This is a genomic window from Lichenihabitans psoromatis (assembly GCF_004323635.1).
In the GTDB taxonomy this organism is placed as follows: Bacteria; Pseudomonadota; Alphaproteobacteria; order Rhizobiales; family Beijerinckiaceae; genus Lichenihabitans; species Lichenihabitans psoromatis.
Window position 1 is genome coordinate 1995445 of the sequence record NZ_CP036515.1, and the last position, 49556, is coordinate 2045000.

Genomic DNA, 49556 nt, shown 5'->3' on the forward strand with positions numbered 1-49556 from the left:
GCGGCCCTGTCGCGGGCCGCCGATCTGATGGAGGCGCTCGTCGCCGCCTACGCGCTGATGGCGCATGCCGACGGTGAAGTTGCTGCCGCCGAACGGCAAAGGATGTTTTCGATCCTGCGAGGCAACCCGGCGATGTCGATCTTGTCGCGCCACGATATCGCCGACGAGGCCGCTGTCCACGAAGCGAATTTCAGGCTCGATCCGGAAGTCGCCCAGCAGATCGCCCGCGAAAAACTGATGGCTGTCGCCAATCGCCGCGACGCCGTCAGCACGATCATAGCGGCCTGTCGCGAGATCATTCCGGCTGACGGCGTGGCCCACCCGGCCGAGTATCGTCAACTCGCCGAAATCAAGTCCATGTTGGGGCGCCCCGACGAGGCCCGGCTCGGACGGTCCTGGCACGATGGCGGAGCCGATGACCGTTGACCGCTAACGATCTCGACCGGGGCCACGCGGTGGCCCCGGTTTCTGCGTCCCCCGTCGGCTTTCAGTCGGAGGTTGATCCGGACCGCAGCCCTGCAACGGATTTGTCGGCCGCCTGGGACGACCGGGTCAGCCGCTCGCTCACGCTGCTGCCGGATCGTGTCAGGCGAGGCGTCGAATGGCTCCGTGTGCCGTCGCGGCGCTGGCTGCGTTTGGTCGCTGGATGTTTGTTCATCCTCGGCGGGTGTCTGTCGATCCTGCCGGTTCTCGGGCTCTGGATGCTGCCCCTTGGCTTCGCGCTTCTTGGAGAGGATTTCCCGCCCTTGAAGCCGCGCCTTGAGCGCGTTGCGCTGTGGTTCGAGCGGCAGTGGAGCCGGATGCGATCGCGCTAAAATGTGGGCTGGCGCTCAGGGCAGGGCGTAGAGGCGCATGAACAGGGCTTGCGACCGCGGGAATGTGCCGTCGTCGATTTGGCTCGGCCAGGCGCCGCCGGCGATGTCGAAATAGATCGCGAAGGCGATGTGGGCTTGGTTCTGGCGGAACCAGTCCGTCATGTGCTGCACGAAAGAGGGGTTATCGCCGGCCTGCCCGACGCCCCATTCGGCATAGCTCATGTCCTTGCCGTGTCGTTGCGCGAAATCGCGTTGCCAGGTCAAACCGAACGGGGCCTCCAGCACGCTTGCGGTCCAGCGTGCCTCGGGACTTTTGTGGTCGGCGTAATCATAGACGTCGAGCCCGATCGTATCGACCACGTCATCGCCTGGATAGGCCAGGTCGGCCGCCATATCTTGCGCCCCCCAACTCGGACACCAATCGAAGCGAAAGCGGGGCGAGACGGCGCGAAATAACGCGACCACATGGCGGAAGGCCGCCACATAGGCTTGCGGATCCGGCCCGGCAAACCACGCGGTCTGCTTGTCGTTCATCTCCCAGCCGAAGCGGATCACGGCGCTGGGTTGTGCCGCAGCGATCGCCATGGCGGCTTGCCGGAATTCGGGATCGTGGAGCCCCGCTGCGACATCGGAAAGCGGCGTTCCCTTCATGGTCAACGGCACTGACCACACCATCCGGCGGGTCGGATTGGCGGCTTTCCAGAGGGCCGGCAAGAAGGCCGTCTCGCCGAAGCTGTCCCAGGTGGATTTGCCGAAATAGTCGAGCGCCGGCACCGATGAAAGTGGCCGATTGAGCCGCGCTTCCCACAGCGCCATATTGCTTTCGCGACCCTCTGGTCCCCAGGCCACGAAAGCCCCCGCGAGTTTCCCGGGGAGGGGTATCTCGGCTCTCGCAATCGAAACGTCGAGCGCGAACCAGACCAGCGCGACCGCGATCGTGACTAAGCCATCGGTTCGTCTCATCGGAGGAGGCTTTCCAGCGTGGTGATGCGGCATGCGTTTCGTAAGTCGTCTCGGCTCGATATTGAATTGCGCGGCGGCTGTCGAGGATGGTCGTCGATCGACTTGCAGCCCCGCATCGCATCCTCCACACACAAAGTTGACAAGCTTTATAGACTGATCGCAAGTGAGGAACGATCGATATGCCATCGCTGGTCGCCAAGGAGATTTCGATGCTGACGAGACGCCGCCTTATCGCTGGAGCGGGTGCGATTGTTGCGAGCGCTCACGTCGGCGTTCCGGCCTGGGCCGCGCAGGACGTCAAGTTGCTCAACGTCTCCTATGACCCGACCCGCGAACTCTATAGCGTCATCAACGAGGCTTTCGCGGCTGACTATAAAGCCAAGACCGGCACGGTGGTGACGATCGAGCAATCGCATGGCGGCTCGAGCAAACAGGCGCGCTCGGTGATCGACGGCCTTAAGGCCGATGTCGTGACGCTCGCGCTCGATTGGGACGTGACGGCCATGGAGCGGGCCGGGCTCATCAAGCCGGGCTGGCGCGACCGGCTGCCCGACAATGCCTCTCCCTACACGTCGACCGTTGCGTTTTTGGTCCGCAAGGGCAATCCGAAGGGCATCAAGGATTGGAGTGACCTGACCAAGAGCGACGCGCAGGTCGTGACCGCCAACCCGAAAACAAGCGGTGGCGGACGGTGGGCCTTTTTGGCGCTGTGGGGCGCTGTCGCCAAGGCCAAGACGCATGACCTGTCGACCGTGGCCGGCAACGACGAGGCGAAAGCCGCAGCCAAGGCCGCGACGGCCTTCCCGGTGCTCGATGATGCCACGGCCCGCACCGTCATCACGACTTTCTACAACAGCCACGTTCCGGTGCTCGACACAGGCGCGCGCGGCTCGACCGTCAGCTTTGCCCAAAAGCAGATCGGCGACGTGCTGGTCAATTGGGAGAACGAGCTTTGGCTGGCGCTGGAGGAGTTCGGCGCCGACAAGTTCGAGATCGTCTATCCCTCGGTCAGCATCTTGGGCGAAGCGCCGGTCGCGGTCGTCGATGCCGTGGTGGATGCAAAAGGAACCCGTGCGGCCGCCGAAGCCTACCTGCAATATCTCTACACCAAGGACGCGCAGGACACGATCGGCCAGCTTCATTACCGCCCGCGCGACATCGAAGCTCTCGCGCGCTACAGCAAGGATCTGCCGCCCATCAAACTCTTCACGATCGACGAGACCTTCGGCGGCTGGACCAAGGCGCATGCGACTTTCTTCGCCGATGGCGGGGTGTTCGATGCTCTCTACAAGCCGCTGAAGTAAGGTCGGGCAGCCCAATGACAGCGCTTGACGGCTTGTCCGCGGTTCGCAAGAACCGATCGTGGTCGAGCCAAGGCTTATGCGTGACGACAAGGCCAATAAGGATCGGTAGACCCCTCCGCTGTGAGCGGCGCGCATGAGCGCGACGCCGCGCGTCATCCCGGGCTTTTCGCTCACTCTCGGTTACACGCTCTTTTATCTGTCGCTGCTGGTGCTGATCCCGCTCGGGGCGTTGGTGTTCAAGACCACGCAACTGACATGGGCGGAATTCTGGGGAACGGTCAGCGATCCAGTGGTGGTCGCGTCATACCGCCTGACGTTCGGCGCATCGGCCATCGCGGCGCTCGTCAATGCCGTGTTCGGTTTGATGGTGGCCTGGGTGCTGGTTCGCTACAGCTTTCCCGGTCGGCGCATCTTCGATGCCTTAATCGATTTTCCTTTCGCGTTGCCAACCGCCGTTGCCGGTCTCACGTTCAGCAACCTCTATCTGAAGACCGGCTGGATCGGCGGTCTCGGCGACAATATCGTGGGCGCGCTGAACCGGCTCGGCAGCTTCGTCGGGCGGCCCGATTTGCTGCCGGCGGACGCGCTATCGGGGCTCGACTTCGCCTATACCAACACCAATGTCGGCGTCGTGCTGGTGCTGATTTTCGTCGGCCTGCCGTTTGTGGTCCGCACCGTGCAGCCGGTGCTGCAGGAGTGGGACACCGAATATGAACTTGCGGCCCGCAGCCTCGGGGCGAGCCCGTTCACGATCTTTCGGCGCGTCATCTTTCCGGAGATCTTCCCGGCTTGGCTCAGCGGATCCTCGCTGGCCTTCGCGCGCGCCGTTGGCGAATATGGCTCGGTGATCTTCATCGCCGGTAACATTCCGGGCAAGTCGCAGATCGCCCCGTTGCAGATCGTGACGAAGCTCGATGACTTTCATTACGCGCAGGCGACCGCGATCGGCGTCGTTCTGCTCGGGGCGTCGCTGATGATCCTGCTGGTCGTCAACGGCTTCGAGGCCTGGGTGCGCCGACGGAGGATCGCTTGATGGTGCGAGGATTGGTCTAGATGGCAGCCGCACCGGTGCTTGGGGGTGCTCTGGCGGGTCCGGTCAAAACCGGCATCGAGGAACCGCGCATCGTCCGCGTCACGCTGATCGCCCTTTCGATCGCGTTCCTGACGCTCTTCATCGTGCTGCCGGTCGCCAATGTGTTCACCCAGGCGTTCAGCAAGGGCGTCGACGCCTATGTGCAGACGTTCGGCACGGAGAGCGGCGGCCCCCCGCCGAAGACGATCCTCGACAAGCGCCGCGCGGCGATGAAACGCGCGCAGGTCGAAAAGACCTGGGGCGCCATCAGGATGTCGGTCGGCATCGCGGTCGTCGTGGTCCCGCTCAACATCGTATTTGGCCTGATGGCGGCCTGGTGCGTCACCAAATTTCGCTTTCGCGGCCGCGCGTTATTGGTGGCGCTGATCGATCTCCCGTTCTCGGTCTCGCCGGTCATCGCCGGTCTCGTCTTCGTGCTGCTGCTCGGGCGGAGCGGGCTGTTCGGCGCCTGGGCGACGGGTTTCACCTGGCCCGACCCCACCTCGCTGACGTGGCAGGGCTTTGCCGGACACGTCTGGCCCCTCACGTTTTCGCGCAGCTATGAGGGCGTCATTTTTACGCCGCTCGCCATCGCGCTCGCGTCGATCTTCGTGACGTTCCCCTTCGTGGCCCGAGCGGTCATCCCGCTGATGCAGACGCAAGGCTCCGACGAGGAATTGGCCGCCCTCTCGCTCGGGGCGAGCGGTTGGCGCATCTTCCGAACCGTCACGTTACCCAATATCCGCTGGGCTTTGCTCTATGGGATCATCCTGTGCACCGCGCGGGCCTTCGGTGAGTTCGGCGCCGTCTCGGTCGTGTCGGGCAACGTCGATTCCAACGACACGATGCCGCTTCGCATCGAGAAGCTGTGGAACGAATATGATAATCAGGCCGCCTTTACGGTGGCGTCGCTGCTGGCTTTGCTGGCGGTGGTGACGCTCGTGATCAAGACCGTCATCGACATCAAGGCGGCGCGCGGTCGCGCGGTGGTGCCGCTCGCCCAGCAGAACGAGACGATTCGATGAGCATCGAGGTCCGCGGGATCACCAAGACCTTTGGGTCGACGCAGGTTTTGAAAAACGTCGACCTGTCGATCAAGTCAGGCGAACTGGTGGCGTTGCTCGGGCCGAGCGGTTCGGGCAAGACCACCTTGCTGCGCGTCATCGCCGGCATGGAGGCGGCCGACCCCGGCAGCGGCGCGATCCTGTTCGACGGGCAGGATATTTCGGCCAAAGGCATCGGCGACCGGCGGATCGGCTTTGTGTTCCAGCACTATGCTTTGTTCAAGAACATGACCGTGTTCGAGAATATCGCCTTCGGGTTGCGCTCGAAGCCCTGGCGCGCGCGCCCCACCAACGCCGCCATTGCGGCCAAGGTCGAGGAACTGCTGGGCCTCATCCAGTTGCAGTCGCTGGCGGGCCGGTACCCGGCGCAATTGTCGGGCGGCCAGCGCCAGCGTGTCGCTTTGGCGCGTGCCCTCGCGGTCGAACCCCGCGTGCTGCTGCTGGATGAACCGTTTGGCGCGCTCGATGCCACAGTGCGGCGGGAGCTTCGTCGCTGGCTGCGGCGCTTGCACGAGACCATCCATGTGACCACGATCTTCGTGACGCATGATCAGGAAGAGGCGCTGGAGGTGTCCGATCGGGTCGCCGTCATGCGGTCGGGGCGGATCGAGCAATTCGCGACCCCGCAGGAGGTCTATGACAATCCCGCGAGCCTCTTCGTCTTTCAGTTTCTCGGAGCCTACAACCTGTTCGGCGCGCGGCGCGACACCGATGCGGCGTCGGATGTGGTCGCCACCAAGCCTCTGTCAGACGGGGGCGTAAAGCCCGGAATGACGCTGGTGCGCCCGCATGATGTGGTCATCGCCCGCACCGATCTCGGTGGCGGCTTTCCGGCCACCATCCGGCATATCGGCGTTGCGGGGCCGACGATCCGGGTCGAACTGCATCGCGTCGATACGGGCGACACGATCGACGCGGAACTGACGGCCGAGCAGAGCCGCCAGTTGCGCCTCGCGGCGGGCGAGACGGTGTTCGTCACGTCCCGCCACGAACATTCGTTCGAGGATTACTCGATCTAGGTTTTGGCGCCCCTTAGGGCTTCGTTGCGGCGTCATAGATCTTGTGGGTCCAGGCGCCTTTAGGCTCGGTGGTCAGCACTTTATTGTCCAATAGGATCTGGACGGTGCGCTTGTAATCGGCGGGGTCGAGATAGCCGACCCCCTTCGAGCCTTCCAGCAGCGGCACGATCTCTTGCACCATGGTGGTCTGGTGCTCTTTGGTTTGCGCGCCAGTTGTATCGTTCTTCAGGATGATTGCGACCGTTTCATCCTGATGGGCCGCCACATATTCCCAGCCTTTGATCGAGGCCTTGACGAACCGGGCGAGCGCGTCGGCTTTCGTCGGATCCTTCAGTTCCGCCTCGGTCGTGTAGAGGCCATCCTCGAGCATGCCGATGCCCTGATCCTGCCACTTGAACGTCACGAGGTCGGCCTTCTTGAGCTGCCCGGACTCGAGGATCTGATGATATTCATTATAGACCATCGTGGCGATGCAATCGGCCTGCTTCTGGAGCAGCGGGTCGACGTTGAAGCCCTGCTTCAGCAAGGTCACGTCTGGCGAGGCGCCCTCGTATGTGTAGCCGAGCTTGTTCATCCAGGTCAGGAACGGGTATTCGTTGCCGCCGAACCAGACCCCGATAGTCTTGCCCTTGAAATCGGCCGGCGTCTTGATGCCGGTATCCGCGCGGCAGGTCGTCATCTGAGCCGATTTCTCGAAGATCTGGGCGATGTTGACGAGCGGCTCGCCCTTCTCGCGAGCCGCCAGGGCCGCCGGCATCCAATCCACGATGACGTCCGCGCCGCCCGCCGCGATCACCTGTTCGGGCGCGATGTCGGGGCCGCCCGGCTTGATCGTCACGTCCAGCCCGGCATCCTTGTAGAAGCCCTTGTCTTGCGCGACGTAGTAGCCGGCGAATTGGCCCTGCGTGACCCATTTCAATTGCAGCGTGAGCTTGTCGGCCGCATGGGCCTCCCCCGCCAACCCGAGAACCGCGGCGGCTGCGGCCAGATATGATGTTCGCTTGAACGACATGCGCGGTCTTCCCTGCAGGTTGTGGCCCTTATCGTCCTCGATAGGACGGGTGCCAGGAGGTGACGGCTCGCTCGAGAAGAGACAAGCCGCCGTAAAGTGCTGAACCGGTCACGGCCGCTACGAGAATGGTGGCCCATACCATCCCGAGATTCATGCGCGCCACCTCGGTCGAGATGCGAAACCCCATGCCAGCAATTGGCGTGCCGAAGAATTCCGCCACGATGGCGCTGATCAGCGCGAAGGTCGAGTTGATCTTCAGTGCATTGAAGATGAACGGTAGCGCGTTGGGAAGCCTGACCATCAGCAACGTGCGCCAGTAACCCGCCGCGTAGGAGCGCATGAGATCGAGCTGGAGCCGCTCTGTCGTGGCCAGCCCGGCCAGCGTGTTGGTCAGCATCGGGAAGAGCGTCGTGACGACGACGACCGCGGCTTTCGACTCCCATCCGAAGCCGAACCACATGATCATGATCGGCGCGATGCCAACCATCGGTACGGCGCTGACGAGATTGCCATAGGGCAATAGCCCGCGCCCGAGCGCCGGGAAGCGGTCGCAGAGGATCGCGATCGCGAGGCCGGCCGAGCAGCCGATCAGGTAGCCGCGTAACGCCGAGCGCAGCACCGTCTGGGTAAAATCGCCGGCCAGGATCGCGCCATTGCCGAACGCCGTCACGGCGACGAGGCTGGGCGGTGGGAGCAGGATCAGCGGCACGCCGAAGCCGCGCACCACCACTTCCCATAAATAAAGTATCAGGATACCGAAGACGGCCGGCACGACGAGGCTGCGGCCCCAGCCCGGATCTTCGCTGAGGCGCGTCAGCACGCGCCAAACGAGCAGGATCACGGCCGCTACCATCAGCCAAGCCCCCACGCCGAGCGCGAGCCCGAAGGCAAGCAGCCAGAACGGGAGCGCGGCACCAGCCAGAATGGCCGGCGTCAGCATCAAGGCTTCTAAGCGTGGCCGCCGACTGCGCTTGCGAACAACGAGGTCGCAGACGAGACACGTGGTCAGAACGAGCGCCGCCACCGCGAGCGCAGGGTGTAGCGACCCCCACGAGAGCGCCGTCCAGGTGGTCTGGCCGACGGCATCGAGCGGATCGGCATCGGGGTCGACCGGAGGCGCGACGCCGCGCCAAGCCACGGGCCAGAACAAGGCCGCGATGGCCACGACACAGGCGGCGGCGGGCAGTGGGGCAAGGCCGGGGCGCCGCGACCAAAGCGTCATCGCAATTGCCCCGTGCGGCCAAGCAGCAGCCGTTCGATCGCCGCGATCGTGTAGACAAGCGCGAGGCTGAGCACCGCCGCCGCGACCAGCGCGCCCCAGATCTGCAGCGTCTGGCCGTAATAGGAGCCGGTCAGCAGCCGCGCGCCGAGCCCTGCCGTCCCGCCGGTCGGCAATTCGGCCACGATGGCCCCGATGGTCGAGACCGCAACCCCGATTTTCAGGCCGGTGAACAGCATCGGCAGCGAACTCGGCAGTTTCAGTTTCCAGAAGAGCTGCTGGCCGCTGGCATGATAGGTTTTCAATAATTCGGCCACGAGCGGGTCGCTGGAGCGAAGGCCCTTGACCATGCCGATCGTCACCGGAAAAAACGACAGATAGGCGCAGATGATCGCCTTGGGCAGCAATCCGGTCAGCCCGATATTGCCCAGAATCACCACCGCCATGGGGGCAATCGCGAGAATCGGCACCGTCTGCGACGCCACCACCCACGGCATGACGCTGGCCTCGAGAACGCGGCTATGAACGATACCGATCGCCAGAATGGCGCCGAAGACCGAGCCGAGCACGAAGCCGCTGATGGCCGTCCCGGCCGTGACGCCGCAATGGTAGAGCAGGCTGTGCGGATCCGTCGGCGCGTAGAACAACACCGTCCTGACCAGTTCCCCGACGATCTGATCCGGCGTGGGCAGCAGCGGGCGGCTCGCCGTGAAAGCCTGGCGGACGAAATCGTCAAAGCTCCATGCCGCTCCGGTCTGGGCCAGTCGAGCGGTCGCTTGCGGCCCATTCAGCACGAGTGCCAGGCCGTACCAGACAATGAGGATAACGGCTCCGACGATCGCGACCGGCATGATGTGAGTGTTGTGCCCCGATCGAGGCAGCGGACGAGCGTCGATCCGGCTGAGCGCGCTAGTCGTCATAGCTATGGCCCGCCTTGAGTCCATGGCGGACACGGGCCGCGACCTCCGCGAAAGTCGGTGTGTCCCGCAGATCGAGCGTGCGCAAGCGAGGTAGAGGACTGTCGATCACATCGAGAATGCGGCCGGGTCGCGGGCTCATGACGACGATATGGGTCGACAGGAACACAGCTTCGGCGATCGAATGGGTGACGAAGACGCAGGTTTTGCCGGTCCGCTCCCATAATTGTGTCAGATTGAGGTTGAGTTGGTCACGCGTGATCTCGTCGAGGGCGCCGAACGGTTCATCCATGAGCAGTAAGTCCGGCGCAAAACCGAGGGCGCGGGCGATCGAAACGCGCTGCTGCATACCGCCGGATAATTGCCACGGAAATTTTCTCTCAAAGCCGGACAAGCCGACAAGGTCGAGTTCGGCCGCAACACGCCGCTCCCGTTCGGCCCGGTCAATCCCGATGATTTCGAGCGGCAAAGCGACGTTGCCGGCCACCGTTCTCCACGGCAGAAGGGCGGGTGCCTGGAACACGTAACCATAGTGCCGCGCTTCGCGGGCGCGCTGCGGATCGAGGCCATTGATGGTCAACGATCCCGATGTCGCACGTTCGAGGTCGGCGATGACGCGCAGCAAGGTCGTCTTTCCGCAGCCGGACGGGCCGATCAGCGACACGAACGCGCCACGCTCGATCGAGAGGTCGACGTTCGACAAAGCGTGAACCGGCCCGTCTGTCGCCGCGAACGTCACCGAGAGGTCGCGCGCGACCACGATTGGCTGATGACCGGGTGTCTGACGCTCGTGGCCGGTGCGTTGATCTCGACGATCCTCGACACGCGCCGCCGCGTCTGCTGCCGCAGACCCGACCGTGAGACCCAGACCCGCAGTCATCATTCCGTATCCCCGTCCACCATCGGGGTTTGACCGAATGGTCAGCTATCCTGCTGGCTGTCGCTGCGCCGATCAAGACATAAGATCGTCGTGAAAAGGGCTCTGTTTCGCGATTTAATCGCTCAAAGCATCTTCAAACAACTCGACAGTCGAAATGGATCTTTCGGACTAACTCGGACGTTGCCTGTGACTCTACGCCACAATGAATTTAAGCAGAAGATAAAATATGAATTTAGAAACAAATAATTAATATGGTTCGAGGATGCGTTCGAAATAGAGGCAGCGATGGCGTATGACCAGACGGAGACCGCTCGACTTAGTATCGCGGAGCTTGCGGCACAATACGATCTGACATTGCGAACTTTGCGATTTTACGAGAAACGAGGCTTGTTGCATCCAGAGCGCGTCGGAACACGTCGATACTTCGGACCAACTGAAATGAAGCGACTCGAATTCATTCTCAAGGTGCGTGATTGGGGCTTCACACTGACAGAAATCGGTGAGTTGCTTGGAAACGGCAAGACGAATTCGGATGGAACTCCAGTCGTGCCAACCGATTTAGTCGAAACTCAGATCTCTCGGCTCGAACGTCAACGCACGCAAATCGACCACGCGATCGAAACACTGCAGCGTGAGGCCGTGCACGCGACCGCTCCTGCCGAGCAATCCCACTCTAGCGCACCCTGACCGACGCATTTAACGAGGCGCGTCGTGGAAGGCCTGGTCGGCGACGACCTGATCGTGCTCGTCATGGGCGATCATATTTTTGCACGCGGGTCGCTCCAAGCGCTTTCAGACCATGCCGCTTCAGGGTCGTCTGCCAGCCTTGCAGTTCTTCCCCCGTCAGACGATATCGCGCCGCTGCTTCATGAAACGAGAGGACGCCGTCCTCGATGGCCGAAACCACCTCGGCCTTCCGGCGAGCGGTCCAACGACCGGAAACAGATTTCGGCAAATCGCTTGCGGTCACCGGGCGTCGCACGACAGGACGCGATCCCGGCAATCCGAATTTTGTATCCTGTGCCAAAGTCACCTCCGAGAACAACGCCAATATAAGTCGTTATGACGCAGAACTCCCCTAGAATCGAAGCCGATGTCCGGCCGTTGGGATCTGAGAAGCAACTTGGTGATCGCAACGTAAACAGCGACACTTCAATTCGATTAAAGTTGTTTGCTCCTTGCAGCGGTCGCAACGAGGTTTGACGCCGTTCAAGATCCGCGTGCCGATCCTCCGATTCGACCGCAAGAAACGGAGTGGCTGATCGCGGAAGCGCCCCTAGACATCGCCCCAGTGATTTCGAAGGGGGCTGGGTTGTGATGATACTCGAGGGCAAGGTCGCTATCGTAACGGGGGCATCGACAGGGATTGGGCACGCGATCGCCCGGATGTTCGCGGTGCAGGGGGCTGCCGTCGTGCTGGTCGCGCGACGGACATCCCGGCTCGATGACCTTGCCGACGCTATTCGCCGTGAGGGAGGCCGCGCTGCCGTCACGGCGGGTGATATTCGGCTCTCCGAAGTCCATGATGCAGCCGTGTCGACCGCGCTGCGCGAGTTTGGCGGCCTCGATATCGCCATCAATAACGCCGGCACGGTCGGGTCGATTAAACCGCTCGCCGACATTGCGCCCGAAGAGTGGAACGACACGCTGAACACCAACCTGACGGCAGCCTATCTCGGAGCGCGCAGCCAAATCCCTGCCATGCTCGAGCGTGGGGGCGGCTCTATCGTGTTCACATCGAGCTTCGTCGGGACCAGCGTCGGATTGCCCGGTATGGCAGCCTAAGGTGCGTCGAAAGCCGGCCTGATGGGGTTGGTGAAGGGGATCACGGCTGACTATGCCGCGCACCGCATCCGCGCCAACGCCCTGTTACCGGGTGGCGTGGATACGGAGATGGCTGGCGATCAAAGCCAAAAGGACTGGGCCGCCGGGCTGCACGCCATGAAACGCATCGCGCAGCCGGACGAGATCGCCTCTGCGGCGCTGTTCCTCGCCAGTTCACTGGCGAGCTTCGTCACAGGGTCAGCCTTGTGGGCTGACGGCGGCAATGCGGCGGTGAAGTAACGAATGAGATGGATGTCGCTCCGTCTCAACCAGAACGGAACGCAGCAAATCCCCTTCGTCAACAGATGCTCGCGAGGTCGGTGACCCGGACCGTGGCGCCCCGCTCCGTGGCGACCTGCTCCGGCCCGCTCCGAAACACCGGGCGTTGCGCCGGTAAGCGCGACATCAAGGCCACGAGCTCGGCTTGGCGCTTCGTGCTGGTTTTGAGGAAGACGGCGCGCAATTGCGCCCGCAGCGTCGCGATGCTGGTTTGCCGAAGCTTCGCGATCTCCTTCAAGCTGCGGCCGGAGTAGAGATTGCGAGAGAGCTCGATCTCGCTCTTGGTCAGGCCGAACGCGCCGCTCAGCATCGGCACGGAGACATCGCTGGTTTCGTCGGGGTCGATCAACAGCGCGAGAGCCGCAAAGCGTGTGCCGCGTGGCGTCGCATAGTCTTCAACCGACAGGACATGAACGATCAGCGGACGTCCCTTGGCTCGTGCCAAGGCACTCGGGCCACAGGGCTGCCCGCGGTCTGCCGCCGCCACGGCTTCGGCCACGAGGGCCTTCAATTGGGCTGTCTCGGATCGCCCTGGCACGAGAGCGACCCCGAACAGCTTACGGCATAAGGCGGCCGCCTTACTGTTCAGACGGAGGATCTCGCCGTCGCCGCCGATTTGTAGGCTCGCGAATCCGAGCAGACCGAAGGCCGCCATCGTGTCGGTCACGTCGCTTTCCGACAAGGGGCCGAGCAAGTCCGTCACGGTCGCACCCGCGGCATTTGCTGCTGGATTTCAATCGGGCTCGGCTCGCCAACAGCCGGGGGCAACCTCTTGGCGGGTTGCTGCTGTACGAAACGCTGTGTCGGCAATTGTGAGCCGTGAGTTCCGGGCATGGGCGCGGTTTGTTGCTGGGCCATGATCTGTGGCACCGGCTGAACATGAACCGGCAGAGGCAGGATCGTCGCAACCACCACCGACGTCTTTTGTGCCGCCAGACGGCCTGGACGCAGGTTGAGGAACATCACTTTCCTGGTTTCGACGTTGTAGGCGCATTCGTAGCTCATCCGAATCCAGTCGCGATCCGGTGTCTGAAAACGAATGACGTCACCTCGGTAGCGAACCGTGAAGTCGCGTCCTTCCGGCGGCTCGGCCTGCTGGAAGATGCCGGGCACCGGGCGGTTCAGCCAATCGAAATCGGTCGGGGATTGCGCCTCGATCAAAGGCGCGCAGAGTTGCGCCGCATGATCGGTGTTGAGCCTGACGCAGGCGGCGTCGCAGCCGGAAGCAGGTGCGGTCGCGGGCCGTGTGTCGGTTTGAGCAGGCGGCGCGATCGGGGCGGTCGCGTCCATGGCCCCGACGGGACCCGCGAAAGCAACGAACGTTGCTGCGAGGGCGACAAAGCCCGCCAAAAGGATAGCCGTGCGGAATGATATCCAGAGGCTATCGATTGTCGATGCCATGTCGCTCCCCTCCCTACTGCCGTGATCTGAACGTCAACAATGCAGCGTGTATGTCGTACCGCGCGGCAACGACAGCGTGCAATATTATTTAGGCATTTTGACCAGTATTTAAGCAATAATTAAATTTATTAAGGTCGAAGCACGCCCATTTTTCTCAATGGCGACGTAGAAGTTTCTTTCGATTCGGCCCCTACGATCACGATCACAAAGATCACGGCGCTTTGTCAAAGACGATTCAGGATGAGGAACGCATCGGCACAGCCGCCGTGTTGTTTTAGTCACGACTATAAAAAAGAGAGGCGACGCTCACGCCGGACTCGTCGCGTTTTTGCAGTGCAGATGGCCATTTAAAAAAATTATTAATTACATCTTACTCTATATGGATGATTGCGTGCAGATTTGATTAAATCAATAGCTCACAGCCGAAGCCATGGTGCCAATCCGATGATTGCTGCCGAAATGGTCTTTTTGGGAGCTGATGATGCGCAAGATTCTTCTGGTTTCGACGGCCCTCTCGGCCATGCTGATCGCGGGCTCCGCCATGGCCAGCAATGCCGTGGTGGATCTGACTCAGTCAGGCGTCGATGGAAATGTCTCCATCGATCAGACCGAAAATGCGTATTATGGCACCTCGGCGATCAGCAACTCGGCCACGGTCACCCAGCATTCGGGCTCGACCAGCGCCGATATCACGGTCATCCAGAATGGTGATTTCGCCAATAGTGTCGTCTCGGATCAATATGGCTATCGGTCACAAGCGGCCATTTATCAGGGCAGCAACGGATATGCCGGCGATGACTCGGTCAACTCGACCCAGCGTGAGCGAGCACAACTGACGGTTCACCAGGGCGCTGATGGTACCACATCGTCAAACAGTTCGGTTTTCAATGATCAGACCGGCCGAGTAGTTGCTAATATTACTCAAGGTAACGGAAACAATAACACAGTTCAAAGCACGCAATCTAATGCGGCTTATTTGTATAATAACTTCAACTCGACGCAGAGCGGCAGCAATAATCTTATCAATAGCGCCCAATATGGCGGTCTTTTTGGCGGAGACAACTTTTCTGCAGCGCAAACTGGCAATAACAACACGATCCATAATCTGCAGAACGGAAATTATCTGACCGCTGTCGTGACGCAGATTGGCAATGGCAACGACGTCGACGGAACGCAGACTGGTTTCAATCAGACCATCACGGTCGCGCAGACGAGCAACAACAACAGCACCAGCTATAATCAGTCGAACCTGAACAACACCGCGCATGTGACGCAGCACTAAAGAGCGGTCGCGCTCCGAGCCGACCTGCTTGAAAGGGAAGGCTCGGCGCAACGTTTGGCCGGATCGCCTTCATGCAAGCAAGCGACGCAAAACCCGCTATCGTCTGTGCCGTCATCGACGAGACACGGGGTGCGTCGCTCGTCTTTCATGGCGAGATCGTAACCCGCAATGTGGCTTCTGGGCTCTACCGGTTATCGATCGTCAAGGGCGGACCGGCCGGCTCGAGCACCATCCGACAGGGCGGCGCGTTTACGAGCCGCTCGGAGCAAGCCGTAATGGTCGGTGGAGGCGCATTAAGCCTCGAGCCTGGATCGACTTATGCGATTAGCCTTGTGGTCGAAATGGGAGGTCGATCTATCGATTGCGCTCCAGCTTCGGGGAAACAGCCATGATGCGGATTCGAATGAGGCGAGCCTTGGTCGGCATCGGAGCCGCACTAGCGGTTGGTGCGGTGGTGACGCCTGAAGTTGCGCGCGCGCAAAGCGCGAATTTGGTGAACGGATCGAGCCCTTATACTGACGTATCGGATTATCTGCTGGTGCAGCATCAGGCGATTCCAACCAATGCGACCGGCACTGCCAATCCTTATGCGGTCGACCGGAGCCTTGGCAGCGCGACCCTGACGAGCGGGAGCAATGTGGCGTCGGTAACACAACGCGGCACTCAAAATGCTGCCAGCATCGCGCAAAATGGGTTTGGCAATAACAGCACCACGATCCAGCTCGGCAACGATAATCTCTCATCGCTCACGTCCATCGGGGATGGCAATCGTCTCTCCAGCACGCAGATCGGCTCGGCCGATGTGGCGACGATCGCGGTGCAGGGACAGGGCAATGCGATTGTGGCCACGCAGATTGGGTCGGGCCTCAGCTACGGGCTGCGGCAGGTCGGTGATGCCAAGACCGTGACGGTTGTTCAGGCACGCCGATGACACCGCCCAGACGCATCGAGGACCAAGCCGCTCGACAACTTCAGATTGCTTAAAGTCGTGAAATACTGCTCTGTCGGATTTGCAAAATGCGGCCCAAAGAAGGACGTTTGCCTGTGACGCTCAACCCGGCTCATCGCTGCTCCGCGCTCGCCGTTGCGGCTGCCCTCGCGGTCCTCTGCGCCTCTCCGGCAAAGGCCGGTAGCATCGTCTACACGCCGACCAACCCGCAATTCGGGGGCAGCCCGCTAAACGGCAATACGCTGCTGTCGGTCGCGCAGGCGCAAAACCTTCCGCAACTTGCCGCATCGAAGAAGGCCAGCCTCGCCAATACCTCCGGCACCACGCAGACCGCTGGACAGATCTTCGCGCAGCAATTGACCAGCCAACTCTATAGTTCGCTTGCCAATCAGATTACCTCGGCGATCTTCGGCGAAAACGCGCAGCAGAACGGCACGTTCGCGTTCCAGGGCACGACCATCAACTTTAACCGGGTCGGCAGCAACGTGAACGTCTCGATCAACGATGGGACGACGATCACCAATGTCACGGTGCCGGCGGGACCATGAGTGTACGTCATGTTTCAGAGCCGCTTGGGGGATCGATGCGTCGCGTGACATGGGCCTTGTTGCCGCTGGTGCTTCTGCTGGGGGGCTGTCAGCCTGGCACACCCGAATTGTTCGAGCAGGCCCCGAAAGTAACGCCGGCGTCGGCCACGGGCGTGAACCTGGAACTGCTTGCGCCTCCGCGTGCCAAGATCGACATCGCGGTCTATTCCTTTCCCGACCTCACCGGCAAGAACGAACCGAACGACAATGTCGCGGTTTTCTCCCGTGCCGTGACTCAGGGCGGCCTCGGCTACCTCGTCGATAGTTTGCAGCGCGCCGGGAACGGCAAGTGGTTCACGGTCATCGATCGCGGCAATCTCAACGATCTTTTGCAGGAACGGCAGCTGATCCGACAGACCCGGATTGAATTCGACAAGGACGCGGCCAAGCCGCTGCCACCGATCCGCTTCGCCGGCCTGTTGCTGCAAGGCGGCATCATCGGCTTCGACTCCAACATCGTCACGGGGGGCGCAGGTGCGAATTTCCTCGGCATCGGGGCCAACGGTCAATATCGGCAAGATGTGGTGACGGTGGCGCTCCGGGTCGTCTCGGTTCAGTCGGGCGAGGTGCTCAACAGCGTCACGACCTCAAAGACGATCTATTCGGTCGCACTGACGGCCAACACCTATCGCTTCGTCGCGGTCGACAAGCTGCTGCAGGTCGAGGCGGGCGTGACGCGAAACGAACCGACCCAGATGGCGGTGCGGCAGGCCATCGATCTCGCGGTCTATGCCACCATCATGGAAGGCACCCGCAAACACGTCTGGGGCTTCGCCAACGAGGCCGCCGGCGCGAAGCTGATCGCCGACTATCTCGACCGGGATAAAGTCGAACCACTTTCGACCCTGAATTTGACGCCGGCCATTCCGGTGTCGACCTTGCAGGTGCCCAAGAGTTGATGATGCCCGACCGCTAACGGCTCCGGCTCCGGCGCGGGTCTTCGGGGTCGCGCCATCACGGCGCGATGGAAAGCGCCGGTGCCGTCCGGCCTGGATGCTCGCTATCGAGAAAGATCGGCGCATCGGCGGATTTCGGCGTCGATGAAAATTTCCCGCGCATCTTGCGGCCGCCCTGGTTGGTCAGGATACATTGCTGAAGCTTGGCGGGATCGGTCAGGGTCGTGCATTCGTTGATATTCTGCGGAAAAACTTCGCTCTGCGCGATCGAAACCGAGTAACGCGCCGACGATCCATAGATGAGTGTTGCACAAGCCGTCATGAGGATCATTCGTTTGATGGTCACGACCATGCCGTTGTTTCCTGAGACATACCGTTGCGGCAAGACTTGTTTGTGGGAGCTTATCCGGAAGTCCTCCCCAAGGATAGTCGGAAGATCCTGAGGGGGCATCGGGAGCGTGGCTTTGACAACAATAGGGTTGTTTGCGAGGGGGCAAGCGGGTCTATTCTGTGGGCTGGTAACCGATGGAGAAGTCGTCATGTCGATGGGTCCCGTCTGGGGCGCATTTCTGATCGCCGTTGCGGCTGGCGCCACCCCGCCGGTCGCGACGCTGCGTGACCTTGGGCCGGTCTTGACCCACTGTTTCAAGGCACCCGATCGCTCGACGGGCTCGGAGGTCACGGTTTTGCTGAGCCTGACGCGCGATGGCGCGGTGCTGGGCAAGCCGAGGATCACCTTTTCAAAACTCGTCGGCGAGCCGGAGGACAAGCGCGCTTTCGTGGCGGCGGTGCTCGGATCCCTTTCCGCCTGCACACCCGTTTCCCTCGTCCCGAGCTTCGGTGGTGCGATCGCGGGTCGACCGCTGACGCTTCGGTTCATCGGGGGCGGACCCGCCAAAGCGATCTGACGAGACTGTTCTGGCTTAGCCGAGCGACGAGACGATCCAGAGCGCGCCGCCGACCGCGATCACATCCTCGAGGATGGCGGCAACATGGTCGTTGCCGAATGCGGATGCGAGGCGGCTTCGCGCCTCGGCGCCTGCGAGCGTTCCAACGATCGCGCCGAAGAGACCAGCGATCAGGCCGCCGACCAGATTGCCGAATGCACTGCCGATCGTGGCACCGCAAAACGCGCCGCTCACGATCCGAGAGCCGAACTGGAACGGAACCCTGCGGCTCGGCGTGTTCGGCAATTGATCGGCGACGAATTCGCCGAGCGCCAGAAGCGAGAAGACCCAAAGCGTGATCGGATGGGCCAGGAACGCGGCCCATGTGCCATCGACATGAAGCCAACCGAGATGAACGGCCCAGGTCACCGCAGCCGGCGCCGTCATGGTGCGGAGACCCGCGACCACGCCGATCAACAAGGCAAAAAGGAGAGTCGTCATGGCCGTACTCCGGTTAGAATTGGCGCAGAGCATGCCGCCTTGCGGTCACTTTGCAAGCGAGCCCTCGCCGCAACCTGCTTCGGACCTGAAGCAATCGGCCACATGGTCGTTGACGATGCCGGTCGCCTGCATCCAGGCATAGACGATCACGGGCCCGACGAATTTGAAGCCGCGCTTCTTCAAGGCCGCCGATACCGCCTCGGAGAGAGGCGTCTTGGTCGGGACATGACCCGCATGGGCGATCGGCGCGCCGCCTGCCATGCCCCAAACGAAGGTCGCGAAATCTTCGCCAGCAGCCTGCATGGCGAGATAAGCGCGTGCATTGCCGATCGTGGCCTCGATCTTGGATCGTGACCGGACGATCCCGGCATCTTGCAGCAAGCGCTCGACATCGACGCTGTCGAAGGCCGCGACCCGCTCTGGGTCAAACGCCGCGAAGGCCGCGCGGAAGGCGTCTCGCTTCCGCAGAATCGTCGACCAGGACAGCCCCGCCTGAAAGCCATCGAGCATCAGCTTTTCCCACAAGGCTCGACTATCGCGCTCAGGCACGCCCCATTCGGTATCGTGGTAGGCTTGCATCATCGGGTCGTGCCCGGCCCAGGCGCAGCGATGCGGCATCGTGATGGTGTCCTTCGTTGCGGCTCTGTCTGCCACACCGCATGCGTGCGAGCAAAGCAGGCATCCGCAACCGCACCGCAGACGGGACGTTGCCCCACAGACTGCCACCGAACAGGATCGGCTTATGACATCCACCCGTCTTTTAACGAGCCTGATGCTGGCCGCGAGTCTCCTGACCTGCGGTTTCGCGAGCGCCGACGATGCAGGCCCGGTCTACGGGCCGGAACTTCAGGGGTTCGATTATCCCTATCCGGTGCATAATTTCAACTTCGAGTCGCAACGGCGGTCGCTTCATATGGCCTACATGGATGTCGCGCCGACCGGCAAAGCCAATGGCGAGACGGCCGTGCTGCTGCATGGAAAGAACTTTTGCGGCGCCACCTGGGAGAACAGCATCGCGTTTCTCAGCCAGGCCGGCTATCGCGTCGTGGTTCCGGACCAGATCGGCTTCTGTAAAGCCAGCAAGCCGGAGGCTTACCAATTCTCGTTCCAGCAACTGGCGCGCAACACCCACGCCCTGCTCGAAAGCCTGAAGATCGATCGCATCACGGTGGTGGGCCATTCGACCGGCGGTATGCTCGGCATTCGCTACGGCCTGATGTACCCCAAAGACGTGACGCGGCTCGTGCTCGTCGATCCGATCGGGCTCGAGGATTGGAAGGCGCTCGGCGTTCCCTCGCTCAGCGTCGACCAGTGGAACGCGCGGGAGATGCAGAGCACGGCCGATCGCATCCGCGCCTATGAGCAAGCCACTTACTACGGCGGCACCTGGAAGCCGGCTTATGAGAAATGGGTGCAGATGCTGGCCGGCCTGTCTCGCGGCGAAGGCCGCGTCGCGGTCGCCTGGAACTCGGCCCTTCTCTACGACATGATCTACACGCAGCCGGTCGTCTACGAACTCGACAAGCTGACCATGCCAACGCTGCTGATGATCGGCGACAAGGATACGACGGCGATCGGCAAGGATGTGGCGCCGCCCGAGGTCAAAGCGAAGCTCGGGCATTATGAGGTGCTCGGCAAGCAGGCCGCCAAGGCCATTCCGCACGCGACGCTTGTGGAATTCCCGTTGCTCGGCCACGCGCCGCAGATGCAGGATCCGGACGCCTATCGCTCTGCATTGCTCGATTGGCTGGCGCGCACGCCCGCCCAGTAGGGTCTGTCACCGGCCGCAGCCGAAAGGCGGAAAGGTACTCGCTGTCCCGGCATTCATGGCCAGCACCACCATATCGTTGGCAAGCTTCAACTCTTCGGGCGAGCGCGGGCAAACGTTGTGCGGGCCGGTGCATCCGGAGGCCAGGAAGGCGTCGTGGCGGCTGAGGAAGTCCAGTCCGAGACCCTTGGTGCCGCCGCGCGCGATCGTCTGCGACCAGGCTGCCGTGTAGCGGATGCATTTCGTCCCGCTCCAACTCCGGGCCGGCTGGCTCTGTGTAGCCGCAGACGCAGGGCAGGGCATGATCGCAAGCAGCGCGAGGATCGAACCCGTGGCGATCGATTGGGAAAAGCGGATCATATCGGTCTCGCGTCGCGATGGCTTGGACCTTACACGGATCTCGGACGCCCCCGAAACGGCGTCTCGTCATCGAGGCATTGGAGCTCGGGCCGAAACATCTTATGATGCGTGCATCGGAGCATATCGCTTCTTGGCCCGGACCCATTCATGGCTCGTCTGATCTCGTCTTTGTTCGTTGCGGCCGGTCTCAGCGCGGGCGCTGTTTTGCCCGCCCTTGCGGTGGACGCGAGCACGGCGATGTTCCCCACGCTCCCGGCCCTGGCCCTCGACCCTGAGCCGACGCCATCGATCTGGCACGGACTGTCGGTCGGCACCGAATTGATCGTCGCTGGCGGCAAGCACCAGAAGGGGGCCGGCGTCGGCGGTGCCCTGACGGCGAGCTACGATCACGAATTTGCGAATCATATCGTGCTCGGCATCGACGGCTCGACCGGCTATTCGCCATCGTTGTTCGGCTCGAAGTACGTGCGCGGCTATGACTTTGCGGCAACCGACGTGAAGGTCGGTTACGACATGGGCCGTTTGATGCCTTATGTGACCACCGGAGTCGTGCTGGCGAAGCCGCGATTTGGGCCGGGCTTTGGCTATTCGGCATCCGATTCGATCAACAACGTGTTCAACGATACGTCGGATCTGCAATCGGCGGCGCGGGTCGGTGCAGGCGTTGAATATGCGCTGACCAATAATCTGACGGTCGGGGTCGGGGTCTCGGTGACGCGCAGTCATGGCGGTTTGATCTCACCGTTCTAACGTCGCGACGAGCGCCCCGCGGCGTGCCGGGTCGCTCCATCTGCCGCCAACCTTAGTCGAGTGAGCGATCCCATGTCCGAAACCCGCCCGCCCCTGCCGCCCTTCACGATCGAGACCGCGACCCAGAAGGTGCGTGGCGCCGAGGATGGCTGGAACTCGCGAAATCCGGCGCGCGTGGCGCTTGCCTATACGGAGGATAGTGCCTGGCGCAATCGTGCCGAATTCGTGCACGGGCGCGCTGCGATCGAGGCTTTCCTGACCCGCAAGTGGAACCGCGAGCTCGATTATCGGCTCATCAAGGAGCTTTGGGCCTTCACGGGTGACCGGATCGCTGTTCGTTTCGCTTACGAATGGCATGACGATTCCGGGCAGTGGTTCCGCTCCTACGGGAACGAGAACTGGCATTTCGCGACAAATGGGCTGATGCAACGACGCTTTGCCTGCATCAACGATCTGCCGATCACCGCCGCCGACCGAAAATACCACTGGCCCCTCGGTACTCGGCCCGCCGATCACCCCGGTCTGTCGGACCTCGACCTCTAATCCCGAGCCGGCCAGCCGGCCGCGCCCGTCAGGGCCGCATTATGCTGGCCCTTCGTCGGGGCCGGAACCGCGAGGCTGAGCTCGGCACCGGAAAAGCGGATCGGCGTCCTGACCCCCGGGATCCCGCCGGGGGCGATCTGCATCGCGCGAGACTGCACCTGTGGGTCGGCGAACACATCCGCGACCGTGTTGATCGGCCCCGCCGGCACCCCGACCGCTTCGAGCCGATCGAGCAGATCCTTGCGCGTGATCGATCGTGTCCGCTTGGTCAGCAGTGTCGTCAGGTCGGTTCGGTGAGCGACGCGGGCCGCATTGCTGACGAATCTGGGGTCGCGCGCAAGCTCCGTCTCCCCAAGCACGTCGCAGAGGCGCTCGAACTGCCGGTCGTTCCCGCAGGCCACGATGATATTGCCGTCCGCGACCGGGAAGGTCTGATAGGGGGCGATGTTCGGATGGGCGTTGCCAAGGCGGGTCGGCGCCGTGCCGGTCGCGAGGAAGTTCATGGCCTGGTTGGCCAGCACTCCGGTCATGCAATCGAGCAGCGCCATGTCAATGTGTTGGCCGAGGCCCGTCCGCTCGCGTTGAGAAAGGGCCGCTTGGATGCCGATCACGCCGTAAAGCCCGGTGAAGATATCGGCGAAAGCGACACCGATCTTCTGCGGCTCACCGGCCGGGTCGCCGGTCAGGTCCATGATGCCGCCCATGCCTTGGATCATGAAATCGTAGCCGGCCCGCTGTGCATAGGGTCCGTCCTGCCCGAAGCCGGTCACCGAGCAATAGATCAATCGCGGATTGCTGCGGCTGAGGCTCCCATAGTCGAGCCCGTATTTGGCGAGCCCGCCAACCTTGAAATTCTCGATCAGGACGTCGGCGTCTTTGGCAAGGTCGCGGAGCGTCGCGAGGTCGTCGACGTTTTTGAAATCCAGCGTCACCGAACGCTTGCCCCGATTGCAGGCATAGAAATAGGCGGCCGAACAATCGTCTCCTTGGTCGATGAAGGGTGGGCCCCAACTGCGGGTGTCGTCGCCCTCTGGACTCTCGACCTTGAGCACGTCGGCGCCAAGATCGGCCAGGGTCTGGCCGATCCAGGGTCCCGCCAGAATGCGGGCGAGTTCGAGAACGCGGAGGCCTTGAAGGGGAGCGTCTGACATCGGTGCGGGATTTTCTCTCATCGGGGGTTGCGTCTCAACCAATCCGCCACGGCGGTGCGGGCACGCTCGGGCGAGTAGCCGGGGAGGGGCTCGCCCTGTTCATCGATCAGTCCGGCTTCGAGGTCCGCCGCCGCGATATACCAATGCGCGTCGACCCAGGCCGACACGTCCTCATCGGGCGCTGAATTGCGTCGGCAGACCCGCTCGGTGACGGCGCGCGCCATGGCTTCGAGATTGCTCATCTGGCTCATGTGCCAAAAGCTCCGCCGTCGCTCGTGAGCCCGCGTCGATGGACCTTGCGGAACTTTGACTCCAATTGCTTCGTTTCAGCTTGAGCAGAAGGAAACCGGATCATGCGTTTCGTCTTTGGACTCATCGTCGGTTGTTTGCTGACCGTCGGCATCGCCTATGTTCATGACCTCAATCAGCCCACCGGCCCCGCTCTGGTGGCGACCGATACGACCGGCTCGGCAACAGTCCCGGACGGCCGGATGGTCAATTGGGACGTGGTGAACCGCAATCTCCGCGGGGTCAATGGCTGGATGCAGGCGCAATGGACCTGGATCACCGGACAGGTGAACCGCGCCGGCTAAGTCGCGAGGCAGTCCGAATGGTGACGGATCTGTCCACACTCTACCGGAGCTACATCGCTTGCCTGAACCAGCGGGATTGGTCGCGGCTCGGCGAGTTCGTCCATGAGGATGTTATCCATAACGGCAACAGCCTTGGTGTGGCTGGTTATCGTCGCATGCTCGAGCGAGACGTTGCAGAGATCCCGGATCTTGTCTTTCACGTGGAGATGCTGGTGTCCGAAGCCCCTTACGTGGCAAGTCGACTGATCTTCGACTGCCGCCCTGTCGGAACGTTCCTCGGCTTGCAGGTCAACGGCAGGCGGGTCCGTTTCGCCGAACACGCCACCTACGCATTTCGAGCGGGACGGATCAGGGAGGTTTGGTCGCTGATCGACAAGGCCGCGATCGAGGCGCAACTCGCCCCCTAACCGGCGGCGCGTTGTCGGCCGCCGTGTTTCCGCTGCGCGACATGGCATCACGGGAGGCGAGAGCCCGGAAACAAAGGCCCCGTTCTGTGTTTGCGAAGGAAGCTGCTTAGCGCGGCTTGCGAAGCGTAAACAGCAGGGAACGCGCATGTCGGATCTCACACGTCGAACCGTCCTTGGTGCGTCGGCCGGTCTTCTCAGTGTCGGGCTCACTCAGGCCCGAGCGGCCGAAGTCGGCACGATGCCGGAAGACCCTCACGCCATCGGCACCGTGACCGGAAGCAAGGTGGAGCTTCCGCCGCTGCATGCGGCCTCCGAGGCGGAGGGACCGCTGCCAAACCCCGATCCATTCACCAAACGGCTCGGAGTGGCTGTGGTCGGGCTCGGCCATTTGTCCTTGGGCGAGATCTTGCCAGGGTTCGGCCAGAGTAAAAGCGTCAAGGTCGTGGCACTTGTCAGCGGCCATCGCGAGAAGGCTCGTGCGGTGGCGGCGGAGTATAACGTCCCGGAACGCGCCCTCTACGATTATGCCTCGTTCGACAGCATCAAAAACAATCCCGAGATCGATTTCGTCTACATCGTTTTGCCCAATGCGATGCATCTCGAATTCGTCACCCGTGCGGCGCAGGCCGGCAAACATGTGCTGTGCGAAAAGCCGATGGCGACCACCTCCGCCGATGCCGAGCGGATGATTGCGGCCTGCCGCGACGCCAAGGTCAAGCTGATGATCGCCTATCGGATGCAATATGAGGCCACACAGCGGGCCGCGATCGCGATGGTTCGCAAGAAAGAGATCGGCGAACTGCGGCTCATTCAAGCCGTCAATGGGCAGAACGACACGCCGGGCCAATGGCGTCAGGTCAAGGCCATCGCGGGCGGCGGATCGCTGCCGGATGTCGGGATCTACTGCTACAACGCGTTCCGCTATCTGACCGGCGAAGAGCCGGTTGAGGTCACCGGCCGAATGACGCAGCCGACGGGGGATCCGCGTTTCTCACAAGTCGAGGATCTCGCCAATTTCACCCTTCAGTTCCCGTCCGGCGTCATGGGGGTCGGGACGAGCGGTTATAGCATCCACGAAGCTCGCGCCCTCAAAGCGATGGGAACGACGGGGTGGATCGGCCTCGACAATGCTTTTGCGTATAACAACATCGCGATGACGGTATCGCGCAAGGTCGGCCAGGTGAACGGCATCGATCACCGGCAATATCCGCCGAAAAGCCAATTCGCGACCGAGATGGACCATTTCGCTGACACGATCCGCCGCGATGTCGTGCCTCATACGCCGGGCGAGGAGGGCCTCCAGGATATCCGGATCATGGAGGCGATCTATCGCGCGGCGGAAGGCGGCAGTCCCGTCAAAATGCCGCTCGTCCAAGGGCTCGATACGACACGCGGTCCTGCGCCTGCGACGGAGGGTTAAGCTGCCCTCCGCTCAGCGGCGCGGCGAACTCCGGTTCAGCCGCCCATGTAGGTCTTGAAGGCCTCGGCGTAATCGGGGTGCCAACGCGATAAGGCTGGACGATTGTCGATGATGTCGCCCATCGCCCAAGCCATCCGCTTTTCATCGGTTGCGCGATCGACGTCATTGTCCGGGCAGAGAATGTAGAAGTCGCCCCGGCCAAGCGCCTCGAGCATGAAGTCGACAACCTGCTCCCCGCTCCAGGCGGCGGCCGGTCTCTCATCCTGACCGGTCATTCCCGTGAAGGTGAAGCCGGGGATCAGCAGATGCGCCGAAACCCTGCAACCGGGAACGGACCGGAGTTCGTGCGCCGTGCTTTCCGTGAACACACGGACGCCGGCTTTGCTGACGTTATAGGCGGTGTTGCCGGGCGGCGTCGTAATGCCCTGTTTCGATCCCGTGTTGATGATCAGCCCGGGGGTGCCCTGGGCCATCATCGCATGCGCGAAGGCCTGAACGCCGTTGATGACACCCCAGAGATTGACGCCGAGCAGTTCATGCCACGCGGGGCTGGGGTCGAGCGCCTTACCGACGATGCCGACACCCGCATTGTTCATCAGCACGTCGACCGAGCCGAACGCGTCGTAGGTTGCGATCTTGAGGGCCAGAACCTCGTCGCCCTTGGCGACATCGGTCGCGACCGCACGGATGGCGGCGGAGCCGCTCGGAGCGTGTTCGATCACAGCACGCTCGGCCGCCTGCAGCGCGACGCCGGGCCGATCCGCGATCATGACCTTCATGCCCTTCGCCGCGAAGATTTTGGCTGCCGCAAGTCCGATGCCGCTCGCGCCCCCCGTGATGACGGCGACGCGGTCTTTGGCGATGGCTGGATGTGTGGTCATGGCGGTCTCCCATAGCTTGATCGCGGACCTTGGGTGGACCAGACGAACGCGGGCGTCAACCCGCGTCGCTGGCCCCGATCTCACCCACGGCCGCCGGACCTGCGGCTTCCTTTTCGGCGGGGTTCGGAGCCTCGACAGGGTGGCGGAACGCGGCCCGCACCAATGGATCGAGACTGGGCGCGTCAAGCGCCTCGCCAAGCTTCAGCCGCATCTTGGGTGTCCAGAACGACACGACATGATCGTGGATGCCGGTCATCGCCTGATTGTCGGGATAGGAATGGAAATAATTGGCGATCTGGTTCGCCATGCGGATGAGTTTGTCGTCGCTGTTCATGCAAGCACCTTGTCGGATGTGATGCGGTCGGCCCCGTGGAACAGCGTGACGCCATCCCGGCGGGCGATACCCACGAGCGTGATGTCGAGCGCCCGGGCCCGCTGCAGGGCGAGCGAGGTCGGCGCCGAAATCGCCACCAACGTGCGCGCCCCGAATGTCGCGACCTTTTCGACCATTTCGAAGGAGGCACGGCTGGTGATCAGCACGAAGCCGTCGTCGGGTGATTGACCGTCCCGGAGCAGCGCACCGATGAGCTTATCGAGCGCGTTGTGCCGCCCGACGTCCTCGCGCACCAGTTTGATCGCGCCATCACGTCCACACCAGGCCGCGCCATGGACCGCGCGTGTTCGAGCACCGAGCGGCTGCTGCGCGTCGAGCTCTCCCACGGCGCGCTCGATCGCACCGAGCGATAGGGTGGGCGCGGGACCCTGCCGTGCCAGAGCGCGAGGCAGTGCATCGAGATCCTCGATCCCACAGAGCCCGCAACTGGTCCGTCCGGATAAAGCGCGTTTGCGAGCCAGATGCGTGTGCAGCCGCGCACCGACGAGATCGATCCGCAGCCGCAAGCCATCCTCGAGCGTCTCGAGGCTGACGGACCTGATATCCGCCGGGCTCGTGATGATGCCCTCCGTCAGGCTGAATCCGTAGCCAAAATCCTCGAGGTCGTCCGGCGTCAGCATCATGACGCCGAACGGAATATCCGCGTAAGTCACCTGCACCGGCGTTTCGATCGCGACCGACCGCGTCTCGTCCCGGATCTCACCGGCAAACGTCAACACGCGGATGGGAGCATTTTGAAAACCGGACATCTCGCCTATTTGAACAGGATCACGGCATTCGACAAGGTGATCCAGATCCCCCAGGCGATCGGCAGAAGAATAACGGCCCAGGCCAAGGCCGCCGTCGAGGTGAAGCCGCCGCCGCCGATGCCGAAGCTGAGATCGGGTCGATCGGACTGCGCGCGGCCAGGAGCCGAACCCCTCGGGGTCGCGGGGGTCGGGATCGTCTTATCGGCCATAAACCAGCGGTCCGACAGCGGCCGCACCAGAAGATTGGCCACGAAGCCGATCGCCAGCATGCCGGCCAGAATATACATGGTGCGGCTGTACAGCATTGGTCCGGTCAGCCCGTTCGCGATCTGCGCCTCGCGAATATAGTTGACCACAACCGGTCCGATGATGCCCGCCGTCGACCAAGCGGTCAGCAAGCGGCCGTGGATTGCACCAACGAATTGCGTGCCGAAAATGTCGGCCAGATAGGCCGGCACGGTTGCGAAACCGCCGCCATACATCGACACGATGACGCAGAAGAACCCCACGAACAGAGCCATGCTGCCTGCCTGAGCAGCCCATGGCACGGCCGCGTAGAGCAGGATGCCGAGCACGAAGAAGGTGGCATAGGTGGTCTTGCGGCCGAGCCGGTCTGACAGCGATGCCCAGAAGAACCGACCGCCGATGTTGAACAAAGACAGAAGGCCGACGAAGCCGGCCGCAATGGCGGCGATCTGCCCCTTCTGTCCGACGTCGAGTTGCGCGAAAGACAGTTCGGGGTGACCGATGAGGCGGCCGGAGAAGATCTCCTGCAACATCGGCGATGCGATACCGAGCACGCCGATACCGGCCGAGACGTTGAGGCAGAGAGCGGCCCAGATCATCCAGAAGGCCAGCGTCTTATGAGCGTCCTTCAGATCGACGTTGCGGCTGGTGATCATCGCATTCGTGGTCGACTTCGGAACGAAGCCGGCCGGTTGCCAATGTGCTGGTGGCACCCGATAGCCCAGGGCGCCCGCCACCATGAAGACCGCATAGATGGCCGCGAGAGTCAGGAAGGTCTGCCAAACGCCCACCGACGTGTCACTGCGGAAGTGACTCATCAGCATTTGAGCGAGTGGCGATCCGATCAGCGCACCGCCGCCGAACCCCATAATGGCCATGCCGGTCGCCATGCCGCGACGGTCGGGGAACCATTTGATGAGCGTCGAAACGGGGGAGATGTAGCCGAGCCCGAGCCCAATCCCACCGATCACGCCGGAGCCGAGCCACATCATCCACAATTGATGCAGGTAGATGCCGAGCGCCGAGATGACGAGGCCGCCGCACCAGCACAGAGCCGAGGCCAGGCCCGCCTTGCGGGGGCCGGCGCGCTCGAGCCAACCACCGAACAGGGCCGCAGACAGGCCAAGGAAGACAAAGAAAAGCGTATAGATCCAGCCGAGATCAGCCACGCGCCAGTCGCAGGTCGTGGTGAAAAGCGCACTTGCGAGCGTGAGATCGGCGCAGGTTTTGGCTTGTGTGACGCCGATGGCGCGGGACAGCGGCAGCCAGAAGACGCTGAACCCGTAAGCCATGCCGATGCAAAGATGGATACACAAAGCGGCCGGAGGCAGTAGCCAGCGGTTGTAACCGAGCTCGGCAACGATATGGTCCCGATCGAGAAACGACGTTTTCGCGGGGCGCGAAGTGGACGGCGCGGCAGTGATACTCAAGTCGTTTCATCCCAAATTGTGGTGAGCGACCTCTTTGGGTCGCCGAGTTGAAGAAGCTACGGATTGCGACAGGCAGCGATGTCACCGCCTCGTCGTATCAGTCGATCGTCGGCAAATTACACCGTAGCCCGATGGCTACTCAGCCGCCTCGAGCTTGGCCGCCATACGGGTCAGGGAGATGTCTTCTTCGTAGAACTTGGCTTGCCAGTCCGAGGGACGGTTGGTCTTCCGCACCTGAACCGCCGTCACCTTGTATTCGGGGCAGTTGGTTGCCCAATCCGAGTAATCGGTCGTGATGACGTTCGCGCCCGTCTTAGCGTGGTGGAAGGTCGTGTAGACGACGCCGGGCTGCATCCGCTCGCTGATCCGTGCTTTGAGCGATGTGTCGCCCGAACGACTGACCAGCGCGACAAGATCGCCCTCGTTGATGCCGCGGTTCTCGGCGTCGAACGGATGGATTTCGAGCACGTCCTCTTCGTGCCACGACGAATTAGCGGTGCGGCGTGTCTGCGCCCCCACATTGTACTGGCTGAGGATGCGCCCGGTCGTCAGGATCAGCGGAAAGCGCGGACCGGTTCGTTCCTCGGTGGCCGTGAACTCCGTCATCATGAACTTGCCCTTGCCGCTGACGAAGCGCTCGACATGCATCATGGGAGTGCCGTTCGGCGCCGCCTCGTTGCAGGGCCACTGAATGGAACCGAGCTCGTCGAGCTTGCCGTAGGACACGCCCGAGAAAGTCGGGGTCAGTTTGGCGATCTCGTCCATGATCTGGCCGGGGTGGCTGTAATCCATCGGATAGCCGAGCGCGTTCGACAGCGCCATCGTGCCTTCCCAATCGGCGAGACCACCCAGCGGCGCCATGACCTTGCGGACGCGGCTGATCCGGCGCTCCGCATTGGTGAACGTCCCGTCCTTTTCCAGGAACGACGATCCCGGCAGGAACACATGGGCGTATTTCGCCGTCTCGTTCAGAAAGATGTCCTGAATGACAATACATTCCATGGCTCGCAGGCCCGTCGTCACGTGCTGGGTGTCGGGGTCGGATTGCGCGATATCCTCGCCCTGGATGTAAAGACCCTTGAAGCTGCCATCGACGGCTTCATCCAGCATATTATTGATGCGGAGGCCGGGCGCATTCTGCAACGTCACGCCCCACAGGCTCTCGAACATGTGGCGGGTCGCGTCATCTGAGACGTGGCGATAGCCGGGGAGTTCATGAGGGAACGAGCCCATATCGCACGAGCCTTGGACGTTGTTCTGGCCCCGCAGCGGGTTCACACCGACGCCGGCCCGGCCGATGTTGCCGGTTGCCATGGCAAGGTTCGCCATGCCCATCACCATCGTCGAGCCCTGGCTATGCTCCGTCACGCCGAGGCCATAGAAGATTGCCGAATTGCCGCCGGTCGCATAAAGCCGCGCGGCCGCCCGAAGATCGGCGGCGGGAACGCCCGTGATGGCTTCGACGGCCTCCGGCGCATGGCGCTCGTCGGCGATGAACCGGGCCCAGCCTTCGAAGGCGTCAAGATCGCAGCGTTCGCGGACATAGGTCTCGTTCACCAAGCCCTCGGTGACGACCACATGCCCAAAGGCGTTGATGAGCGCGACATTGGAGCCGGGCTTGAGAGGCAGGTGATAATCAGCCCTGATGTGGGGCGATTTCACGAGATCGATTTTGCGCGGATCCGCGACGATAAGGCGGGCGCCGGCCCGGATGCGCTTCTTCATGCGCGATGCGAACACCGGATGACCGTCGGTCGGGTTGGCGCCGATTACGAGGATCACATCGGCATGGTCGACCGAGGCGAAATCCTGCGTGCCGGCCGACGTGCCGACCGTGACCTTCAGGCCGTAACCCGTGGGCGAGTGGCAGACGCGGGCGCAGGTGTCGACGTTGTTGTTGCCGAAGCCGGCGCGCACCAGCTTTTGAACTAGATACGTTTCTTCATTGGTGCAACGGGACGAGGTAATACCGCCGATCGAATCACGGCCATATTGCGCTTGGATCCGCTTGAACTCGGACGCCGCATGGGCGATCGCCTCGGCCCACGTCACCTCCTGCCACGGATCGGTGATCTTGGCGCGGATCATCGGCTTGGTGATGCGGTCCTTGTGGGTCGCATACCCATAAGCGAAGCGGCCCTTGACGCAGGAATGACCCTCGTTGGCTTTGCCGTCCTTGAACGGCACCATGCGAACGACCTTGTCGCCCTGCATTTCGGCCTTGAACGAGCAGCCGACGCCGCAATAAGCGCAGGTCGTCACTTCGGAATGTTCCGGATGGCCCATGGCGATCACGGATTTTTCGTTCAAGGTCGCGGTCGGGCAGGCTTGCACGCAGGCCCCGCAGGAGACGCATTCCGAGCTGAAGAAATCCATGCCGCCGGGCGAGACCTTTGAGTCAAAGCCGCGCCCCTGGATCGTCAGCGCGAAAGTGCCTTGCACCTCTTCGCAGGCTCGCACGCAGCGCGAGCAGACGATGCATTTCGAGGATTCGAAGGTGAAATAGGGGTTCGAGCTATCGGTCGGGGCGTGGGTGTGGTTCTCGCCATTATATCCGTAGCGAACCTCGCGTAGGCCGACCTGACCGGCCGTATCCTGCAACTCGCAATCCCCGTTGGCCGAGCACGTCAGACAATTGAGCGGATGGTCGGAGATATAAAGCTCCATCACGCCGCGGCGCAATTTTGCAAGTCGGTCGGTCTGGGTCTTGACCACCATATTGTCTTCGGCGGGCGTCGTGCAGGAGGCCGGCGTGCCGCGCCGCCCCTCGATCTCCACGAGGCACATGCGACAGGATCCGAAAGCCTCCAGCGCATCGGTGGCGCAGAGCTTCGGGATCTTGGTGCCCTTCAGCGAAGCCGCCGCCATGACGGAGGTGCCGGCCGGAACGGTGATCCGCTCCCCATCAATCGTTAGCGTCACGGTCGTTCCGCTGACGCGGATCGGGGTGCCGGTGTCGAGTTCCTTGATCAGAGCCATGCTCAGGTCCTCATTCGGCGGCCGCAAGCAGCGGCGCACGGTTGAAGTCGTCGGGGAAATGCGTGATGGCGCTCAACACCGGCACGGGGGTCAACCCGCCCATGGCGCAGAGCGAGGCTTCGGTCATCAACTGACAGAGGTCGTCGATCAGCTCGAGATTCTTGGCGCGCTCGACGCCCGACAGCACCTTGTCCATCGTCTCGACGCCGCGGGTCGCGCCGATCCGGCAGGGGGTGCACTTGCCGCAGCTTTCCTGAGCGCAGAATTCAAAGGCGAAACGCGCCTGATGCGCGAGATCCACCGTGTCGTCGAAAACGACGATGCCGCCATGGCCGATCAAGCCTTTAACGGCCGCGAACGCCTCGTAATCCATTGGCGTATCAAAAAGGCGATCGGGAAAATACGCCCCGAGCGGACCACCGACCTGGACGGCGCGGATGGGTCGCCCGGTCGCGGTGCCGCCGCCGAACTGATCCAGCACTTGCCGAAGCGTCAGGCCGAAGGCCGTTTCGATCAATCCACCCTGCTTGATGTTGCCGGCGAGTTGGATCGGCAGCGTCCCACGCGAGCGGCCCATGCCGAAATCGGCATAAGCCTGCGCCCCGTTCGCCATGATCCACGGCACGGTCGCGAGCGACATAACGTTATTGACGACCGTGGGTTTGCCGAACAACCCTTTGAGGGCCGGAAGCGGCGGCTTGGCACGCACGAGCCCACGCCGCCCTTCGAGGCTCTCGAGCAACGAGGTTTCCTCGCCGCAGATATAGGCGCCCGCGCCCAGCCGCGCCTCAATCGTGAAAGCATGACCGGAACCGGCCACCGACGGCCCGAGATAGCCCGCCTCGGTCGCGGCCAGGATGGCGCGGTTCATCGCCGCGAAGGCATGCGGATATTCCGATCGGATGTAAATGAAACCTTTGGTGGCCCCGACCGCGAGAGCCGCAATCGTCATGCCTTCGACGAGCGATAGCGGATCGCCCTCCATCAGCATGCGATCGGCGAATGTTCCGCTGTCGCCCTCGTCGGCGTTGCAGACGATATATTTCTGGTTGTCGACGGCCAACCGGACCGTGTTCCACTTGATGCCAGTCGGGAACCCGGCACCGCCGCGCCCGCGCAGGCCGGACAGCTTCACCTCGTCGACGATGGCGGTCGCGTCCATCGCGAGCGCGCGGTCGAGCCCGACATAACCGCCATGAGCCCGATAATCCGCGACCGAAATGGGATCGACGAGGCCGCAGCGCGCGAAGGTCAACCGTGTCTGCGCTTTCAGATACGGGATCTCATCCGGCGGACCGAGCCGCAGCCTGTGGTCGCCGCCCAGCATCAGCCCGGCATCCAGCAAACCTGCGACGTCATCCGGCTCGACAGGACCGTAGGCGATGCGCCCACCATCCTGATTGATCTCGATCATGGGTTCGAGCCAGAACAGGCCGCGCGACCCGGTTCGGACAATCTGGACATCAAGGCCGCGCCGACTGATTTCAGCCTGGAAGGCGGCCGCCACCTCATCCGCACCGACCGCGAGAGCGGCCGCATCGGTCGGAATGTAAAGCACAGATGTCATCGCGACAGCCCCTCGATCTGAGCGTCGATCTTGCCCGTCGTCAGCCGCGCCAAAGGCTTGTCGTCGAGCAACGCGGCCGGCGCGGTCGCACAGAGGCCGAGACAGAACACCGGCTCCAGCGTCAGCTCGCCATCGGGCGTCGTGTCGTGCCAATCGATCCCATGTCGCGTCCGGCAATGCTGATGTAGCGCCACCGCTCCCATCGCCTGACACGCTTCGGCGCGGCAGAGTTTCAGCACATGGCGGCCAGCAGGTTTGCTGCGGAAATCGTGATAGAAGCTGATCGTCCCGAAGACCTCGGCTTTCGACAGATTAAGCGCATCTGCGATCAGGTGAACGGCTTGTGGATCGACGTAGCCGAACGCATGCTGCAGTGCATGCAAGATTGGAAGCGTTGCACCATCAAGATGTTGCTGGCCGGCGATAATCTCGCTGGCACGAGCCGCACTCCACGTTTCGATCCCTGACATCACGGTTCCGCTTGTTTGTTTCGCTGTTTAGAATTGTCATAAGTCAGCGAAAAACAAGGTCGTAAAACCGTCGCTTGATAGAGTTTGTCTATTATGCCGTTTCGGCAGCACTCGGGCGCTGCGTGGTTTCGGCAAACAGCGCCTGCACCAACGTGGTCATCGGATTACGATCCGGTACCACCAAGCCGATCAGATTTGCGAGCTCGGGCCCGACGATCGGCAGAGCGACGATGTCGGCGGGTAAAACCGAAAGGTCGACCAAGGCGGCTGGTAGGATGCTTGACCAAAAGCCCGTTTTGACATGCGACAAGAGGACGATCATCGAATCCGTTTCGAGCCGGGGCGACAGCGTAATGCCGGCCGCTTGGCTGACTTTGTCAATAATCCGCCGGTTCTGCATGTCTCGCGTGAGCAGACAAAGCGGCCGTTCACCGACTGAACGCCAGGCGATCGTGTCGTCACGCGGCGGCGCGGAGATCCGAGCCGTCACATAGCGGTAGCGCTCGTAATACAGCGGCAGCATTCGGACATGGGTCAGGCTTTCATTGTCGATGTAGGTGACCCCCGCATCGATCTCGAAATTTTCCAGCTTTCTCAGGATGTCGTCGGACGTGCGGGACATCACCGAAAAGCGAACCGCCGGATGGCGTTGAGCGAAGCCTGTGGTCAAGCCTGCGACGATCGGAAGCGCCGATGGGATCGCGGCAATCCGTAAATGTCCGCTCAGGCCGTGTTTCAACGCCTTGATTTCCTGGCGCATCGCCTGCGCGTCGCCAACCATGCGGCGCGCCCAGGCCAGCACGCGCTCGCCCTCGGGCGTAAAGCCCAAGAAGCGGGAACTCCTCTGCACGATGAGGATGCCGAGCGTATCTTCCAGCTGCTTCAAGCCTGCCGACAAGGTCGGTTGCGTGACGCCGCACAGATCGGCGGCGCGACCGAAATGTTTCTCACGCGCCAAAGCGACGACATATTCGAGCTTGTCGATCATCGCGCTTTATATCGCATCCATCAGTCGAACACCCGCCGCAAGCGGCTGGATTGCGCGCACGTATCGCATCCGTTCGCCCAGCTTGCGTCGCCTCTTAGGCCAGGACAGCGCGGTCGTGCGGTCCTTCGCCCAGCGCGGCATCGTCGAGATCTTGCAGGGTGGGATGAAAGGGCGCGATCTCGCGGACATCCACGCTGACGGTCATGCCCGAAAAGGCGGCGGCGTCGCCGAAATACGTGCCCGAGAGCGGCACGGCCTGACGCGGGTCGCGAGCGACTGCGACACGGATCAGATCGCGGTTGCCGACGATGCCGTTCGTCGGGTCGAACTCGACCCACCCCGCGCCGGGCAGATAGATCTGGCACCACGCATGGGTGTTGCCACCGCCCTTGTGAGAGGTGTCGCCCGCGTCAGACGGAACATTGAGATAGCCCGACACGAACCGGGCCGCGAGCCCGAGGGCGCGCGCGGCTTCGATCATCAGCACCGCGAAGTCTCGGCAGGTCCCCTTGCGGGTCGTCAACGTCGTGATCGGATCTTGTGTGCCGTGTTCAAGCCGCCTGGAATAGGTGAAGCTCTCCTTGATCGCGTAGGTCATGGTCATCAGCAATTTGGCAGTTTCGGTCTCGCGTCCACGATGCACGAAGCGCCGGACCCATTGATCGAGCGCGTGTTCGGGGTCGAGATATTGTCGCTCGATCAGGCGCGCGAGATCCGGCATCTCGTCCGGCCCATAGGTGAACGGATAGGTCCGCGCAAAATCCTCTATCGAGAAATCGGGTGTGTTCAGCGGCGTGTGGTCGAGCACGATTCGCGTGTCGAATCGCAGCTGTGCGGCCGGCTTTGAAAAGCTGGCGATCGCGACGCAATTGCCGAACACATCATGGAGCCAGCGGAGACGTCGAGGTTCTGGATCGATCACGAGATCGGAGGAGATCAGCCGCTGGTCATAGCTGTCGCGGGGCCGAAACATGATCCGGTGTTCGCCGAAGCGAACCGGTGTTTTGTAGCTGTAGGTCGTCAGATGGCGAACCGATAAAACCGACATGGATGTCTCAAGGTTCGATCGACAAGGGCAGCGACATGCCCCCGTCGATCATCGATCGCTGCACTCCGCACATTCAGCGACGTGGGATCAATCGTTTTATTTGGGCTTTCCCGCGCCTTATCGCCCCGATTGCGGGCTGCGAAGCGGCTCATCGGCGGAGGCCTCTGCTATCGATTCGATCGAGGGGAGGGTCCCCATATTCACATCATCCGGAATTTCGTCGGTCACGACGGTAAAGCCGACGAGATTGGCCGGGCCGAAAGCTGTGGAGATCGCCACATCGGTCGCGTCCCGGCCACGCGCCATGACGATCCGGCCGATCCGAGCATGTTTGTGCCGGGCGTCAAACGTGTACCAGCGGCCATCCAGGAACACTTCGAACCAGGCGCTGAAATCCATCGGCGTATCGCCGACCGGGACTCCGATGTCGCCGAGGTAGCCGGTGCAATAGCGTGCCGGAATATTCATGCAGCGGCATAAGGTGACCGCGAGATGAGCAAAGTCGCGGCACACGCCGACCTGCTCGGCATGGCCTTCGCTCGCCGTCCGCGTGTTGCGCGCATGAGCATAGCCGAAGCTGATGCGCTGGTTGGCATAGGCCACGATGGCTTCGACACGTTGCCATCCGCGCGGACTATTGCCGAACAGCGACCAAGCGAGGTTGCTCAACGCCTCGGTGTCGCAATAGCGGCTTGCCAGCAGGAACACTAAAACATCGTCGGGCAGCTCCTCGACCGGAATTTCCTTGGCATGAGGCGCATATTCGTCTTCAAGCCCGCTATCGCGAATAAGAAAGTCGCTGGTCAGGCGGGTTTCGCCGACAGGCGCAAGGATGCGGGTGACGCGATTGCCGAAAGCATCCGTATAAACGCGCGAGGCGACCTGGGGCGTGAAGGTGATCTGCTGTGGCGTCAACAGATCCTGCTCGCGCGACGGATGCACGCTGAGAAGAAAGAGCATCGGGGTGGGGATGTTACAGAAATATGTGATGTCGAAGCCGCAGCGTATTTTCATCGTCGGATCACCGTCAGTTTCAACAAGCGGAAGGTCGGCGACGGGTCGAATGCCTTTCGGATCGATACCCGCCGTCTCCCATGGACGAACTGAGCATCATTTGCGCCATAATGGCAGCGCGATCCGCCTGACCCCGTTTTTTTAAGCGCTGATCCCGTCGAGAGGTTGCGCAAGATGAGCGTCTCTTCCATCGCCGCGACGGCGCCTCGGCCAATCGGCGTAGACGTTATGACTAAAAAAAAGGCAATTTGGAAAAATCGCAGATTTAATGTCTATTTTTGAGGTCGACGGCTTGCGTTTTATACCGAGCTGGTCAAATTAGCACACCTGCGATGGTCCAAAAAAAAGGACCGCTAAAAGCGGCCCAGAGTCTAGGGAGGAAACGCCCAAGAAGGGCATGCGACAACCAACGTCGCATGGGTAATACTATGCTGCATTGCCGCAAAGGCAAGCTGTGTAACGAGGCGCCCTTTTATATTTTATTGTCTGTGGTAATTTTACAGCAGATAGGCTCGTCGAGATACGTTTGGCGCATTCGATCTTGCGCCGCCGTTATCGGCATCGAACAGACCTTAGATGCTGTCGGTGTTTGAAAACAGCATGGATGCGTGCGTCCCCGGTCCGTCGCTGCGATATTCGACCGTCGTCGCAAGCTTTGTTGCCATCGCCTTAACGATTGATCGACCGATCCCGGTCCTGGTGCCGGACTTTTCTGTGGCGACTTTGCCGACCCCTTCATCCTCGACGATCAGGCGCGTTTGGCGACAGGTCACGGCCTCGAGCCGCACGCGGATGGGACCGCTTCCGGTCGGATAGGCATATTTCATCGCATTGATGACGAGTTCCGTCACGATGATGCCGATTGTCACCGCGGTGTCCGGGTTGATCTCGATCTCGTCGGCCAGCAGCACGAGTTGCGACGTGGCTTCCTGTGCATCGGCGGACTGGCGAAGATCCTCGATCAGTCCGGCCAGATAATGATGCAGCGCAACGGCCGTCACGTCGTCCGACGCATAGAGCCGACGATGGACCTGGGCGATCGCCAGAACCCGCCGGTTCGCATCGGCCAATGCCGCGCGTGTGGCCGCATCGGCCGAACTTGCCTGCATGTGCAAGAAGGCTGCGACGAGTTGAAGGCTGTTGCCGACCCGGTGATTGACCTCGCGCATCAGCACTTGCCGCTCTGCCGCCAGGGCCTCGAAGCGGTCTCGTGCCGCCCTGATCTCACGGTCCGTTTCCGCTTTTTGCCGGCGTAAGGCCGTGCTTTCGATCGCCGAGCGGATCGCTGCATCGAGCAGATCATAGAAAGCGCCTTGAACGTCTTTGACCACGTAATCGGCTGCGCCCGCCTTGAGGGCCGCGACCGCGATGCTGCTTTCGTTGGTGCCTGTCACGTAGATGACGGGCGGTGGATCGGGCAGGTCGCAAATGCGAAGCAGCGTCGTGAGACCGTCCTGTCCCGGCATATAATGGTCAAGCGCCACGCAATCGATCGTACCGGCCGCGATGCGGGCCAAGCCATCCTCGCCGCTCGAGACCGCCTCGACCGCATAGCCACGCCTCTGCAATTGCCGCTCGATAAGCCGAAGCAGGGCTGGGTCGTCGTCGATGTAAAGAATACGGGCGGATGTCACGTGAGGTCAGGCCGGCTCGGGAACCTGCATGACGGATAGAAACAGCCCGAGCTGTCTCACCGCCTCGGCGAAATTTTGATAAATCACCGGTTTGGTGATGTAGACGTTGCAGCCAAGGTCATAGCAGCGTTGGATTTCAAGCTTGTCGTCGGTTGTGGTCAACATGATGACCGGTAGCCGCTTCAAGATGCTATTCTCCTTGACGCGTTTCAGCACCTCGGCGCCGCTCATGTCCGGCAGGTTGAGATCGAGCAGGATCAGCAGCGGAGTAGCCTTGCGATCCGCCGGCAACCCGCGCTGTTGGAAAAGGTGAGCGAGCGCGCTGGCTCCATCGCCGAAATGCACGATCTCGTTTTCGACGCCTGCGCGGCGGAGGTTCTTTTCGATTAACCGAGCATGACCCTCGTCATCCTCGATCATGATGATGGTCGGTAGGGTCATGATGATCCATCGTCCTCCGTCATGTCGGCGGCTTTCGGCAGCACTACCGTAAAGACGCTGCCGAGCCCTGGCTTACTATCGAGCCGGATGGTGCCTTGCAGTCTTCGAACCAGCGAGCGCACGTTGGCAAGCCCGATGCCTTCGCCCGGCTCGTCCTGTTGCCCGGCCCGACGAAAAAGTTCGAAGACGCGCTCGCGATCCTGCGGCTCGATACCCCTCCCGTTGTCGCTCACCTCGAATGTCACGGTCGTGGCGGATTCGTCGGCCGCGATGTGGATCCGACCGGGGACCCCCGGCTGCGGATATTTGACCGCATTCTCGACCAGGTTGGAAAACACCTGCTCGACCGCGATGCGATCTGCGATGAGACGCGGCAGCGGTGCGATCGTGATCGTGGCTCCGGAGCGCTGAACCCTGTGGGCGACACCGTCCGCGATCGAGCGCATGAGACGGTCCATGTCGAGCGCCTCCGGTCGAAAGTGCCGCTGGCCTTGACGCGACAAGCTGAGGATCGCTTTGATCAGCCTGTCCATCTTGTCGATCGACGATTGGATGAAGCCGATCGCCTCATCGAAGTCGGCTTTCACCGTGTCGGGTGCATCGGCTCGAGCGCCCGGTGATCCTGCGGCGAATAATTGTCCACGAAGGCCGTCCAGTTCCGACGTGAAGCCCATGATGTTGACAAGCGGGGCACGCAGATCGTGGCTCACGATATAGGCGAACCGCTGCACCTCACGGTTTGTCTCCTGCAAATCGGCCGTTCGCTCCGCGACCCGCTGTTCCAACCGCGTGTTGGACGCGCTGAGCATGGCCCGTGCGGCTTCGACCTCACGCCGCGAGCGGCTCTCGCGACGCGCCAGACGGCGACCCAGCATCATGATGCCGGCGAGCGCCACGAAGGCGCCAGCCGCATAGGGGATGAAACGCCAGAGCCACGCTCGCCAGCGCGCGTCGATGACGCCGTCGCGGAAGACGACCGCCACGAAGACGGGCAGATCGCCGACGCGATGATAATAGCCGAATTGATGGGGGCCGGGCTCGAAGGTGCCATCGTCGGGCGCGAGTGCCGCCGCTGCCAGCACGCTGGGGCCGATCGTGTGAGGGGCCCGCATCGTCTTGAGGTCGGGATAGCGCGCCAAGACTTCTCCCGTGCCGTCGCGGATGAGGTCGATCCGCTCGTCGTTGCGCACGTCCAACCGCTGCCAATAATCGGTGAAGTAAGACAGCGCCATCGAGGCGGCCACCAAACCGCGAAAGCGTCCGTCGGCTGCCTCGATCCGTCGGGCCACTAGAAAGGTCGGCTTATGCGAGACGCGACCGACAATCGGCTCGCCGATGATGAGCTTGTCGCCGGCCTGCTGGGCGTTGCGGAATACCGCCCGGTCGGCCATCGAAACGATGGTGGGTAGATCGGGCACGGTGGCTCGTCGCACGCGGCCGGTTTCGTCCACGAGCCAGATGTCGTCCACATAGGGCAGCATGGCATTCATGCTCCTCATGTCGGTTCCGAGGTCCTTCGACTGCTCGATGTTGTCCCAATCGCGACCGGCGGTGGCGTTCAAGGTCGCGTGCAGCGCGATATCCGAGACCTCGAAGAGGCGTTTGGCGTGGTCGGCGAGAAAATAGGCCGACTGCTCTGCGTGGGCTTCCGCTTCTTCGAAGAGCGTCTGACGCTCGTGCCAAACGATGAAGCTGGACGTGAGAATGATGAGGACAAGCCCGAGCGAGCCCATCAGTGTGCTGGTTTGCTTGAGGGTGAAGCGGCTGAGGATGGCGCCCGGGCCTCGGCGTCGCTGAACCATCATGGATCGACCCACCCTCGCCTGCGCGGGGCGAGGACAAGGCGACACGAGCCGGCGCGACATGCTGCGGTTGAGGCGATTGCATCATCGACCATGCGGGTGCCTTGGGCCATAAAGGTGCAGGATCGTCTGCTCCGGCGACCCCAGCGGTCGTTACCACGCCATCAAAAGCAAGCGTTTTCGTGGTGTTGCCGCGCCGGTCTATTTGGATCTTGGGGGTCGGCACTCTTGCACGCGTTTGGTAAGAGCCTCAAAAGGACGCCGTTCGCGCAGCCGCAACCGCAGGAATCCTCGTGACGCAAAACGATCTGGTGACCCAAGATCTCGTCTTGGCGGGTTGGAGCATCGTCCTGGCTCTCGTCCAACTCGGCTTGGCGGGGATCGGCAAACGCATGCAGGAACCGCGCTCGTGGGGGGCTGGGCCGCGCGACGACGTGATGAGCTATTCGGGTCGCACCGCGCGCCTGATCCGAGCGCAAAGCAATCTGATGGAGACCTTGCCAATGTTCCTCGGCGCGGTCGCGATCGCGCATCTGGCGGGTCGCAACGGCTCGCTTTCGGTGCTGGGGGCTGAACTCTACTTGGCCGGGCGAGTTATCTATGTGCCGCTCTATTGGTTCGGCGTTCCTTATGTTCGAACCTTGGTCTGGCTGGTCGCGACGTTGGGTCTGTGCCTCGTTCTCACAGACTGCCTGTCCTGAGATGGTTCCGGCGGCAAAAAGCGAGCCGATCTTGACACCTCACGGGCGAGTCCGTAGATAGGCGCTGCCTGCTTTGGCACTCGACACACGAGAGTGCCAACCTGCATCGGCACTCGGCTTTGGCACCGCGCGGCGCCTTCGCGAAGGCTCCCGGTCCGTATCGATAGGACATTCATCATGAACTTTCGTCCCCTGCACGACCGTGTGGTCGTCAAGCGCCTCGAAGGCGAAGAAAAGACCAAGGGCGGCATCATCATCCCGGACACCGCCAAGGAGAAGCCTCAGGAAGGCGAGATCATCGCGGTCGGACCTGGTGGTCGCGACGAAAGCGGTAAGCTGACCCCCCTCGACGTGAAGGCTGGCGACAAGGTTCTGTTCGGCAAATGGTCGGGCACGGAAGTCAAGATCGACGGCCAAGATCTCCTTATCATGAAGGAGAGCGACATCATGGGCGTCGTCGGCTGACCTCGAGCCTCGATCCATCTTTCAAGATTTGAACTACGGTTCAGGAGACTATCAACATGGCAGCTAAAGACGTACGTTTCTCGTCCGACGCCCGCGATCGCATGCTTCGCGGCGTCGACATTCTGGCCAATGCGGTCAAGGTTACGCTCGGCCCCAAGGGTCGTAACGTCGTGATCGACAAGTCCTTCGGCGCGCCCCGCATCACCAAGGACGGTGTGACGGTCGCCAAGGAAATCGAGCTCGAAGACAAGTTCGAGAACATGGGCGCCCAGATGGTGCGCGAAGTGGCCTCGAAGACCAACGACAAGGCCGGCGACGGCACCACCACCGCGACCGTTCTGGCTCAGGCCATCGTTCGTGAAGGCACCAAATATGTCGCAGCCGGCATGAACCCGATGGATCTGAAGCGCGGCGTCGACATGGCCGTGACGGCAGCTCTCGAGGATATCAAGTCGCGTTCGAAGAAGATCAACTCGTCGGACGAAGTCGCTCAGGTCGGCACCATTTCGTCGAACGGCGACAAGGAAATCGGCCAGATGATCGCCAAGGCGATGCAGAAGGTCGGCAACGAGGGCGTCATCACGGTCGAAGAGGCCAAGACCTCTGAGACTGAACTCGACGTCGTCGAAGGCATGCAGTTCGATCGCGGCTATCTCTCGCCCTACTTCATCACCAACGCCGAGAAGATGGTTGCCGAGCTCGAGGATCCCTACATCCTCATCCACGAGAAGAAGCTGTCGTCGCTTCAGGCCATGCTGCCGGTTCTCGAAGCCGTCGTGCAGACCGGCAAGCCGCTCGTCATCATCGCCGAAGACATCGAAGGCGAGGCTCTTGCCACGCTCGTGGTCAACAAGCTCCGTGGTGGCCTCAAGGTCGCAGCCGTCAAGGCTCCGGGCTTCGGCGATCGCCGCAAGGCGATGCTCGAAGACATTTCGATCCTGACTCAGGGCCAGATGATCTCCGAGGAACTCGGCATCAAGCTTGAATCCGTCACGCTCCAGATGCTGGGCCGCGCCAAGCGGATCCGTATCGACAAGGAGACCACCACGATCATTGACGGTCATGGCGAAAAGTCCGACATTGACGGCCGTATCGCGCAGATCAAGGCGCAGATCGAGGAGACCACCTCGGACTACGACCGTGAGAAGCTTCAGGAGCGTCTGGCCAAGTTGGCCGGTGGCGTCGCGGTCATCCGCGTCGGCGGCTCGACCGAAGTCGAAGTCAAAGAGAAGAAGGATCGCGTCGACGACGCCCTCAATGCGACCCGCGCGGCCGTTGAAGAAGGCATCGTCCCCGGCGGCGGTATTGCACTGCTGCGCGCCAAGGCGGCCGTGTTGAAGCTGAAGAGCGACATCCCGGACGTTCAGGCTGGCATCAACATCATCTCGAAGGCGCTTGAAGCCCCGATCCGTCAGATCGCCGATAATGCCGGCGTTGAAGGCTCGATCGTGGTCGGCAAGGTTCTCGAGAATGCCTCGCAGACCTTCGGCTACAATGCCCAGACGGAAGAATATGTCGACATGATCGAAGCCGGGATCGTTGATCCGGCCAAGGTTGTTCGGACCGCTCTTCAGGATGCGGCGTCGGTCGCCGGCTTGCTGATCACCACTGAGGCCATGGTTGCCGAGTCCCCCAAGGACAAGCCGGCCATGCCGATGGGCGGTGGCGGCGGCGGCATGGGCGGTATGGACTTCTAAAGTCGTCCGTACAGTCAGCTCTGCTTGTTAGAATGGGAGCCCGGCGAAAGCCGGGCTCTTTTTCGTTCAGCCGGTGGGCTGCGTCGTCCCGATCTCCGGCCGATCTTTCCCAAGCCGCAACGATGGTCGATCCCGCGCCGGTCGCCGGTCGCCGATCGACTCTCGCTTGGCCGGAACTCGTCCCTTTGTTGTCGTCGCTAAGTGTCGTGGGCCTCGCTCGGGAGGCTAGACGACGCCATCTGGTCTGACGCCGAACAGGCGTGTGACGAGCCGCCAGCAGGCGAGGATCACCAACCAGGTCAATAGTCCCGCGAGGATTGAGTCGGACAGGAAATGCCCACCGAAGGCGATCCGAAGCAGACTCGTGGCGGCGCCGAACACCAAAGCGGCCGCGATGGCGATCGGTCGCCAGGGTAGGGGCACCAGCACTGCGGGCGCGAGGGTCCAAAAAGCTTCGGCGCCTTCTCCTGACACGAAGGAGCAATTGCGTCGGCACTCACCATCGAAGCGATAGAATGGTTTGAAGGCCTGATCGCCACCAAATTGCGTGACCTGATAAGGCCTCGGCCGATGCGAATGATCCTTGAGCAGCGTGTTGACCAGGAGGCCCGGCCCGATCGCGAGGCTGAGCGCCATGAAGATCAAGCCGACGCCTGTCGGCGCCCAGATCCTAGACCGCATCAATTGCCGCATGCCGTAGAGCGCGAGCATGACGGCGAATAGACAGAAGGGCGTCCAGTAGAACAGCCGACGCAGCGCGTTGCCGAGCGGGGTCTGACCGACGAACTGGTTGTTGCCGAGCGCGAAGATCGAGGCGACGCGGAGATCGAGGCTCGGCGTGATCGTGAAGACGAGGCAGGTGAGGGCGACAGCCGCGAGGCTGCCTGCGACGATGCGGGTTGACGTCAAGCGGTCGTGGGTCAGCGCGCCATCCCTTCGAAAGATCGAGATGGTTCTGTTAGCTGCCAGACGGGTCCCACTCAAGCGAGGTGAGACGCGTTTCTCCGTCGAGCCTGGTGCTTAGGCTGCGAGGAGGCGCTGCACTTCGCCCACAAGATCCTTCAAGTGAAAGGGCTTGGAGAGGATCTTGGCTTCCTTCGGGGCATTGTTGTCGGGGTTCAGCGCCACCGCCGCAAACCCCGTAATGAACATGACCTTGATGTCGGGGTCGAGTTCGGTCGCGCGGCGGGCCAGTTCGATCCCGTCCATCTCCGGCATGACGATATCGGTGAGGAGAAGCTCGAAGGGCTCTTCCCGAAGGCGATGATAGGCCGACAGTCCATTGTCGAAAGAGGCGACGTTATAGCCGGCATTTTGTAGCGCCTTGACCAGAAACCGACGCATGTCGTTATCGTCTTCGGCCAGGAGGATCTTGGTGATCGGATTGTCGCTCAGGTCCATCGGTGAGTTCCCTAAAATCTTAGCGATCATAGGGCTATGGCGGTGTGAATGACAGGTTAAACAATGAGGCCGAATCGTCGTTTTTGCGCGTCTCGCCCGTGAACGATCCGACACTGTTGCGCCAATCCCACGCAGCGGGATCACGCTCAGACGCGCGCGCGTTCTATGCCTGTGGAAGAGGCACCATCTGCCTAGGGTTCAGCCCTGTCTGTCATTTTTATGTGATTTAGGGAGTTGACAGGCTCGGCGGCTTTCCCTAGAAGACGGTCATCGACGGCGGGGCCAACGAGGTTTGGTTCTGCGGCGGCGATGATCCATCTTCTGCATTATTTTGTAGGGGTAGCGACCGGGTAGGGCCCTGGGGTGCTGGATTTTGTCGTTTGGGTATTTTGGTCTTTGGGCTGGGGTGCTTTTCGTCTTGAGTTTCGCTGTTTGACATTTGAATCGGAAGAAAGAGAAACGTAGGCGGCGTCTGATATCCTTGCGGATCGAGCAATCGATCGAATGGGATAATCTGGCGGTCTACGTTACATCTGGGTTTCTTGGGATTTGGCTTAGTTTTGCTAGGTTGGGTTTTGAGAGATCTGGGTTACTCGTCAAGAGAGACCTCTGTGAAGGGGTGTAATGATGACTTAGCCGGAGCAAATTCTCTGTGGTTTCTTTATTGAAGCCTACAACTTGAGAGTTTGATCCTGGCTCAGAACGAACGCTGGCGGCAGGCTTAACACATGCAAGTCGAACGCACCGCAAGGTGAGTGGCAGACGGGTGAGTAACACGTGGGAACATACCCTTCGGTTCGGAATAACTTGGGGAAACTTAAGCTAATACCGAATACGGCCTGAGGGCGAATGATTTATCGCCGAAGGAATGGCCCGCGTCCGATTAGCTAGTTGGTGTTGGTAACGGCTCACCAAGGCGACGATCGGTAGCTGGTCTGAGAGGATGACCAGCCACATTGGGACTGAGACACGGCCCAAACTCCTACGGGAGGCAGCAGTGGGGAATATTGGACAATGGGCGCAAGCCTGATCCAGCCATGCCGCGTGAGTGATGAAGGCCTTAGGGTTGTAAAGCTCTTTCGCACGCGACGATAATGACGGTAGCGTGAGAAGAAGCCCCGGCTAACTTCGTGCCAGCAGCCGCGGTAATACGAAGGGGGCTAGCGTTGTTCGGATTAACTGGGCGTAAAGGGCGCGTAGGCGGGTTTTTAAGTCAGAGGTGAAATCCCAAGGCTCAACCTTGGAACTGCCTTTGATACTGGAAGTCTTGAGTCCGGGAGAGGTGAGTGGAACTGCGAGTGTAGAGGTGAAATTCGTAGATATTCGCAAGAACACCAGTGGCGAAGGCGGCTCACTGGCCCGGTACTGACGCTGAGGCGCGAAAGCGTGGGGAGCAAACAGGATTAGATACCCTGGTAGTCCACGCCTTAAACGATGGGTGCTAGCCGTTAGGCTGCTTGCAGCTTAGTGGCGCAGTTAACACTTTAAGCACCCCGCCTGGGGAGTACGGTCGCAAGATTAAAACTCAAAGGAATTGACGGGGGCCCGCACAAGCGGTGGAGCATGTGGTTTAATTCGAAGCAACGCGCAGAACCTTACCAGCTTTTGACATGTCCAGTATGGTTTTCAGAGATGAGATCCTTCCCGCAAGGGGCTGGAACACAGGTGCTGCATGGCTGTCGTCAGCTCGTGTCGTGAGATGTTGGGTTAAGTCCCGCAACGAGCGCAACCCACGTCCTTAGTTGCCATCATTCAGTTGGGCACTCTAGGGAGACTGCCGGTGATAAGCCGAGAGGAAGGTGTGGATGACGTCAAGTCCTCATGGCCCTTACAGGCTGGGCTACACACGTGCTACAATGGCGGTGACAATGGGATGCTACGGGGCGACCCCGCGCAAATCTCAAAAAGCCGTCTCAGTTCGGATTGCACTCTGCAACTCGAGTGCATGAAGTTGGAATCGCTAGTAATCGTGGATCAGCACGCCACGGTGAATACGTTCCCGGGCCTTGTACACACCGCCCGTCACACCATGGGAGTTGGTTTTACCCGAAGGCGTTTCGCTAACCGCAAGGGGGCAGGCGACCACGGTAGGGTCAGCGACTGGGGTGAAGTCGTAACAAGGTAGCCGTAGGGGAACCTGCGGCTGGATCACCTCCTTTCTAAGGATGGCTGTTCAGACGATCCTGGTTTTCGGACCGGGTGGCGCTCTTCGGCTGTTTTAGAATCAACGACCAGTCATGGTCGGCAATGCGGGATGTCGGCGCCGTCTAACGTTTCTCTTTCTTCCATTGATATGCGGGACCGCTGGTCCGGTTTGAGGCCTCTGTCGCAAGATGGGTTGTCTCGCTGGGCGGCGGGGATCAGGTTCGGGCTTGTAGCTCAGTTGGTTAGAGCGCGCGCTTGATAAGCGTGAGGTCGGAAGTTCAAGTCTTCCCAGGCCCACCATGTTGACGTTGAGGCCGGGGCGGTTTGGCTGTTGGCTTTGATGGAACGGAACGGGGCCTTAGCTCAGCTGGGAGAGCGCCTGCTTTGCAAGCAGGATGTCGTCGGTTCGATCCCGTCAGGCTCCACCATTCGCTTTGGCCGACGTTGGGTTGGCCGAGGCTGAGCGATCCGCATATCGGAAAAAGTTTTGCTTGGGGCTTGATCCTTTGGGGTCTGCTGCAGGCGGGTTGTTTAACATTGTGAAGAGGGAATGCATCCGAACGTTTGGGGCGCATGCTGATCGTGGTGGGGTTTTGACCCTGGGCGAGCGGCGGATATGCGTGTCGAACCGACGGCCTTTGGGCCGTGTCCTATCAGCTTGACCGCAGGTGGGGATGTTGGATGTGTTTGAAGCAAAAAATGGTCTTTAAAGACGGATCGATGCTTTGACTGGGTTGGTGGATCGTCCGCAAGGATGGATTGGCCGATCTGGTGACGCATGCGTGTTGTGAGGGGTCTGCCGAGGCTCTGTTCGTGACGGCTCTTGAGTGAGCGACGCTGTAACCCACGCGATAAACAGCTGTGCTTTGGCGCAGGCGGGGTGAGCATTGATAATGAGAGCGATCAAGTGCCTTAAGGGTATCTGGTGGATGCCTTGGCGCTGAGAGGCGATGAAGGACGTGGTACGCTGCGATAAGGTTTGGGGAGCCGCGAACGGGCTTTGATCCAGACATGTCCGAATGGGGAAACCCACCTTCGACCTTGTAACTCTAAGCTGTTGTCTGATTCTGCGAGGGGTTGGGCAAGGTTTGGAATTGCAAGGTCACATGAGGGTATTTGTGTCTGAATTCATAGGACACAAAAGCTAACCCGGGGAACTGAAACATCTAAGTACCCGGAGGAAAGGACATCAACGAGACTCCGTTAGTAGTGGCGAGCGAACGCGGACCAGGCCAGTGCTTTGTGATGATTGAGCAGAACCGGTTGGAAAACCGGGCCATAGTCGGGTGATAGCCCCGTATGCGGAAGAGAGTCATGGAGCCATGAGTAGGGCGGGACACGTGAAATCCTGTCTGAACGTAGGGGGACCACCCTCTAAGCCTAAGTACTCCTCAGCGACCGATAGCGAACAAGTACCGTGAGGGAAAGGTGAAAAGCACCCCGACGAGGGGAGTGAAACAGTTCCTGAAACCGGATACCTACAAACAGTTGGAGGCCAAGGTTCGTCCTGGCTGACAGCGTACCTTTTGTATAATGGGTCAGCGACTTAATCTGACGAGCAAGCTTAAGCGGTTACGTGTAGGCGCAGCGAAAGCGAGTCTGAACAGGGCGTTTAGTTCGTCGGATTAGACCCGAAACCTA

At 61.5% G+C, this 49556-nt stretch carries 51 protein-coding genes, 2 tRNA genes, 2 rRNA genes and 1 pseudogene (2 of these 56 only partly in view); 27 read left to right on the forward strand and 29 right to left on the reverse strand.

Features of this window, described 5'->3' with window-relative positions:
* Together EY713_RS09230 and EY713_RS09235 are read left to right on the forward strand one after the other, a co-directional pair.
* Nucleotides 1-426, forward strand: the 3' portion of a protein-coding gene (locus tag EY713_RS09230; RefSeq protein WP_131114535.1) for a TerB family tellurite resistance protein. The gene continues 60 nt to the left of window position 1, outside the view; the window shows 426 of its 486 coding nt (coding positions 61-486); the start codon falls outside the window, past its left edge; its stop codon occupies nucleotides 424-426.
* Complete coding sequence (locus EY713_RS09235) at nucleotides 423-815, forward strand: hypothetical protein (RefSeq protein WP_245572952.1); 393 nt, start codon at nucleotides 423-425, stop codon at nucleotides 813-815. The genes EY713_RS09230 and EY713_RS09235 overlap by 4 nt, the downstream gene beginning before the upstream one ends.
* A 15-nt stretch (nucleotides 816-830) precedes the next feature.
* Here EY713_RS09235 and EY713_RS09240 read toward each other — a convergent pair whose 3' ends face one another.
* Entirely contained in the window at nucleotides 831-1778 is a 948-nt protein-coding gene (locus tag EY713_RS09240; RefSeq protein ID WP_131114536.1) for a glycoside hydrolase family 26 protein, read from the reverse strand.
* 209 nt (nucleotides 1779-1987) lie between these two features.
* On the opposite strand from EY713_RS09240, the gene EY713_RS09245 reads away from it, so the two are divergent.
* From EY713_RS09245 to EY713_RS09260, 4 genes are all read left to right on the forward strand, one after another.
* Nucleotides 1988-3082 (forward strand): sulfate ABC transporter substrate-binding protein, encoded by a 1095-nt coding sequence (locus EY713_RS09245; protein ID WP_131114537.1) that lies wholly within the window; start codon nucleotides 1988-1990, stop codon nucleotides 3080-3082.
* 133 nt (nucleotides 3083-3215) lie between these two features.
* Nucleotides 3216-4115 carry an ABC transporter permease gene (locus EY713_RS09250; RefSeq protein ID WP_131114538.1) on the forward strand — a complete coding sequence of 300 codons (900 nt, stop codon included), beginning with the start codon at nucleotides 3216-3218 and terminating at the stop codon, nucleotides 4113-4115.
* Between the two features lie 20 nt (nucleotides 4116-4135).
* Nucleotides 4136-5179, forward strand: coding sequence for a sulfate ABC transporter permease (locus tag EY713_RS09255; protein ID WP_131114539.1), 1044 nt, complete (start codon nucleotides 4136-4138; stop codon nucleotides 5177-5179).
* Entirely contained in the window at nucleotides 5176-6237 is a 1062-nt protein-coding gene (locus EY713_RS09260) for a sulfate/molybdate ABC transporter ATP-binding protein (RefSeq protein WP_131114540.1), read from the forward strand. Before EY713_RS09255 ends, EY713_RS09260 begins: the two co-directional genes overlap by 4 nt.
* 13 nt (nucleotides 6238-6250) lie before the next feature.
* On the opposite strand, the gene EY713_RS09265 is transcribed toward EY713_RS09260, so the two are convergent.
* The 4 genes from EY713_RS09265 to EY713_RS09280 are packed head-to-tail and all read right to left on the reverse strand — an operon-like array spanning nucleotide 6251 to nucleotide 10265.
* Nucleotides 6251-7249, reverse strand: a complete 999-nt coding sequence (locus EY713_RS09265; RefSeq protein WP_131114541.1) for an ABC transporter substrate-binding protein — start codon at nucleotides 7247-7249, stop codon at nucleotides 6251-6253.
* 28 nt (nucleotides 7250-7277) lie between these two features.
* Nucleotides 7278-8471, reverse strand: a complete 1194-nt coding sequence (locus EY713_RS09270) for an ABC transporter permease (protein ID WP_245572953.1) — start codon at nucleotides 8469-8471, stop codon at nucleotides 7278-7280.
* Complete coding sequence (locus EY713_RS09275; RefSeq protein ID WP_165491082.1) at nucleotides 8468-9388, reverse strand: ABC transporter permease; 921 nt, start codon at nucleotides 9386-9388, stop codon at nucleotides 8468-8470. Before EY713_RS09275 ends, EY713_RS09270 begins: the two co-directional genes overlap by 4 nt.
* Nucleotides 9378-10265: an ABC transporter ATP-binding protein gene (locus tag EY713_RS09280; protein WP_131119501.1), complete on the reverse strand. Its 888-nt coding sequence runs from the start codon at nucleotides 10263-10265 to the stop codon at nucleotides 9378-9380. The genes EY713_RS09275 and EY713_RS09280 overlap by 11 nt, the downstream gene beginning before the upstream one ends.
* 285 nt (nucleotides 10266-10550) lie before the next feature.
* Here EY713_RS09280 and EY713_RS09285 point away from each other — a divergent pair, with 285 nt between their 5' ends.
* Entirely contained in the window at nucleotides 10551-10952 is a 402-nt protein-coding gene (locus EY713_RS09285) for a MerR family transcriptional regulator (protein ID WP_131114542.1), read from the forward strand.
* 61 nt (nucleotides 10953-11013) lie between these two features.
* On the opposite strand, the gene EY713_RS09290 is transcribed toward EY713_RS09285, so the two are convergent.
* Nucleotides 11014-11292, reverse strand: coding sequence for a DUF1153 domain-containing protein (locus tag EY713_RS09290; RefSeq protein ID WP_131114543.1), 279 nt, complete (start codon nucleotides 11290-11292; stop codon nucleotides 11014-11016).
* Between the two features lie 287 nt (nucleotides 11293-11579).
* Between EY713_RS09290 and EY713_RS09295 the strand changes: the two are divergent.
* Nucleotides 11580-12329: pseudogene (locus EY713_RS09295) on the forward strand (SDR family oxidoreductase).
* 58 nt (nucleotides 12330-12387) lie between these two features.
* Here the strand turns inward: EY713_RS09295 and EY713_RS09300 are convergent.
* Both EY713_RS09300 and EY713_RS09305 read right to left on the reverse strand, forming a co-directional pair.
* Complete coding sequence (locus tag EY713_RS09300; RefSeq protein WP_131114544.1) at nucleotides 12388-13071, reverse strand: helix-turn-helix transcriptional regulator; 684 nt, start codon at nucleotides 13069-13071, stop codon at nucleotides 12388-12390.
* Complete coding sequence (locus tag EY713_RS09305; RefSeq protein ID WP_131114545.1) at nucleotides 13068-13769, reverse strand: hypothetical protein; 702 nt, start codon at nucleotides 13767-13769, stop codon at nucleotides 13068-13070. The genes EY713_RS09300 and EY713_RS09305 overlap by 4 nt, the downstream gene beginning before the upstream one ends.
* Nucleotides 13770-14247: 478 nt before the next feature.
* Here EY713_RS09305 and EY713_RS09310 point away from each other — a divergent pair, with 478 nt between their 5' ends.
* The 5 genes from EY713_RS09310 to EY713_RS09325 all read left to right on the forward strand — a co-directional run bounded on the left by EY713_RS09310 (nucleotide 14248) and on the right by EY713_RS09325 (nucleotide 17486).
* Entirely contained in the window at nucleotides 14248-15051 is an 804-nt protein-coding gene (locus EY713_RS09310) for a hypothetical protein (RefSeq protein WP_131114546.1), read from the forward strand.
* Nucleotides 15052-15122: 71 nt separating this feature from the next.
* Nucleotides 15123-15443, forward strand: coding sequence for a curli-like amyloid fiber formation chaperone CsgH (gene csgH / locus EY713_RS23560; protein WP_425374353.1), 321 nt, complete (start codon nucleotides 15123-15125; stop codon nucleotides 15441-15443).
* Nucleotides 15440-15982 (forward strand): hypothetical protein, encoded by a 543-nt coding sequence (locus tag EY713_RS09315; protein ID WP_131114547.1) that lies wholly within the window; start codon nucleotides 15440-15442, stop codon nucleotides 15980-15982. Before csgH ends, EY713_RS09315 begins: the two co-directional genes overlap by 4 nt.
* A gap of 113 nt (nucleotides 15983-16095) precedes the next feature.
* Nucleotides 16096-16548 (forward strand): curli assembly protein CsgF, encoded by a 453-nt coding sequence (locus EY713_RS09320; protein WP_245572955.1) that lies wholly within the window; start codon nucleotides 16096-16098, stop codon nucleotides 16546-16548.
* 35 nt (nucleotides 16549-16583) lie between these two features.
* Nucleotides 16584-17486, forward strand: a complete 903-nt coding sequence (locus tag EY713_RS09325) for a CsgG/HfaB family protein (RefSeq protein WP_131114549.1) — start codon at nucleotides 16584-16586, stop codon at nucleotides 17484-17486.
* Between the two features lie 55 nt (nucleotides 17487-17541).
* On the opposite strand, the gene EY713_RS09330 is transcribed toward EY713_RS09325, so the two are convergent.
* Nucleotides 17542-17805: a hypothetical protein gene (locus EY713_RS09330; RefSeq protein WP_131114550.1), complete on the reverse strand. Its 264-nt coding sequence runs from the start codon at nucleotides 17803-17805 to the stop codon at nucleotides 17542-17544.
* A gap of 217 nt (nucleotides 17806-18022) precedes the next feature.
* Between EY713_RS09330 and EY713_RS09335 the strand changes: the two genes are divergently transcribed.
* Nucleotides 18023-18391: a hypothetical protein gene (locus tag EY713_RS09335; RefSeq protein ID WP_131114551.1), complete on the forward strand. Its 369-nt coding sequence runs from the start codon at nucleotides 18023-18025 to the stop codon at nucleotides 18389-18391.
* A 15-nt stretch (nucleotides 18392-18406) separates the two neighbouring features.
* On the opposite strand, the gene EY713_RS09340 is transcribed toward EY713_RS09335, so the two are convergent.
* A complete protein-coding gene (locus EY713_RS09340; protein ID WP_131114552.1) occupies nucleotides 18407-18871 on the reverse strand; it encodes a DUF4126 family protein in 465 nt (154 codons plus the stop codon).
* Between the two features lie 45 nt (nucleotides 18872-18916).
* The gene (locus EY713_RS09345) at nucleotides 18917-19489 is read right to left on the reverse strand and encodes a DNA-3-methyladenine glycosylase I (RefSeq protein WP_131114553.1); all 573 of its coding nucleotides are present in this window, start codon (nucleotides 19487-19489) and stop codon (nucleotides 18917-18919) included.
* A gap of 124 nt (nucleotides 19490-19613) precedes the next feature.
* Here EY713_RS09345 and EY713_RS09350 point away from each other — a divergent pair, with 124 nt between their 5' ends.
* Nucleotides 19614-20642, forward strand: coding sequence for an alpha/beta fold hydrolase (locus EY713_RS09350; RefSeq protein WP_131114554.1), 1029 nt, complete (start codon nucleotides 19614-19616; stop codon nucleotides 20640-20642).
* A gap of 6 nt (nucleotides 20643-20648) precedes the next feature.
* Here the strand turns inward: EY713_RS09350 and EY713_RS09355 are convergent, their stop codons facing one another.
* Entirely contained in the window at nucleotides 20649-20999 is a 351-nt protein-coding gene (locus tag EY713_RS09355) for a hypothetical protein (protein ID WP_131114555.1), read from the reverse strand.
* A 147-nt stretch (nucleotides 21000-21146) separates the two neighbouring features.
* Between EY713_RS09355 and EY713_RS09360 the strand changes: the two genes are divergently transcribed.
* Both EY713_RS09360 and EY713_RS09365 read left to right on the forward strand, forming a co-directional pair.
* Entirely contained in the window at nucleotides 21147-21749 is a 603-nt protein-coding gene (locus EY713_RS09360; protein WP_131114556.1) for an outer membrane protein, read from the forward strand.
* A 72-nt stretch (nucleotides 21750-21821) separates the two neighbouring features.
* A complete protein-coding gene (locus tag EY713_RS09365) occupies nucleotides 21822-22292 on the forward strand; it encodes a nuclear transport factor 2 family protein (RefSeq protein ID WP_131114557.1) in 471 nt (156 codons plus the stop codon).
* Here EY713_RS09365 and EY713_RS09370 read toward each other — a convergent pair.
* Both EY713_RS09370 and EY713_RS09375 read right to left on the reverse strand, forming a co-directional pair.
* Entirely contained in the window at nucleotides 22289-23443 is a 1155-nt protein-coding gene (locus EY713_RS09370) for a CaiB/BaiF CoA transferase family protein (protein WP_131114558.1), read from the reverse strand. The two genes, EY713_RS09365 and EY713_RS09370, sit on opposite strands and share 4 nt — an antisense overlap.
* 17 nt (nucleotides 23444-23460) lie before the next feature.
* Nucleotides 23461-23694: a hypothetical protein gene (locus tag EY713_RS09375; protein ID WP_131114559.1), complete on the reverse strand. Its 234-nt coding sequence runs from the start codon at nucleotides 23692-23694 to the stop codon at nucleotides 23461-23463.
* Nucleotides 23695-23796: 102 nt separating this feature from the next.
* Here EY713_RS09375 and EY713_RS09380 point away from each other — a divergent pair, with 102 nt between their 5' ends.
* From EY713_RS09380 to EY713_RS09390, 3 genes are all read left to right on the forward strand, one after another.
* Nucleotides 23797-24036: an RNA-binding protein gene (locus EY713_RS09380; protein WP_131114560.1), complete on the forward strand. Its 240-nt coding sequence runs from the start codon at nucleotides 23797-23799 to the stop codon at nucleotides 24034-24036.
* Between the two features lie 17 nt (nucleotides 24037-24053).
* Entirely contained in the window at nucleotides 24054-24443 is a 390-nt protein-coding gene (locus EY713_RS09385; protein ID WP_170314072.1) for an ester cyclase, read from the forward strand.
* Between the two features lie 145 nt (nucleotides 24444-24588).
* Nucleotides 24589-25863 (forward strand): Gfo/Idh/MocA family protein, encoded by a 1275-nt coding sequence (locus EY713_RS09390; RefSeq protein ID WP_131114561.1) that lies wholly within the window; start codon nucleotides 24589-24591, stop codon nucleotides 25861-25863.
* Between the two features lie 35 nt (nucleotides 25864-25898).
* On the opposite strand, the gene EY713_RS09395 is transcribed toward EY713_RS09390, so the two are convergent.
* The 13 genes from EY713_RS09395 to EY713_RS09455 all read right to left on the reverse strand — a co-directional run bounded on the left by EY713_RS09395 (nucleotide 25899) and on the right by EY713_RS09455 (nucleotide 41509).
* Entirely contained in the window at nucleotides 25899-26744 is an 846-nt protein-coding gene (locus tag EY713_RS09395; protein ID WP_131114562.1) for an SDR family NAD(P)-dependent oxidoreductase, read from the reverse strand.
* A gap of 55 nt (nucleotides 26745-26799) precedes the next feature.
* Nucleotides 26800-27078 (reverse strand): formate dehydrogenase subunit delta, encoded by a 279-nt coding sequence (locus tag EY713_RS09400; RefSeq protein WP_131114563.1) that lies wholly within the window; start codon nucleotides 27076-27078, stop codon nucleotides 26800-26802.
* Nucleotides 27075-27887 carry a formate dehydrogenase accessory sulfurtransferase FdhD gene (gene fdhD / locus EY713_RS09405; RefSeq protein ID WP_131114564.1) on the reverse strand — a complete coding sequence of 271 codons (813 nt, stop codon included), beginning with the start codon at nucleotides 27885-27887 and terminating at the stop codon, nucleotides 27075-27077. The genes EY713_RS09400 and fdhD overlap by 4 nt, the downstream gene beginning before the upstream one ends.
* Before the next feature lie 5 nt (nucleotides 27888-27892).
* Nucleotides 27893-29563, reverse strand: a complete 1671-nt coding sequence (locus EY713_RS09410; RefSeq protein ID WP_131114565.1) for an OFA family MFS transporter — start codon at nucleotides 29561-29563, stop codon at nucleotides 27893-27895.
* A gap of 135 nt (nucleotides 29564-29698) precedes the next feature.
* On the reverse strand, nucleotides 29699-32542 hold the full coding sequence (gene fdhF, locus EY713_RS09415) for a formate dehydrogenase subunit alpha (protein ID WP_131114566.1): 2844 nt from the start codon (nucleotides 32540-32542) through the stop codon (nucleotides 29699-29701).
* A gap of 10 nt (nucleotides 32543-32552) precedes the next feature.
* On the reverse strand, nucleotides 32553-34109 hold the full coding sequence (locus EY713_RS09420) for a formate dehydrogenase beta subunit (RefSeq protein WP_131114567.1): 1557 nt from the start codon (nucleotides 34107-34109) through the stop codon (nucleotides 32553-32555).
* Nucleotides 34106-34579 (reverse strand): formate dehydrogenase subunit gamma, encoded by a 474-nt coding sequence (locus EY713_RS09425; RefSeq protein WP_131114568.1) that lies wholly within the window; start codon nucleotides 34577-34579, stop codon nucleotides 34106-34108. The genes EY713_RS09420 and EY713_RS09425 overlap by 4 nt, the downstream gene beginning before the upstream one ends.
* A gap of 91 nt (nucleotides 34580-34670) precedes the next feature.
* Complete coding sequence (locus EY713_RS09430) at nucleotides 34671-35567, reverse strand: LysR family transcriptional regulator (RefSeq protein WP_131114569.1); 897 nt, start codon at nucleotides 35565-35567, stop codon at nucleotides 34671-34673.
* A 94-nt stretch (nucleotides 35568-35661) separates the two neighbouring features.
* Nucleotides 35662-36615: a transglutaminase family protein gene (locus EY713_RS09435; RefSeq protein WP_131114570.1), complete on the reverse strand. Its 954-nt coding sequence runs from the start codon at nucleotides 36613-36615 to the stop codon at nucleotides 35662-35664.
* Nucleotides 36616-36732: 117 nt separating this feature from the next.
* Complete coding sequence (locus tag EY713_RS09440; protein ID WP_131114571.1) at nucleotides 36733-37629, reverse strand: transglutaminase-like domain-containing protein; 897 nt, start codon at nucleotides 37627-37629, stop codon at nucleotides 36733-36735.
* A gap of 572 nt (nucleotides 37630-38201) precedes the next feature.
* The gene (locus EY713_RS09445) at nucleotides 38202-39263 is read right to left on the reverse strand and encodes a sensor histidine kinase (protein WP_131114572.1); all 1062 of its coding nucleotides are present in this window, start codon (nucleotides 39261-39263) and stop codon (nucleotides 38202-38204) included.
* A gap of 6 nt (nucleotides 39264-39269) precedes the next feature.
* Entirely contained in the window at nucleotides 39270-39704 is a 435-nt protein-coding gene (locus EY713_RS09450) for a response regulator (protein ID WP_131114573.1), read from the reverse strand.
* A complete protein-coding gene (locus EY713_RS09455; RefSeq protein WP_165491083.1) occupies nucleotides 39701-41509 on the reverse strand; it encodes a sensor histidine kinase in 1809 nt (602 codons plus the stop codon). The genes EY713_RS09450 and EY713_RS09455 overlap by 4 nt, the downstream gene beginning before the upstream one ends.
* A 290-nt stretch (nucleotides 41510-41799) precedes the next feature.
* Between EY713_RS09455 and EY713_RS09460 the strand changes: the two genes are divergently transcribed.
* The 3 genes from EY713_RS09460 to groL all read left to right on the forward strand — a co-directional run bounded on the left by EY713_RS09460 (nucleotide 41800) and on the right by groL (nucleotide 44369).
* Complete coding sequence (locus EY713_RS09460; RefSeq protein ID WP_245572956.1) at nucleotides 41800-42207, forward strand: MAPEG family protein; 408 nt, start codon at nucleotides 41800-41802, stop codon at nucleotides 42205-42207.
* Between the two features lie 177 nt (nucleotides 42208-42384).
* The gene (gene groES, locus EY713_RS09465) at nucleotides 42385-42672 is read left to right on the forward strand and encodes a co-chaperone GroES (RefSeq protein ID WP_129219255.1); all 288 of its coding nucleotides are present in this window, start codon (nucleotides 42385-42387) and stop codon (nucleotides 42670-42672) included.
* Between the two features lie 56 nt (nucleotides 42673-42728).
* Nucleotides 42729-44369, forward strand: coding sequence for a chaperonin GroEL (gene groL, locus EY713_RS09470; RefSeq protein WP_131114575.1), 1641 nt, complete (start codon nucleotides 42729-42731; stop codon nucleotides 44367-44369).
* 225 nt (nucleotides 44370-44594) lie between these two features.
* Here the strand turns inward: groL and EY713_RS09475 are convergent, their stop codons facing one another.
* Nucleotides 44595-45278: a phosphatase PAP2 family protein gene (locus tag EY713_RS09475; protein ID WP_131114576.1), complete on the reverse strand. Its 684-nt coding sequence runs from the start codon at nucleotides 45276-45278 to the stop codon at nucleotides 44595-44597.
* 111 nt (nucleotides 45279-45389) lie between these two features.
* Complete coding sequence (gene cpdR / locus EY713_RS09480; protein ID WP_131114577.1) at nucleotides 45390-45770, reverse strand: cell cycle two-component system response regulator CpdR; 381 nt, start codon at nucleotides 45768-45770, stop codon at nucleotides 45390-45392.
* Between the two features lie 674 nt (nucleotides 45771-46444).
* Between cpdR and EY713_RS09485 the strand changes: the two genes are divergently transcribed.
* From EY713_RS09485 to EY713_RS09500, 4 genes are all read left to right on the forward strand, one after another.
* Nucleotides 46445-47929, forward strand: a 16S ribosomal RNA gene (locus tag EY713_RS09485).
* 209 nt (nucleotides 47930-48138) lie between these two features.
* A tRNA-Ile gene (locus tag EY713_RS09490) sits at nucleotides 48139-48215 on the forward strand.
* Between the two features lie 52 nt (nucleotides 48216-48267).
* Nucleotides 48268-48343, forward strand: a tRNA-Ala gene (locus EY713_RS09495).
* A gap of 473 nt (nucleotides 48344-48816) precedes the next feature.
* Nucleotides 48817-49556 (forward strand): 23S ribosomal RNA (locus tag EY713_RS09500); it runs 2078 nt beyond the window's last position.
* Together the 16S and 23S rRNA genes with 2 tRNA genes alongside form the textbook arrangement of a ribosomal RNA operon.

What these genes read in the sequence shown, in the direction of transcription:
- EY713_RS09240 (WP_131114536.1), bottom strand. Translation starts at nt 1,778, where the DNA reads ATGAGACGAACCGATGGCTTAGTCACGATCGCGGTCGCGCTGGTCTGG.
- EY713_RS09245 (WP_131114537.1), top strand. Translation starts at nt 1,988, where the DNA reads ATGCTGACGAGACGCCGCCTTATCGCTGGAGCGGGTGCGATTGTTGCG.
- EY713_RS09250 (WP_131114538.1), top strand. Translation starts at nt 3,216, where the DNA reads ATGAGCGCGACGCCGCGCGTCATCCCGGGCTTTTCGCTCACTCTCGGT.
- EY713_RS09255 (WP_131114539.1), top strand. Translation starts at nt 4,136, where the DNA reads ATGGCAGCCGCACCGGTGCTTGGGGGTGCTCTGGCGGGTCCGGTCAAA.
- EY713_RS09260 (WP_131114540.1), top strand. Translation starts at nt 5,176, where the DNA reads ATGAGCATCGAGGTCCGCGGGATCACCAAGACCTTTGGGTCGACGCAG.
- EY713_RS09265 (WP_131114541.1), bottom strand. Translation starts at nt 7,249, where the DNA reads ATGTCGTTCAAGCGAACATCATATCTGGCCGCAGCCGCCGCGGTTCTC.
- EY713_RS09270 (WP_245572953.1), bottom strand. Translation starts at nt 8,471, where the DNA reads ATGACGCTTTGGTCGCGGCGCCCCGGCCTTGCCCCACTGCCCGCCGCC.
- EY713_RS09275 (WP_165491082.1), bottom strand. Translation starts at nt 9,388, where the DNA reads ATGACGACTAGCGCGCTCAGCCGGATCGACGCTCGTCCGCTGCCTCGA.
- EY713_RS09280 (WP_131119501.1), bottom strand. Translation starts at nt 10,265, where the DNA reads ATGACTGCGGGTCTGGGTCTCACGGTCGGGTCTGCGGCAGCAGACGCG.
- EY713_RS09285 (WP_131114542.1), top strand. Translation starts at nt 10,551, where the DNA reads ATGGCGTATGACCAGACGGAGACCGCTCGACTTAGTATCGCGGAGCTT.
- EY713_RS09305 (WP_131114545.1), bottom strand. Translation starts at nt 13,769, where the DNA reads ATGGCATCGACAATCGATAGCCTCTGGATATCATTCCGCACGGCTATC.
- EY713_RS09310 (WP_131114546.1), top strand. Translation starts at nt 14,248, where the DNA reads ATGATGCGCAAGATTCTTCTGGTTTCGACGGCCCTCTCGGCCATGCTG.
- csgH (WP_425374353.1), top strand. Translation starts at nt 15,123, where the DNA reads ATGCAAGCAAGCGACGCAAAACCCGCTATCGTCTGTGCCGTCATCGAC.
- EY713_RS09315 (WP_131114547.1), top strand. Translation starts at nt 15,440, where the DNA reads ATGATGCGGATTCGAATGAGGCGAGCCTTGGTCGGCATCGGAGCCGCA.
- EY713_RS09325 (WP_131114549.1), top strand. Translation starts at nt 16,584, where the DNA reads ATGCGTCGCGTGACATGGGCCTTGTTGCCGCTGGTGCTTCTGCTGGGG.
- EY713_RS09330 (WP_131114550.1), bottom strand. Translation starts at nt 17,805, where the DNA reads ATGACGGCTTGTGCAACACTCATCTATGGATCGTCGGCGCGTTACTCG.
- EY713_RS09335 (WP_131114551.1), top strand. Translation starts at nt 18,023, where the DNA reads ATGTCGATGGGTCCCGTCTGGGGCGCATTTCTGATCGCCGTTGCGGCT.
- EY713_RS09340 (WP_131114552.1), bottom strand. Translation starts at nt 18,871, where the DNA reads ATGACGACTCTCCTTTTTGCCTTGTTGATCGGCGTGGTCGCGGGTCTC.
- EY713_RS09345 (WP_131114553.1), bottom strand. Translation starts at nt 19,489, where the DNA reads ATGCCGCATCGCTGCGCCTGGGCCGGGCACGACCCGATGATGCAAGCC.
- EY713_RS09350 (WP_131114554.1), top strand. Translation starts at nt 19,614, where the DNA reads ATGACATCCACCCGTCTTTTAACGAGCCTGATGCTGGCCGCGAGTCTC.
- EY713_RS09355 (WP_131114555.1), bottom strand. Translation starts at nt 20,999, where the DNA reads ATGATCCGCTTTTCCCAATCGATCGCCACGGGTTCGATCCTCGCGCTG.
- EY713_RS09360 (WP_131114556.1), top strand. Translation starts at nt 21,147, where the DNA reads ATGGCTCGTCTGATCTCGTCTTTGTTCGTTGCGGCCGGTCTCAGCGCG.
- EY713_RS09365 (WP_131114557.1), top strand. Translation starts at nt 21,822, where the DNA reads ATGTCCGAAACCCGCCCGCCCCTGCCGCCCTTCACGATCGAGACCGCG.
- EY713_RS09370 (WP_131114558.1), bottom strand. Translation starts at nt 23,443, where the DNA reads ATGTCAGACGCTCCCCTTCAAGGCCTCCGCGTTCTCGAACTCGCCCGC.
- EY713_RS09375 (WP_131114559.1), bottom strand. Translation starts at nt 23,694, where the DNA reads ATGAGCCAGATGAGCAATCTCGAAGCCATGGCGCGCGCCGTCACCGAG.
- EY713_RS09380 (WP_131114560.1), top strand. Translation starts at nt 23,797, where the DNA reads ATGCGTTTCGTCTTTGGACTCATCGTCGGTTGTTTGCTGACCGTCGGC.
- EY713_RS09385 (WP_170314072.1), top strand. Translation starts at nt 24,054, where the DNA reads ATGGTGACGGATCTGTCCACACTCTACCGGAGCTACATCGCTTGCCTG.
- EY713_RS09390 (WP_131114561.1), top strand. Translation starts at nt 24,589, where the DNA reads ATGTCGGATCTCACACGTCGAACCGTCCTTGGTGCGTCGGCCGGTCTT.
- EY713_RS09395 (WP_131114562.1), bottom strand. Translation starts at nt 26,744, where the DNA reads ATGACCACACATCCAGCCATCGCCAAAGACCGCGTCGCCGTCATCACG.
- EY713_RS09400 (WP_131114563.1), bottom strand. Translation starts at nt 27,078, where the DNA reads ATGAACAGCGACGACAAACTCATCCGCATGGCGAACCAGATCGCCAAT.
- fdhD (WP_131114564.1), bottom strand. Translation starts at nt 27,887, where the DNA reads ATGTCCGGTTTTCAAAATGCTCCCATCCGCGTGTTGACGTTTGCCGGT.
- fdhF (WP_131114566.1), bottom strand. Translation starts at nt 32,542, where the DNA reads ATGGCTCTGATCAAGGAACTCGACACCGGCACCCCGATCCGCGTCAGC.
- EY713_RS09420 (WP_131114567.1), bottom strand. Translation starts at nt 34,109, where the DNA reads ATGACATCTGTGCTTTACATTCCGACCGATGCGGCCGCTCTCGCGGTC.
- EY713_RS09425 (WP_131114568.1), bottom strand. Translation starts at nt 34,579, where the DNA reads ATGTCAGGGATCGAAACGTGGAGTGCGGCTCGTGCCAGCGAGATTATC.
- EY713_RS09430 (WP_131114569.1), bottom strand. Translation starts at nt 35,567, where the DNA reads ATGATCGACAAGCTCGAATATGTCGTCGCTTTGGCGCGTGAGAAACAT.
- EY713_RS09435 (WP_131114570.1), bottom strand. Translation starts at nt 36,615, where the DNA reads ATGTCGGTTTTATCGGTTCGCCATCTGACGACCTACAGCTACAAAACA.
- EY713_RS09440 (WP_131114571.1), bottom strand. Translation starts at nt 37,629, where the DNA reads ATGAAAATACGCTGCGGCTTCGACATCACATATTTCTGTAACATCCCC.
- EY713_RS09450 (WP_131114573.1), bottom strand. Translation starts at nt 39,704, where the DNA reads ATGACCCTACCGACCATCATCATGATCGAGGATGACGAGGGTCATGCT.
- EY713_RS09455 (WP_165491083.1), bottom strand. Translation starts at nt 41,509, where the DNA reads ATGATGGTTCAGCGACGCCGAGGCCCGGGCGCCATCCTCAGCCGCTTC.
- groES (WP_129219255.1), top strand. Translation starts at nt 42,385, where the DNA reads ATGAACTTTCGTCCCCTGCACGACCGTGTGGTCGTCAAGCGCCTCGAA.
- groL (WP_131114575.1), top strand. Translation starts at nt 42,729, where the DNA reads ATGGCAGCTAAAGACGTACGTTTCTCGTCCGACGCCCGCGATCGCATG.
- cpdR (WP_131114577.1), bottom strand. Translation starts at nt 45,770, where the DNA reads ATGGACCTGAGCGACAATCCGATCACCAAGATCCTCCTGGCCGAAGAC.